This is a genomic window from Rugamonas aquatica (assembly GCF_009380215.1).
Classification (GTDB): Bacteria; Pseudomonadota; Gammaproteobacteria; order Burkholderiales; family Burkholderiaceae_D; genus Rugamonas; species Rugamonas aquatica_B.
Window position 1 is genome coordinate 55720 of sequence record NZ_WHUG01000020.1, and the last position, 57671, is coordinate 113390.

General features: G+C 64.9%; 43 protein-coding genes (2 of these 43 only partly in view). 29 read left to right on the forward strand and 14 right to left on the reverse strand.

The window, feature by feature from the left end; genetic code table 11:
• The 3 genes from GEV02_RS30080 to GEV02_RS30090 all read right to left on the reverse strand — a co-directional run.
• Nucleotides 1-1076: the 5' portion of a DUF418 domain-containing protein gene (locus GEV02_RS30080; protein WP_152841485.1), read on the reverse strand. The gene continues 130 nt to the left of window position 1, outside the view; the window shows 1076 of its 1206 coding nt (coding positions 1-1076); its start codon is at nucleotides 1074-1076; its stop codon lies beyond the left edge, outside the window.
• Nucleotides 1077-1140: 64 nt separating this feature from the next.
• Entirely contained in the window at nucleotides 1141-3456 is a 2316-nt protein-coding gene (locus GEV02_RS30085; RefSeq protein ID WP_152841486.1) for a hybrid sensor histidine kinase/response regulator, read from the reverse strand.
• A gap of 1 nt (nucleotide 3457) precedes the next feature.
• Nucleotides 3458-4291, reverse strand: a complete 834-nt coding sequence (locus tag GEV02_RS30090; protein WP_152841487.1) for a phosphate/phosphite/phosphonate ABC transporter substrate-binding protein — start codon at nucleotides 4289-4291, stop codon at nucleotides 3458-3460.
• A gap of 232 nt (nucleotides 4292-4523) precedes the next feature.
• Here GEV02_RS30090 and GEV02_RS30095 point away from each other — a divergent pair, with 232 nt between their 5' ends.
• The 9 genes from GEV02_RS30095 (at nucleotide 4524) to GEV02_RS30135 (ending at nucleotide 16427) form a co-directional block, all read left to right on the forward strand.
• On the forward strand, nucleotides 4524-6149 hold the full coding sequence (locus GEV02_RS30095; RefSeq protein ID WP_152841488.1) for a methyl-accepting chemotaxis protein: 1626 nt from the start codon (nucleotides 4524-4526) through the stop codon (nucleotides 6147-6149).
• Nucleotides 6150-6172: 23 nt separating this feature from the next.
• A complete protein-coding gene (locus GEV02_RS30100; protein ID WP_152841489.1) occupies nucleotides 6173-6727 on the forward strand; it encodes a GNAT family N-acetyltransferase in 555 nt (184 codons plus the stop codon).
• A gap of 76 nt (nucleotides 6728-6803) precedes the next feature.
• Nucleotides 6804-9005: a TonB-dependent siderophore receptor gene (locus tag GEV02_RS30105; protein ID WP_152841490.1), complete on the forward strand. Its 2202-nt coding sequence runs from the start codon at nucleotides 6804-6806 to the stop codon at nucleotides 9003-9005.
• Between the two features lie 264 nt (nucleotides 9006-9269).
• Nucleotides 9270-10517 carry an efflux RND transporter periplasmic adaptor subunit gene (locus GEV02_RS30110; RefSeq protein ID WP_152841491.1) on the forward strand — a complete coding sequence of 416 codons (1248 nt, stop codon included), beginning with the start codon at nucleotides 9270-9272 and terminating at the stop codon, nucleotides 10515-10517.
• A gap of 21 nt (nucleotides 10518-10538) precedes the next feature.
• Nucleotides 10539-11201, forward strand: a complete 663-nt coding sequence (locus tag GEV02_RS30115) for an ABC transporter ATP-binding protein (protein ID WP_152841492.1) — start codon at nucleotides 10539-10541, stop codon at nucleotides 11199-11201.
• A 9-nt stretch (nucleotides 11202-11210) separates the two neighbouring features.
• Nucleotides 11211-12449, forward strand: a complete 1239-nt coding sequence (locus GEV02_RS30120; protein WP_152841493.1) for an ABC transporter permease — start codon at nucleotides 11211-11213, stop codon at nucleotides 12447-12449.
• On the forward strand, nucleotides 12446-13654 hold the full coding sequence (locus GEV02_RS30125) for an ABC transporter permease (protein WP_235923070.1): 1209 nt from the start codon (nucleotides 12446-12448) through the stop codon (nucleotides 13652-13654). The genes GEV02_RS30120 and GEV02_RS30125 overlap by 4 nt, the downstream gene beginning before the upstream one ends.
• 14 nt (nucleotides 13655-13668) lie before the next feature.
• Nucleotides 13669-15072, forward strand: coding sequence for a sigma-54-dependent transcriptional regulator (locus GEV02_RS30130; RefSeq protein WP_152841494.1), 1404 nt, complete (start codon nucleotides 13669-13671; stop codon nucleotides 15070-15072).
• Nucleotides 15069-16427 carry a sensor histidine kinase gene (locus GEV02_RS30135; RefSeq protein WP_152841495.1) on the forward strand — a complete coding sequence of 453 codons (1359 nt, stop codon included), beginning with the start codon at nucleotides 15069-15071 and terminating at the stop codon, nucleotides 16425-16427. The genes GEV02_RS30130 and GEV02_RS30135 overlap by 4 nt, the downstream gene beginning before the upstream one ends.
• On the opposite strand, the gene GEV02_RS30140 is transcribed toward GEV02_RS30135, so the two are convergent.
• Entirely contained in the window at nucleotides 16358-18028 is a 1671-nt protein-coding gene (locus GEV02_RS30140) for a methyl-accepting chemotaxis protein (protein WP_235923072.1), read from the reverse strand. The two genes, GEV02_RS30135 and GEV02_RS30140, sit on opposite strands and share 70 nt — an antisense overlap.
• Before the next feature lie 278 nt (nucleotides 18029-18306).
• Here GEV02_RS30140 and GEV02_RS30145 point away from each other — a divergent pair, with 278 nt between their 5' ends.
• Entirely contained in the window at nucleotides 18307-19707 is a 1401-nt protein-coding gene (locus GEV02_RS30145; protein ID WP_152841496.1) for an L-cystine transporter, read from the forward strand.
• Between the two features lie 9 nt (nucleotides 19708-19716).
• Here the strand turns inward: GEV02_RS30145 and GEV02_RS30150 are convergent, their stop codons facing one another.
• Nucleotides 19717-20469 carry a hypothetical protein gene (locus GEV02_RS30150; RefSeq protein ID WP_152841497.1) on the reverse strand — a complete coding sequence of 251 codons (753 nt, stop codon included), beginning with the start codon at nucleotides 20467-20469 and terminating at the stop codon, nucleotides 19717-19719.
• Between the two features lie 136 nt (nucleotides 20470-20605).
• Here GEV02_RS30150 and GEV02_RS30155 point away from each other — a divergent pair, with 136 nt between their 5' ends.
• A complete protein-coding gene (locus GEV02_RS30155) occupies nucleotides 20606-20815 on the forward strand; it encodes a hypothetical protein (protein ID WP_235923075.1) in 210 nt (69 codons plus the stop codon).
• Nucleotides 20816-20861: 46 nt separating this feature from the next.
• Here the strand turns inward: GEV02_RS30155 and GEV02_RS30160 are convergent, their stop codons facing one another.
• The 4 genes from GEV02_RS30160 to GEV02_RS30175 form a co-directional block, all read right to left on the reverse strand.
• Nucleotides 20862-22274 (reverse strand): OmpP1/FadL family transporter, encoded by a 1413-nt coding sequence (locus GEV02_RS30160; RefSeq protein WP_152841498.1) that lies wholly within the window; start codon nucleotides 22272-22274, stop codon nucleotides 20862-20864.
• A 226-nt stretch (nucleotides 22275-22500) separates the two neighbouring features.
• Nucleotides 22501-25722 carry an efflux RND transporter permease subunit gene (locus tag GEV02_RS30165; protein WP_152841499.1) on the reverse strand — a complete coding sequence of 1074 codons (3222 nt, stop codon included), beginning with the start codon at nucleotides 25720-25722 and terminating at the stop codon, nucleotides 22501-22503.
• Nucleotides 25723-25725: 3 nt separating this feature from the next.
• Complete coding sequence (locus tag GEV02_RS30170; RefSeq protein WP_152841500.1) at nucleotides 25726-26946, reverse strand: efflux RND transporter periplasmic adaptor subunit; 1221 nt, start codon at nucleotides 26944-26946, stop codon at nucleotides 25726-25728.
• Between the two features lie 240 nt (nucleotides 26947-27186).
• Entirely contained in the window at nucleotides 27187-27609 is a 423-nt protein-coding gene (locus tag GEV02_RS30175; protein ID WP_152841501.1) for a divergent PAP2 family protein, read from the reverse strand.
• Between the two features lie 108 nt (nucleotides 27610-27717).
• On the opposite strand from GEV02_RS30175, the gene GEV02_RS30180 reads away from it, so the two are divergent.
• The 3 genes from GEV02_RS30180 to GEV02_RS30190 all read left to right on the forward strand — a co-directional run bounded on the left by GEV02_RS30180 (nucleotide 27718) and on the right by GEV02_RS30190 (nucleotide 30229).
• Nucleotides 27718-28776 (forward strand): DUF475 domain-containing protein, encoded by a 1059-nt coding sequence (locus GEV02_RS30180; RefSeq protein WP_152841502.1) that lies wholly within the window; start codon nucleotides 27718-27720, stop codon nucleotides 28774-28776.
• Nucleotides 28777-28812: 36 nt separating this feature from the next.
• Nucleotides 28813-29184 carry a hypothetical protein gene (locus GEV02_RS30185; protein ID WP_152841503.1) on the forward strand — a complete coding sequence of 124 codons (372 nt, stop codon included), beginning with the start codon at nucleotides 28813-28815 and terminating at the stop codon, nucleotides 29182-29184.
• Between the two features lie 85 nt (nucleotides 29185-29269).
• A complete protein-coding gene (locus tag GEV02_RS30190; RefSeq protein WP_152841504.1) occupies nucleotides 29270-30229 on the forward strand; it encodes a hypothetical protein in 960 nt (319 codons plus the stop codon).
• A gap of 92 nt (nucleotides 30230-30321) precedes the next feature.
• Here GEV02_RS30190 and GEV02_RS30195 read toward each other — a convergent pair whose 3' ends face one another.
• Together GEV02_RS30195 and GEV02_RS30200 are read right to left on the reverse strand one after the other, a co-directional pair.
• Complete coding sequence (locus GEV02_RS30195; protein ID WP_152841505.1) at nucleotides 30322-32643, reverse strand: coiled-coil domain-containing protein; 2322 nt, start codon at nucleotides 32641-32643, stop codon at nucleotides 30322-30324.
• A 115-nt stretch (nucleotides 32644-32758) separates the two neighbouring features.
• Complete coding sequence (locus tag GEV02_RS30200; RefSeq protein ID WP_152841506.1) at nucleotides 32759-33847, reverse strand: serine/threonine protein kinase; 1089 nt, start codon at nucleotides 33845-33847, stop codon at nucleotides 32759-32761.
• A gap of 63 nt (nucleotides 33848-33910) precedes the next feature.
• Between GEV02_RS30200 and GEV02_RS30205 the strand changes: the two genes are divergently transcribed.
• The 6 genes from GEV02_RS30205 to GEV02_RS30230 all read left to right on the forward strand — a co-directional run bounded on the left by GEV02_RS30205 (nucleotide 33911) and on the right by GEV02_RS30230 (nucleotide 41578).
• On the forward strand, nucleotides 33911-34606 hold the full coding sequence (locus GEV02_RS30205; RefSeq protein ID WP_152841507.1) for a UPF0149 family protein: 696 nt from the start codon (nucleotides 33911-33913) through the stop codon (nucleotides 34604-34606).
• Between the two features lie 4 nt (nucleotides 34607-34610).
• Complete coding sequence (locus tag GEV02_RS30210) at nucleotides 34611-35459, forward strand: carboxylesterase family protein (RefSeq protein ID WP_152841508.1); 849 nt, start codon at nucleotides 34611-34613, stop codon at nucleotides 35457-35459.
• Between the two features lie 143 nt (nucleotides 35460-35602).
• The gene (locus GEV02_RS30215) at nucleotides 35603-37522 is read left to right on the forward strand and encodes a DUF1800 domain-containing protein (RefSeq protein ID WP_174999410.1); all 1920 of its coding nucleotides are present in this window, start codon (nucleotides 35603-35605) and stop codon (nucleotides 37520-37522) included.
• Between the two features lie 9 nt (nucleotides 37523-37531).
• Nucleotides 37532-38914, forward strand: coding sequence for a DUF1501 domain-containing protein (locus tag GEV02_RS30220; RefSeq protein ID WP_152841510.1), 1383 nt, complete (start codon nucleotides 37532-37534; stop codon nucleotides 38912-38914).
• 174 nt (nucleotides 38915-39088) lie between these two features.
• Nucleotides 39089-39814, forward strand: a complete 726-nt coding sequence (locus GEV02_RS30225; protein ID WP_152841511.1) for a substrate-binding periplasmic protein — start codon at nucleotides 39089-39091, stop codon at nucleotides 39812-39814.
• Nucleotides 39815-39859: 45 nt separating this feature from the next.
• A complete protein-coding gene (locus GEV02_RS30230; protein WP_152841512.1) occupies nucleotides 39860-41578 on the forward strand; it encodes a sensor histidine kinase in 1719 nt (572 codons plus the stop codon).
• Here the strand turns inward: GEV02_RS30230 and GEV02_RS30235 are convergent.
• Both GEV02_RS30235 and GEV02_RS30240 read right to left on the reverse strand, forming a co-directional pair.
• Nucleotides 41545-42525 (reverse strand): hypothetical protein, encoded by a 981-nt coding sequence (locus tag GEV02_RS30235; RefSeq protein WP_152841513.1) that lies wholly within the window; start codon nucleotides 42523-42525, stop codon nucleotides 41545-41547. The genes GEV02_RS30230 and GEV02_RS30235 overlap by 34 nt on opposite strands.
• Before the next feature lie 89 nt (nucleotides 42526-42614).
• The gene (locus GEV02_RS30240; RefSeq protein ID WP_235923076.1) at nucleotides 42615-43607 is read right to left on the reverse strand and encodes a DUF1176 domain-containing protein; all 993 of its coding nucleotides are present in this window, start codon (nucleotides 43605-43607) and stop codon (nucleotides 42615-42617) included.
• A gap of 302 nt (nucleotides 43608-43909) precedes the next feature.
• Between GEV02_RS30240 and GEV02_RS30245 the strand changes: the two genes are divergently transcribed.
• Nucleotides 43910-46807 (forward strand): TonB-dependent receptor domain-containing protein, encoded by a 2898-nt coding sequence (locus tag GEV02_RS30245; RefSeq protein ID WP_174999412.1) that lies wholly within the window; start codon nucleotides 43910-43912, stop codon nucleotides 46805-46807.
• Nucleotides 46808-46936: 129 nt separating this feature from the next.
• Here GEV02_RS30245 and orn read toward each other — a convergent pair whose 3' ends face one another.
• The gene (orn, locus tag GEV02_RS30250; protein ID WP_008446597.1) at nucleotides 46937-47533 is read right to left on the reverse strand and encodes an oligoribonuclease; all 597 of its coding nucleotides are present in this window, start codon (nucleotides 47531-47533) and stop codon (nucleotides 46937-46939) included.
• A gap of 53 nt (nucleotides 47534-47586) precedes the next feature.
• Here orn and GEV02_RS30255 point away from each other — a divergent pair, with 53 nt between their 5' ends.
• From GEV02_RS30255 to GEV02_RS30290, 8 genes are all read left to right on the forward strand, one after another.
• A complete protein-coding gene (locus tag GEV02_RS30255) occupies nucleotides 47587-48855 on the forward strand; it encodes a M48 family metallopeptidase (protein WP_152841516.1) in 1269 nt (422 codons plus the stop codon).
• Nucleotides 48852-49220 (forward strand): 4a-hydroxytetrahydrobiopterin dehydratase, encoded by a 369-nt coding sequence (locus GEV02_RS30260; protein ID WP_152841517.1) that lies wholly within the window; start codon nucleotides 48852-48854, stop codon nucleotides 49218-49220. The genes GEV02_RS30255 and GEV02_RS30260 overlap by 4 nt, the downstream gene beginning before the upstream one ends.
• Entirely contained in the window at nucleotides 49217-50125 is a 909-nt protein-coding gene (gene rsgA / locus GEV02_RS30265; RefSeq protein WP_152841518.1) for a ribosome small subunit-dependent GTPase A, read from the forward strand. The genes GEV02_RS30260 and rsgA overlap by 4 nt, the downstream gene beginning before the upstream one ends.
• 83 nt (nucleotides 50126-50208) lie before the next feature.
• Nucleotides 50209-53043: an ATP-binding protein gene (locus GEV02_RS30270; RefSeq protein ID WP_152841519.1), complete on the forward strand. Its 2835-nt coding sequence runs from the start codon at nucleotides 50209-50211 to the stop codon at nucleotides 53041-53043.
• Between the two features lie 138 nt (nucleotides 53044-53181).
• Nucleotides 53182-54120, forward strand: coding sequence for an ornithine carbamoyltransferase (gene argF / locus GEV02_RS30275; protein WP_152841520.1), 939 nt, complete (start codon nucleotides 53182-53184; stop codon nucleotides 54118-54120).
• A 24-nt stretch (nucleotides 54121-54144) separates the two neighbouring features.
• A complete protein-coding gene (locus GEV02_RS30280) occupies nucleotides 54145-55377 on the forward strand; it encodes an argininosuccinate synthase (RefSeq protein WP_070360216.1) in 1233 nt (410 codons plus the stop codon).
• A 113-nt stretch (nucleotides 55378-55490) separates the two neighbouring features.
• Nucleotides 55491-57305 (forward strand): methyl-accepting chemotaxis protein, encoded by a 1815-nt coding sequence (locus tag GEV02_RS30285; protein ID WP_152841521.1) that lies wholly within the window; start codon nucleotides 55491-55493, stop codon nucleotides 57303-57305.
• Between the two features lie 42 nt (nucleotides 57306-57347).
• Nucleotides 57348-57671: the beginning of a methyl-accepting chemotaxis protein gene (locus GEV02_RS30290; RefSeq protein WP_152841522.1), read on the forward strand. Its footprint extends 1497 nt past the window's final position; 324 of the gene's 1821 nt are visible here — the first part of the coding sequence; it begins with the start codon at nucleotides 57348-57350; its stop codon lies off the right edge, out of view.

Genomic DNA, 57671 nt, shown 5'->3' on the forward strand with positions numbered 1-57671 from the left:
AACTGCCTTTGTAGCAGCGCCAGTACCAGCCCGATAGCCAGCGCGAAACTGGCGCCGGTATATTGGTACATGCCGAGGCCGAAACCATAATATATCGACGTGCCGACGATGGATTGCACCACATAACTGGTCAAGCTCATGCGCCCTAATGGCGAGAATATGCCCAGCCAATTGCCGGAATAAGACAACAGCGTAAAACCGGACACCAGCACCGCCATGAAAGCCACATTGGACCACGAGGTCACAATCACCAATAACGGCCGGCGCAGCGCAGCGCCGATATGCCAGGCTTCAGGCCATGTTTTCAGCAGATACAGCGGAATAAACGCCAGCACCGCTATCGCCAGTGTTTTACGCCAGAATAGGCGATGGGAATCGGATGGAATAAACAGCGATTTTCTACCGGCCAGCATACCGAGCATGAACAAACCGGGGATTTGGAATATCCGTCCATTTTCCCAACTCCACAGGATCACGCCGATTTTCCCGTTGGTTAAATTCCCGTACCAGACATCCCATGCGGAACCATGCGCCATATATTTTTCAGCGCGGCCGAAATACGCCCAGGATGCGGGATCGGCCAGTTTCTCGTCTGGCGCCGGCAGCGCCTGGAAAAACTCTATCCACGCATGCGGTTGCAGCAATAAGAATATGGCGATGGTGAATACCACGCCGCTGCGCAGCCGGGCCACCGGTATCAGCGCCAGGCCCAATACAGCGTAAATGCTGAGGATATCGCCGTGATAAAACATGGAATTAAACAGGCCGAATCCCAGCAATAACACCATGCGCCAGGCAAAGCGGGCGCGGAAATCTTCGCCGCGCTGCTCCCGCCTGTGGTCCTGCAAATAGAACGTCAAGCCGAACAGCAGCGCGAAGATCGCGTAGGACTTGCCGCCGAACAGGAAGAACAGGCTGTCCCAGATCATCTTGTCCACCGCCATCAGCCAGGCCGGCAATCCAGACGGGACAAAGTAGAAATCAAAGTGTTCGATATTGTGCAGAAGCATGATCGAGACGATGGCGAAGCCACGCAATGCATCGATCGCATCCAGACGGGAAGAGTTGGCGTTCATGATGTTCCATCAACCTTGACAAAAGTGAATAGAGTGCCAAGTATAAATGGAAACGTTACCAATGCTATGGATTTTTAGCGGCGGCGCAGTATTTGGCCACCATCGCGACCATGTCCTCGAACTCGATGGGCTTGGAAATGAAGTCGTCGACGCCGGCGGCGCGGCATTCGTCGCGCTCCGCTTCCAGCACATTGGCCGTCAGCGCCAGGATGGGCAGGCTGGTGTGGCCCTGCGCGCGCAGCAGGCGGGTGGCTTCGTTGCCGTCCATGACCGGCATTTGCATATCCATCAGCACCGCATCATAGGGCGGGCCATCCGCCACCCGGTCCACGCCTTCGCGGCCGTTGCCGGCCACATCGACGTGGGCGCCCTCCAGTTCCAGCAGCGCGGAGGCGACTTGCTGGTTGAGCGGATTGTCCTCCACCAGCAGCAGCCTCAGTCCCGCCAGCCGCTGCACCGGCGGCGCGGCGGCCTCCGGCGCCGACGCGGCCGCCGACAGCGCCGTCCTGCCGCCGCCCTGCACCGGCGCCATCCCGCGCAGCGCCTCGTACACCATGGCCGGCGTCAGCGGCTTCATCAGCACCAAGTCCAGTACCCCGGCCTGCTCCCGCATGCGCTGGTGCAGCGCGTGCGAACGTTCGACATTGGCCAGCGCGACGAAGGCCGCGCCCGTGTCTGCGCGCAGCCGCAGCATCGCATCCCAGTCGTCCACGCCGTCGAGCAGCACCAGTTCATACGCCGCCCCGGGGCGCGCCAGCTGCTGCGCTGCCGCCGCCATGTCGGCCACGCAATCGGCCTGGCCGCCCAGGCCCTCTATCATCGCTTGCAACAGCTGGCGCGATTGCTCGCCCGCGCTGACCAGCAAGACCCGCACCGGCAAGGCCGCGCGCGCCGGCCCCTGCGCGCTGCGGCCGTAGGTGATCGCGAACGCGAACGTGCTGCCGACGCCGGGCGTGCTCTCCACCCGCAGTTCGCCGCCCATCAGGCGCACCAGCCGCTGGCTGATCGCCAGGCCGAGGCCGGTGCCGCCGAAGCGCCGCGTGGTCGAGCTCTCCGCCTGCGTGAAGGAATCGAAGATGCTGCTCTGCTGCTCCGGGGCGATGCCGATGCCGGTGTCGCGCACCGAGAAGTGCAGCCGCACCTGGAGCGCGTCGGCATACTGCAGCTTGACGCCCACCACCACCGAACCGCGCTCGGTGAACTTGATGGCGTTGCCGGCCAGGTTGACCAGCACCTGGTTGAGCCGCAGCTCGTCGCCCACCACGTCCAGCGGCAGCGCGGGATCGAGATCGAACAGCACCTCGACCGGCTTGCCCTGCACGCTGGTGCCGAGTATCAGCGCCAGGTTGCGCAGCATCTGCTCCAGGTTGAACGGCACCTGCTCCAGCACCAGCTTGCCCGTTTCGACCTTGGAGAAATCCAGGATGTCGTTGAGGATGCCCAGCAGCGAATGCGCCGCCGCATAAGTCTTGTCGACATAGTCGCGTTGCTGCGCGCTCAGCGCCGTCAGCCGCAGCAAGTGCTGCATGCCGAGGATGCCGTTCATCGGCGTGCGGATCTCGTGGCTCATGGTGGCCAGGAACTGGCTTTTCACGCGCGTCGCGGTCTCGGCGCGGTTGCGCTCGACCAGCACCGCATCGCGTTCGCGCAACAGCTCCTCGGTGCGCTCGCGCACGCGCGCCTCCAGCGTCTCGCGGCCTTGCATTATCACCTGCGACATGTGGTTGAACGCGCGCGTGGCCTGGGCGATCTCGTCGTCGCCCACCACCTCCAGCTGGCCGCCCAGCTGGCCGGCCGCGATCATCTGCGCACCGTGCGTGAACTGGGCGATCTGGCGTATCAGATAGCGCCCCAGCAGCAGCGAGAACAAGGCCACCAGCGCCATCTCCAGCGCGGCCAGCGACAGGCTCCAGCGCCGCGCCTCGGCCAGCGTCTGCTCCAGGCTGGCGACATCGAGGCCGATACGCACGCTGCCGTAATTGACGCCGCCCACCGTCACCGGACTGGCGACGGCGAACATGCCGTCGCTGGCCTCGTCCAGCGTGGCGTGCGGCACGAAGGGCCGGTCCAGCGCCGCCTGCTGCCCGGCCTCGGCCAGCACGCGCTGCTCGGCGTCGAGCACCTGCGCATACAAGGTGCCCTCGGTGCCGCTGAGCTGGCGCGCGAACGACTGCAAGCTCTCCAGGTCGTGGCCGATGACGGCGTCGCGCGACATGGCGGCGAAAGTCTCGGCCGTCACGCGCGCGTGGCGCAGCACCTGCTGCTCGTTGGACTCGCGCAGGAAATGCAGCACGCTGAACACCAGCACGCCCAGCAGCAGCGCCTCGATCAGCGCGATGCCGAGGATGGTCTTGGCGCGAAAACTCAATGCCACACGCATGCTATTCCTGTATCCGGGCGTCCGCCGGCGAAATGCCCAGGCGGCGCACATCGTCCCAATCCTGGTCCTGCGCCGCTTCGAAGCCGTCGAAGCCGATCTCGGCGAGCAGCTTGAGCTGCGCCGGTTCCAGGCTGACCTGCATCATCGCCGCCAGCACGCGGCTGCGCACCGCCGGATCCAGCTGCGGCCGCGTGGCGATCGCGTGCGAGGTGTAGGGTTGGCTGGTCCACACCACGCGCAGTTCGCGCGAGATGGCGGGGTCCAGCAAGTCCAGCGTGCGCGGCACGCCGCCGCCGGCCGGATACAGGCCCTTGACCACGCCGCGATACACCGAATTGTGCGACTTGACGAAAGCCGCCTTGAACGGCAGGTGCTGGCGCTGCATCTCGGCCTGCACCAGCAGCGTCGCGCCGAACGCGGCCGGCGTCGGGAAGGCCAGCGTGGCGCCGGCCAGGTCTTTCATCTCGCGTACCGGACTGTCCTTGCGCACCACCAGCACGCCCCGGATGCGCTCGCCCTTGGCGCGCGCCAGCGCGCGGTAGCCGGGCTTGGCGTGATAGATCACGAAATGGTAGGGGTTCATGTAGGCGAAATCGTATTCGCCGGCCGCCAGCCGGCGCTCGAAGGTCGGCACGTCGGGTGCCGTTGCAAAGCTGAGCTTGATGCCGGATTTTTCGGACAGGGCCGCCAGCACCGGGCTCCAGTTGGCCGCCAGTTGCGACGCCGATTCCTGCGGCACCACGCCGAAGGTATAGCTGGTCTGCTGCGCGCAGGCCGCCCCGGCCGAAGCCAGCAGCAACAGGGCGGCGTACAGGCGGCGTAATGGATGAGCCATGAGTCACCTTGGTTCGCGAGAAGACAGGAGCTTCGATCATAGCATAACGCCAACTGTTTAAACGGCATTTGTTGCCTCAAGGTAAATCTTCATGTATATTAACGAAAATTGAAATATTGCATGACGGGCCGCCCAATCCCCGCGGCCGCCATCTCCCTCCAGGCCGATTCCCGCCTGCGCGTCCTTGCGCCCTGCAGCGGCACGCGCTTCTACCTTGAGCAACGACAACCACATGAACATGCGAAAAAATATCAAAGTAAGCACCCGGCTGGCCATCGGCTTCGGCGCCATCCTGCTGATGCTGGTCATAGGCAGCGTGAACAGCCTCATCAGCCTCGGCCAGCTCAACGCCGGCACCGATGTCATCGTCACCGAGAACTACACCAAGGTCCAGCAAGCCCAGGCCATCATGAACCACAGTAACAAGATCGCCCGCTCGCTGCGCAACGCGCTGCTGATCCACGACGAAGCCAAGTCCGCCAAGGAAATGGCGGTGGTCCTCGAAAAACGCAAGGAAGTCGAGACCGCCATGCAAAAGCTGGACGGCATGGTCAGGTCGGAAGCCGGCCGCGCGCTGTACACGCGCATGAAGGAGACGCGCACGCCCTACGAGGCGGCGGTGGACGAGGTGATGCGCAAGCGCAGCGGCGGCGACATCGAAGGCGCCGTCGACTACATGCTGGGCACCACGCGCGACCTGCAACTGGCCTATATGAACAGCATCGACGCGCTGGTCGCGCACCAGAGCGACGCCATGGAAAAAGGCCGGCTGAAGGCGGACGCCACCTACGTCCAGTCGCGCAACACCGCCATCGTGCTGGGCCTGCTGTCGCTGGCCATCGGTGTGGCGGCGGCCGCGCTGATTTCGCGCCAGCTGCTGCGCCAATTGGGCGGCGAGCCGGACTACGTGGCCGGCATCGCCGGGCAGATCGCGGCCGGCGACCTGGCGGTGGACATAGCCGTGCGCGAGGGCGACCAGCGCAGCCTGCTGTTCGGCATCCGGACCATGCGCGACAGCCTGGCCGAGATCGTCGGCCAGGTGCGCGGCGGCGCCGATTCCATCGTCACGGCGGCCACCGAAATCGCGGCCGGCAACCAGGACCTGTCCTCGCGCACCGAACAGCAGGCCGGCTCGCTGGAAGAAACCGCGTCGTCGATGGAAGAGCTGACCGCCACCGTCAAGCAAAACACCGACAGCGCGCGCCAGGCCAACCTGCTGGCCGCCAACGCCTCGCAGATCGCGGTCGAGGGCGGCGTGGTGGTGGCCAAGGTGGTGCACACCATGGGCGAGATCAACGACTCGGCGCGCAAGATCGTCGACATCATTTCCGTCATCGACGGCATCGCCTTCCAGACCAACATCCTGGCCTTGAACGCGGCGGTGGAAGCGGCGCGCGCCGGCGAACAGGGCCGCGGCTTCGCCGTGGTCGCCACCGAAGTACGCACGCTGGCGCAACGCTCGGCGGCTGCGGCCAAGGAAATCAAGACGCTGATCGACGATTCGGTGAGCAAGGTCGCCGCCGGCACCGAGCTGGTCGGCGAAGCCGGCGCGACGATGGAAGACATCGTCTCCGCCGTCAAGTCGGTGACGGAGATCATGGGCGAGATCAGCATCGCCAGCCACGAGCAGGAAGCCGGCATCGAGCAGATCAACCAGGCCATCGCCGAGATGGACACGGTCACGCAGCAGAACGCCGCGCTGGTCGAAGAGGCCGCCGCAGCGGCTGAAGCGCAGCAGGACCAGGCGCATCAGCTGGTGCAGCTGGTGGGCGTATTCAAGCTGGCGAGCGGACGCCGCGCCGCAACAGTCGGCAGCCTGGCCAAGCGCCAGCGCCCGCAGCTGGCGTTGGCTGCCTAGCCAAACCGCGCTACAATTTATCGATGAGCCAACTACCCATCGAACAGCTGGAGCCTTCGGGCTTCAGCGATTTCCTCCTCTACCTCAACGATCACCTGTCCGACAACGGCCGCGGCGACACCGCCTACTTCCAGCCGCTGCCGCGCGACGAGTCGCGCTTCCCCAACGACAAGGCCGAAGCCTTCCAGACCGGCATGCGCACCCCGCTCGGCATGCCCGGCTGGCGCCGCGTATGGGTGGCGCGCGATGCCCATGGCCGCATCGCCGGCCACATCGACCTGCGCGCTCATCCCGAGCGCCATGCAGCCCACCGCTGCTTGCTCGGCATGGGCGTCGACCGCGACTTCCGCAAGCACGGCCTGGGCCAGCGCCTGATCGCCCACGCGGGCCACTGGGCGCGCGACGCGGCCGGCCTGGCCTGGATCGACCTGCAAGTGCTATCGGTGAATACACCCGCGATCAGCCTCTATCAGCGCAGCGGCTACGTCCGCACCGGCGAAATCCCCGACATGTTCCTCATCGACGGCCAGCACTTCGCCTATACCAGCATGAGCAAGCGCCTTGACAACCAACAATGAGAATGATTATCATTCAAATATTTAACTGAGAAGCCCGCCCTCGCCAGCCATACTCTCTCGACTCATTGGGATAGCGATGGAAAAGCACAAGTTGGAACGACTGGCGATCACGGTAGCACTGGGCCTGGCCTGGCCCGCAGCGGCGCAGGCGCAGATAGCGGCAGCCGAAGCGGCACCCACGGCGGTCCTGCCGCAGATTGAAATCCGCGGCCAGGGCCTGGGCAGCACCACCGAGGGCACCGGCTCCTACACCACCGGCAAGGCCAGGACCGCCCTGCCCCTGAACATGGCGCTGCGCGACACGCCGCAATCGATCTCGGTCGTCACCCAGCAGCGCATCGAAGACCAGAACCTGGTCACCGTCACCGACGTGGTCAACAACGTCACCGGCGTCTCCGTCAACCAATACGAAACCAACCGCGCCGGCTTCACCGCGCGCGGCTTCGACATCGACAACCTGCAGATCGACGGCGTGCCGACCACTTGGGACCAGCCTTGGAGCTCGGGCGAAGTGGTGGGCAGCCTGGCCACCTACGACCGCGTCGAGGTGGTGCGCGGCGCCACCGGCCTGATGACCGGCGCCGGCAATCCCTCCGCCGCCATCAACCTGGTGCGCAAGCGCGCCAGCAGCAAGGAACTGACCGGCTTGGCCGAAATGGGCATAGGCAGCTGGAGCGAGCGCCGCGCCATGGCCGACATCTCCACGCCGCTGAACCAGGCCGGCAGCGTGCGCGCGCGCGTGGTCGGCGAGTACCAGGCCGGCGACAACTGGGCCAGCCTGATGACCAAGAAAAGCCATACGCTGTATGGCACGGTTGAGGCGGACCTGGGTGCCAAGACCTTGCTGTCGGCCGGCTACAGCCGCCAGAAGAACGATCCCAAGGGACCGATGTGGGGCGGCCTGCCCTACTGGTACACCGACGGTAGCAAGACCAACTGGGATGTCTCGAAAACCTCGGCCGCCAGCTGGACCCGCTGGGGCACCGAGTACGACAATTTCTTCGCCAACCTCGATCATGAATTCGACAACGGCTGGAAGCTGCGCGCCACCTACAGCCACGGCGACCGCAAGGCCGATTCCGCGCTGCTGTACCTGTCCGGCATCCCCGACCGCATCACCGGCCTCGGCATGGGCGCGTTTGCCGGCGCCTACCACACGCAGACCAGGCAGGACGACTTCGGCCTGCACGCCAACGGCCCGTTCACGCTGGGCGGCCGCAAGCATGAGGCGGCGTTCGGCTACATCGATTCGAAACAGCAATTCAACACCGACAGCTACGACGCCGATTTCGGCCCCGGCGGCACGCCGGCCGTGGGCAACTTCAACACCTGGAACGGCAGCTATCCGGAACCGAAATGGAGCGCCGCCCAGTTCTACGAAAGCAGCGTCACCAGGCAGCAAGCCTTGTACGGCGTGGCGCGCTTCTCGCTGGCCGATCCGCTCAAGCTGATCGTCGGCGCCCGCCTGACCGACTACGACAAGACCGGCCACGGCCGCTACACTCCCGCGTACGAGCTCAAGCACGATCGCGAAGTCACGCCGTATGCCGGCCTGGTCTACGACATCGGCGACAACTACTCGGCCTACGCCAGCTACACCAGCATCTTCCAGCCGCAGAACCTGAAGGACTACGGCGGCAAGATGCTGGACCCGGTCGAGGGCAAGAGCGCCGAGGCCGGCGTCAAGGGCGAGTTCTTCGACGGCCGCCTGAACGCCTCGCTGGCGGTGTTCCAGATCAAGCAGAACAAGCTGGGCCAGGAAGGCGGCATGGTCGACCGCGACGGCGACGGACCGCTGGCGCCGGAAGCCTGGTACCGCGCGTCCACCGGCGCCACCAGCCGGGGCATCGAGTTCGACCTGGCCGGCCAGCTGGCCAAGGGCTGGAACGCCAATATCGGCTACACCCGCTTCCACGCCGAGGACGCGGCCGGCGTCGACGTCAACAGCGTCTATCCGCGCCAGCTGCTGCGCCTGTTCACCACCTGGCAGTTGCCGGGCGAGTGGAAGGCGCTGACCGTCGGCGGCGGCGTCAACTGGGAAGGCCGCAGCTACACGGCCGATCCCAAGGCGCCGGCCAACAGCAGCGGCCGCATCGAACAGCCGTCCTACAGCCTGGTCAACCTGATGGCGCGCTACGACATCAACCAGCAATGGTCGGCGCAGTTCAACCTCAACAACGCGTTCGACAAGCGCCACTTCGGCATGTTCGCCGCCTACGCCGCCATCACCTACGCCGCACCGCGCAGCGCGGCGCTGTCGCTGAAGTACCGCTTCTAGGCCCGCCGCAACGTCATCCCCGCGAAAGCGGGGAACCATGCTGAAGGTGCGCATACGTTCTATGGGTCCCCGCTTTCGCGGGGACGACGACGGGCGAGGTGTCCGTTTCCGGACGGTGTTGAACGGAGACGGGCAGGCGCGCCCTGCCGCCCCGGGCGGCGGCCGCGCGCCAGAGCCTTGATTTGACTGGCTTTGCGGCCGTTCCGCGCATGTGGCACGGCAATTGCAATAAAGAGCACATCTTCAGCTCTTTATTGCATCCCCATGGACCAGGCGCTCAACCCTTCGATCATCTCCGGCCGCCGGCGCAAGACCGTCATGGTGCTGGCCGCCGTGCTGGCCACGCTGTGCGCGGCCGCCTGGGGCATCAACCGCGTGGTCAGCCCCAGCGTCAACGCCGACAGCCTGCTGATCGCGGAAGTCCGCAGCGGCAATATCGCCAACACCATCAACGCTTCCGGCATCGTCATCCCGGTGCACGAGGAACTGGTGTCCAGCCCGATCCAGACCCACGTCGCCAAGGTCCACGCCAAGCTCGGCCAGCAGGTCAAGGCCGGAGAACTGTTGCTGGAGCTGGACAACCGCACCATCGTGCTGGCCATCGACGGCCTGCGCGAGCAAGTGGCGCAGCAGGAAAACCGCATCCTGGCGCTGACGCTGGAGATGGACCAGAAACGCAAGCAACTGCTCAGCTCCATCGAGCTGCTGGAACTGGACCTGCAAGCCACCCGCGTCAAGCTGGGCCGCTACCAGACGCTGCGCAAGGCCGGCGGCGTCTCGGCCGAAGACTTGCTGACCGCCGAACTGAACGTCCAGCGCAACGAGATCCAGCTGCGCCAGCAGCACGAGCAGATCGAGGACAGCAAGCGCGTCACCTCCTCCGGCATCGAAGGCGCGCGGCTGCAAAAGAACATCCTGCAAAAGCAGCTGCAACAGCAACAGGAACTGCTGGCCCAGACCCAGGTGCGCGCCCCGTTCGCCGGCATGCTGACCTGGCTGCTGGCCGACGAAGGCGCCAGCCTGGCCACCGGCCAGCTGGTGGCCAAGGTCTCCGAGCTGAGCAACTACAAGGTCGAAGCCTCGCTGTCCGACTTCCACGCCCGCGCGCTCAACGCCGGCCAGGCCGTGCGCGTCGAGCAGGGCAATGTGCGGCTGGACGGCGTGGTGCAGACCATCCTGCCGGAAATCCAGAACGGCACCGTCAAGCTGCTGGTGACGCTGGACCAGCCCAACCACGCCATGCTGCGCAACAAGTTGCGGGTCGAGGTCAACATCGTCACCGAGCAAAAGAAAAACACCCTGCTGGCCGACTACGGCCCCGCCTTCAACGGCCGCGGCCCGCAAGACATCTTTGTCGTGCGCGACGGCGTCGCTCGCAAGACCACACTCAACATCGGCGCCAGCGATGGCAAGGCCGTGGAAATCCTGGCCGGCGTCCGCGCCGGCGACCGCCTCATCATTTCAGACACCAGCCGCTACAAGGATCGCGACAGCATCCGCGTGGCGCAATAAACCCGCATCGAAAGGACCATCATGATACGCCTGAGCAAAGTCAGCAAAACCTACCAGACCGACAAAGTCGAAACCCTGGCCCTGAAGGACATCGACCTGCACGTCGAAAAATCCGAGTTCGTCTGCATCATGGGCCCCAGCGGCTGCGGCAAGAGCACGCTGCTGAACCTGATCGGCCTGCTGGACCGGCCAGGCAGCGGCGCCATCCACGTGGGCGGCGCGCCGGTCGCCTCGTACAAGGACAAGCACGTCGCCAAGCTGCGCAACAACACCTTCGGCTTCATCTTCCAGAGCTTCCACCTGATTAACGACCTGCGCGTGATCGACAACGTCGAGCTGCCGCTGCTGTACCGCGACCTGTCGGCCAAGAAGCGCCAGCGGCTGGCGCGCGAGGCGCTGGAAAAAGTCGGCCTCGGCGCGCGCATGGACCACTATCCGAACCAGCTGTCGGGCGGCCAGCAGCAGCGCGTGGCGATCGCCCGCGCCATCGTCGGCCAGCCGCAGGTGCTGCTGGCCGACGAGCCGACCGGCAACCTGGACAGCAAGATGGGCCAGGAAGTGATGGACATCCTGCTCAAGCTCAACAGCGAAGGCACGACCGTGGTGATGGTCACCCACGACGAGCAGGAAGCCAGGCGCGCCGGCCGCATCGTGCGCGTGTTCGACGGCCAGCTGGTCGCATAAGGGGCCGTCATGTTCAGAAACTATCTGCTGACCGCATGGAAGGTCTTCATGCGCCGCAAGCTGTTCACCGCCATCAACCTGCTGTGCATCGTGCTGACGCTGGTGCTGCTGCTGGTGGTCACGGCGCTGCTGCAGAACGCCTTCTACCCGACCGGCGTCGAAGGCAAGAGCGAGCGCTTCGTGCAAGCCGTGATGATCGAGGCCCGCCATACCGGCGCCAACCACGTGCGCCGCAGCCCGCTGGGCTTCAAGCTGATCGAGAAATACATCAAGCCGCTGCCGGGCGTGGAGGCGGTCTCGGCCGCCACCGCGCCGGAAACCGTGTCGGTCTACCAGGAAGGCCGCGTCAGCGAACTGCTGATGCGCCGCACCGATGCCGAATACTGGAAGATCCTCGACTTCAAGGTGCTGCAGGGCCGCGTGCCCGACCAGGCCGACGTCGACCAGGGCCGCTTCGTCGCCGTGGTCAACGCCAGCACCGCGCGCAAGCTGTTCCCCGGCCAGCCGGCGCTGGACCAGAAGATCAGCATCGGCGGCCAGTACTTCACCATCATCGGCGTGGTGGCGGACGCGATGCACGTGAACGCCTTCGCCGACATCTGGGCGCCCGTCACCACCTTCCCGTCCACCGAATACCGCAACCAGATCTTCGGCAACTTCACCATGATGGTGCTGGCCTACAAGGCTTCCGACCTGCCGCGCATCCAGCAGGAGATCGAGCGCGTCGCCAAGACCGTGGTGTTCGACGATCCCAAGGAATTCAACGTCGCCCGCCTGTGGGGCGACAGCAAGCTCGACCTGTTCGCCCGCATCCTGCTGCAGCGCGACGGCGCCGACTCCGGCGCCACCACGCTGCTGACCGTGATCGGCGTGCTGATGCTGCTGTTCATGATGCTGCCGGCGCTGAACCTGATCAACCTGAACACCGGGCGCATCCTCGAACGCAGCAGCGAGATCGGCGTGCGCAAGGCCTTCGGCGCCACCAGCGCCCACCTGGTGCGCCAGCTGGTGCTGGAGAATGTGCTGCTGTGCCTGGCCGGCGGACTGATCGGCCTGGCCTGCGCGCGCGTGGTGCTGTGGTGGCTGGAAGGCTCGGGCCTGATCCCCTATCTGCAGGTGGAATTGAACCTGGCCGTGTTCGGCATGGGCTTGCTGCTGGCGACCGTGTTCGGCCTGCTGTCCGGCGTGCTGCCGGCCTGGAAGATGTCCCGCCTCGACCCCGTCCACGCCCTGAAAGGAGCCGCATGATGCTGCGCCACTTATTGAAATTGATCTGGAAGCGCAAGTCGCGCAATATGATGCTGTCGCTGGAAATCCTGCTGGCCTTCGTGGTGGTGTTCGCCATTGCCGCCTTCGCGCTGCGCAGCTGGCAGCTGTACCAGCTGCCGACCGGCTTCCAATACCAGGACGTCTGGTCGGCCGTGATCAACACCCGCGATCCGGCCGCGCTGGGCGCCGATCCCCAGCTGTACGACAAGCTGCGCCAGAGCCTGAAGGCGCTGCCCGAAATCGAGCAAGTGAGCTTCACCAGCTTCCCGGTGTACGAATCGTCGACCTGGACCAGCGACTTCGTCCTGCCCGAAGGCAAGCGCCAGTTCGAGACCCACCTGTATGAGATGAGCGATGAATTCCCCGCCGTGGCCGGCATGTCGCTGGTCGAGGGCCGCTGGTTTTCGCGCGCCGACGACGGCGCCGCCGCGCGGCCGGTCATCATCAACCGCCGCCTGGCGCAGCATCTGTTCCCCGGCAAGTCGGCGCTGGGCCAGGTGTTCAGCGAAAGCGTGGGAGATTCCAAGAAGCAGGCCAAGCAGTACCGCATCGCCGGCGTGATCGAAGAGTTCCGCAACCAGGGCGAGTTCCAGTCGCCGAGCAATTTCATGCTGCTGCGCTTCGAACCGGGCGTCAGCGAAGGCGGCACGCCGACCATCCAGATCAAGGTCCGGCCGGGCACGCCGCGCACCTTCGAAGCGGCGCTCAACCGCCAGCTCAAGCTGGTGCGCAACGACTGGAGCTACACCATTTCGCCCAGTGCCGACATGCGCACCTCGATGCTCAAGACGCAGACCATTCCGCTGACGATACTGGCGGTGATCGCCGCCTTCCTGCTGGTGATGGTGGCCTTCGGCCTGTTCGGCGTGCTGTGGCAAAACACCACCCAGCGCATCCCGGAGATCGGCCTGCGCCGCGCCATCGGCGCCGACTCCGGCCACATCTACAGCCAGATCATCGCCGAACAGATGCTGCTCAGCTCGGGCGCCATCGTCATCGCCCTGCTGCTGCTGGTGCAGCTGCCGCTGACCGGCGTGCTGGGCGAGAGCCTGAACTGGACGGTGTTTGCGATGGCGACCACGCTATCGGCCGGCGTGATCTATCTGCTATCCTTGCTCTGTTCGCTCTATCCGGGCTGGCGCGCCGCGCGCCTGAGCCCGACCCAGGCGCTGCACTATGAATAAGGCTGTTTGATTTGATGGAATCTCAGAAGCAACGCATCCTCATCGTCGACGACGATAGCGCGGTCCAGGTGTCGCTGGCGCTGCTGCTCAAGCAGTCCGGCTTCGACACCCAGTGCTGCGACGACCCCAAGCAGGCGCTGGAGCTGCTGGCCCGCCAGAGCGCCGACCTGGTGCTGCAGGATATGAACTTCTCGCTGCGCACCAGCGGCGAGGAAGGCTTGCAATTACTGGCCGACATCAAGCAGCTGCACCCGGCCCTGCCGGTGCTGCTGATGACGGCCTGGGGTTCGATCGCGCTGGCGGTCAAGGGGGTGCAGGCCGGCGCCGCCAACTTCTTCACCAAGCCCTGGGACAACGCCCAGCTGATGGAGCTTATCCGCACCACGCTCGACACCGCCGCGCCGGCGCCGGCCGCCTGCCCGACGCGCGCCGCCCTCGACGCCCAGTTCGATTTCAGCGCCATCGTCGGCGAGCACCCGCGCCTGCTGAAAGTGCTGGCCGCCATCGGCCAGGTGGCGGCCACCAAGGCGCCGGTGCTGATCCTCGGCGAGAGCGGCTGCGGCAAGGAGCTGATCGCCGACGCCCTGCACCGCAACAGCCCGCGCGCGCGCCAGGCCATCGTCAAGATCAACATGGGGGCGATCACGCCGTCGCTGTTTGAAAGCGAAATGTTCGGCCACGTGCGCGGCGCCTACACCGACGCCAAGACCGACCGCAAGGGCCACGTCGCCAGCGCCCACGAAGGCACGCTGTTCCTCGACGAGATCGGCGAACTGAACCGCTCCGACCAGGTCAAGCTGCTGCGCGTGCTGCAAGACCAGACCTACCAGGCGGTGGGCGCCAGCCGCATGGAACGCGCCGACATCCGCGTGGTGTCGGCCACCAACCGCGAGCTGGCCGAGCTGGTCGCCGCCGGCGAATTCCGCGAAGACTTGTTCTACCGGCTCAACCTGATCACCATCCGCCTGCCGCCGCTGCGCGAGCGCCGCAGCGACATCCCGCTGCTGGCGCGCCACATCCTCGGCCAGGTGTCGGCCAGCTACGGCCTGGGTCCGGCCAGCATCGCGCCGGCCGCGCTGGAGTGGCTGAGCGCGCAGCCGTGGCCGGGCAATATCCGCCAGCTCAAGCAGACGCTGGAGCGCACGCTGCTGCTGGTCGGCAAGAGCGAATTGAAACAGGCCGACTTCGTCGCCGCCGAGCAGCACGAGCATGGCGGCGCGATCGGCGGCCTGCGCCTGGGCGTCGACGGCATGACGCTGGAACAGGTGGAGCGCCACATGATCGCCAAGGCGCTGGAGCAGCACCAGGGCAATATCTCGCGCGTGGCCAAGGCCCTGGGCCTGAGCCGCACCGCGCTGTACCGGCGGCTGGAGCGGCACGGCCTGGGCGGCGACGGCGCGCAGGACAGCGACGCATGAGCCTGCGCCACAGCCTGTACGCCTACCTGGGCGGCGCGCACCTGCTGTTCCTCGGCCTGACCGTCACGCTGTTCCACCAGTCGCCGCTGCTGATGCTGGGCCTGGAGGCGGTGGTGCTGCTGAGTTTTGCGCTGGGCGCGCGGCTGGTGCGGCGCGCGCTGGAGCCGCTGAGCTACACCCGCCACTTCCACGATCTGCTGCAAGACCAGCACTACGCGGCGCGGCTGCAGCACAGCGGCGATCCGCAGTTGAACGAGCTGGTCCAGCTGTTCAACACCATGCTGGGCGCGCTGTACCAGGAGCGTCTGCAACTGGGCGAGCAGCAAGGCTTGCTCGACCGCCTGCTGGAAGCCACGCCCAGCGCGGTCATCGTGTTCGACTTCGATGGGCGCATCAGCCTGCTCAACGCCAGCGCGCAGGCGCTGCTCAAGCGCGACGACGCCAGGGGCAAGCCGCTGTCCGCCTGCCTGCCGGCGGACGCCGACCGCGACTATCCGGGCCTGCTGGCCCAGCTCGACGCGCTGCCGCTGGGCGACAGCCAGCTGCTGACCGACACCGACGGCCGCCGCTACCGGGGGCAGCGCGGCCACTTCTACGACCGCAGCTTCTCGCGCCATTTCCTGCTGGTCGAAGAGCTGACGCAGGAACTGGAAAGCTCGGAGAAAGCCACGTACGACAAGCTGATCCGCGTGCTGGCGCACGAGGTCAACAACACCGTGGCGGCCACCGGCTCGGTGCTCGATTCGCTGCTGTACTACCGCAGCCAGCTGGCCGAGCGCGACGGCGAGGATTTCAGCACCGCCATCGTCGCCGTCAAGCGCCGCAACGTCAGCCTGGGCGAGTTCATCGAGCGCTTCACGCGGGTGGTCAAGATGCCGGCGCCGGAGCTGCGCGCCAACGCCGTGCGCGACATCATGGACGACATCCTCTACCTGTACCGCGAGCCCTGCCGCAGCCGCGGCATCCGCCTGGCCTGGCAGCGCTGCGACGACGTGCCGGCCATCGCCATGGACCGCCACCTGATGGAGCAGGCGCTGCTCAACGTGGTCAAGAATGCGATGGAGGCGGTGGAAGCCGGCCATGCCGGCGCGGCCGCCGACAAGGCGATCGAATTCGTGCTGGAGGCCGAGGCCGATGGCGTGCGGCTATCGGTGATCGACAGCGGCAACCTGCTGGGCGAGGTGCCGGCGCGGCAATTGTTCACGCCCTTCTTCACCACCAAGAAAGGCGGCCAGGGCATAGGCTTGCTGTTCGTGCGCGAAGTGCTGAACCGGCACGGCTACACCTACCGCCTGGCCGCCACCGGCCAGGGCGCCACCCGCTTCGACATCTGGCTGCCCAAGAGCGGGGGCTGAGCGCCGGGGCGCATGGCCAGCGGCCGCAGCACCGCCGCGCGCGACTGCGCGTCGATCTGGAAGATGCTGACCACGCGCTCCAGATTGGCGGCCTGCTGCTGCATGGCTTCCGCCGCCGCGGCAGCCTCCTCCACCAGCGCGGCGTTCTGCTGCGTCACCGTATCCATTTCGCTGACGGCCTGGTTGATCTGCTCGATGCCCGCGCTCTGCTCATCGCCGGCGCTGCTGATGTCGGCCATGATGTCGGTCACGCGCCGCACGCTGGCCACCACCTCGCTCATGGTCTGGCCGGCCTGCTCGACCAGCCGGCTGCCGATCTCGACCTTCTCGACCGAATTGCCGATCAACTCCTTGATCTCCTTCGCCGCCGAGGCCGAACGCTGGGCCAGGTTGCGCACCTCCGTGGCCACCACCGCGAAGCCGCGCCCCTGCTCGCCGGCGCGCGCCGCCTCCACCGCCGCATTGAGCGCCAGGATATTGGTCTGGAACGCGATGCCGTCGATGACGGCGATGATGTCGACGATCTTGCGCGAGGAATCGTTGATCGCGCCCATGGTATCGACCACCTGCGACACCACCGTCCCGCCCTGCTGCGCCACCGCCGACGCCGATTGCGCCAGCTGGTTGGCCTGGCGCGCGTTGTCGTTGTTCTGGCGCACCGCGCTGGTCAACTCTTCCATCGACGACGCCGTCTCTTCCAGCGCGCTGGCCTGCTGCTCGGTGCGCGCCGACAAATCCTGGTTGCCGCTGGCGATCTGGCTCGACGCCGAGGCGATGGTCTCGGTGCCGCTGCGCACCTCGCCGACGATGCCGGCCAGCGCATCGCGCATCAGCTTCATCGCGTGCAGCATGCTGTGCTGGTCGCCGCTGCGGGTATCGACGCTGACGGTCAAATCGCCGGCGGCGATGCGGCTGGCGATGCCGGCCGCGTAATCGGGCTCGCCGCCCAGCTGGCGCAGCAGCGTTCGGGCGATCACCACGGCGGCGACCGCGCCCACCGCGATGGCCAGCCCGCTCAGCGCCAGCATCAGCACGCGCGCGCTCTGGTAGGCGGCGGTGGCCGCGGCGGTGTCGGCCTGGTTGTTTTCCTTTTGCAGCGCCGCGTACTCGTCCATCACGTCCTGCCAGCGCTGCGTGGCCGGGCCGGCCTGCTTCATCAGCACCTCGGTGGCCTCGGCATCCTGGTTGGCCTTGGCCATCGCCACCACCTTGTCGGTCAGCGGCCGCGCCTCCTGGCCGGCGGCGGCGATGCGGGCGCGGATCTCCAGCCCCTTGGCCGTCGCCGGCAGCCGGCCCAGCGTCTCGGCAGCCTTGTTGTAGTGGCCGCGCGCCGTGTACAGCTTGGCCAGCTCGCTCTCGATGGCGGCCGGGTCGTTCAGCAGCACCACCGTGCGCGTGACGCGGGCCACGATGTGCACCGACTCCGACATTTCCTGCACCAGGTCGCCCCTGGCCACGTTCAGGCTGACGATGTTGTCCAGCTTGGCATTGATGGTGCTCATGTTGTACACCCCCAGCAAGGCCACGCTGAGCAGCAGCGCCAGGACCAATCCGAATCCCAGGCTGAGCCGGGTACCGACTTTCATGTTTGCTATGGCCATACATCACTCCCCAGTGGACAACGGCATGTAACAAATTGTACGCCTTCGTCTCGGGCAGTTTTTTTAAATTTCCAGAGGCAAACATGTGCCGTTGCAACGTCTGTTGATATACAAAAAACGCATACCAATATAGCCAAATATTCGACTTTTAGTGGATAGAGGCGGCCTGTATATCGGCAATCGCATATAAAATGACCGATTCATTACCGGGTCCAACTACCAGCTGTCACCCCCGGTGACGATGTGTGACTATTTAATCTGGCGGCAAGGGGCTATTCATGACGATCAACGTAATTCTGAACCTGCTGGCGGCGCTGGCACTGCTGGGGCTGCTTTACGCGCAGCAGCGCAAACATGCATCCTTCTCGGTGCGCGTGTTCACCGGCATGGGGCTGGGCGTGGTGCTGGGGGCGGCGCTGCAGGCGCGCTACGGCGCCGGCGCGGCCGAGCTCAAGACTACCGGCGACTACCTCGACATCGTCGGCTCCGGCTACGTCAAGCTGCTGCAGATGATCGTCATGCCGCTGATTATGGTGTCGATCATTTCGGCCATCCTCAAGCTCAAGGGCATCAATTCGCTGGGCAAGATCAGCGCGCTGACCATCGGCATGCTGATGCTGACCACGCTGATCGCGGCCGGCCTCGGCATCCTGATGGCCAAGCTGTTCCACCTGAGCGCGGTCGGCCTGACCGCCTCCGCCGGCGACATCGCGCGCGGCGTCTACCTGCAGGGCAAGGTCGAGGCGGCGCAGGCGATCTCGCTGCCGGGCATGCTGCTGAGCTTCATCCCGGCCAATCCCTTCCTCGACATGACGGGCGGCCGCAAGACCTCGACCATCGCGGTGGTGATCTTCTCGGTCTTCATCGGCATCGCCGCCACCGGCATCCACGACAAGAAGCCGGAGCTGTACGCCTCCTTCGAGCACTTCATCCAGGTCGCCCACGCCATCGTCATGCGCATCGTCACGCTGGTGCTGCGGCTGACGCCCTACGGCGTGTTCGCGCTGATGGCGCAGGTGGTGTCGACCTCCAGCTACACCGACATCCTGCACCTGTTCGACTTCGTGCTGGCCTCGTACAGCGCGCTGATCCTGATGTTCTGCGTGCACCTGGCCATCGTCGCCGGCACCGGCCTCAATCCGGCGCGCTACGTGAAGAAAATCCTGCCGGTGCTGACCTTCGCCTTCACCTCGCGCAGCAGCGCCGGCGCCATCCCGATGAGCGTGCAGACGCAGACGCTGCGCCTGGGCACCTCGGAAGGCATCGCCAACTTCGCCGCCTCGTTCGGCGCCACCATCGGCCAGAACGGCTGCGCCGGCATCTACCCGGCCATGCTGGCGGTGATGATCGCGCCCACGGTCGGCATCGATCCGTACACGCTGGCCTTCATCGCGCCGCTGCTGGCCATCATCACCATCGGCTCGGTGGGCGTGGCCGGCGTCGGCGGCGGCGCCACCTTCGCCGCGCTGATCGTGCTGTCGTCGATGAACCTGCCGGTGGCGCTGGCCGGCCTGCTGATCTCGATCGAACCGCTGATCGACATGGGCCGCACCGCGCTCAACGTCAGCGGCTCGATCACGGCCGGCACCGTCGCCAGCCGCGTGCTGGGCGAGACCGACGTGCACGTGTTCAACAGCGACGCCGAGCTGCCCATCGACAGCGACCGCAAGGCCGCCTGATCCGGCGGCTTATTGGGCGTCGATGGTGATGCTGATGCCGCCTACGATTTCCAGCAGCTGCAGCCGGGCCAGCTTGGACACGCCCGCCGCCGTGATGCTGTAGGTCGTGGAGGTGGAGCCCAGTGTTTTATTCCCGGCATCGACAATGTTGCTCAGCATTTGGAAATTGAGGCTGTTGCCGTCGCTGCCGGCCGTCGTGACGTAGCTGATCTTTTGCGTGCTGACCAGCGTGCGCTTGCTGCTGTCCGCGTAGCAGCTGAAGGTCGCGATGTCGCCGGTCTGTCCGGCGGTGGCGGTGGCCGGATAGCCGCCCGTGCTGCTCCCGACGCAATAGGAGCCCGACTCATTCGAGCCGACCGGCGTGTACTGGGCATTCACATACAGCTGGCTGGACGTGGTCAGCGGGGTCGTCGTGCCGTTGCCGGAGATGCTCCCGCTGATCGTTTCCGTGGCCTGCTGCACGGCCGCGCCATTGAAGCTCGCATTGACGACCGCGCCGAGCGTGTACGTCAGCGTCCCCGTCAACGGATAGGTGACGGAACCATTGGTGGTGCTGCCCGTGACCGTCAGCGTCGACTGCAGACCATGGGTGAACGCGTAAGCCAGCCCCTGCTGAACCGGGAAGCTGGTGGCGGCCGGCGCCGGGGCCGGGGTCGCGCCGGCCGCCGCGCCGCCACCGCCGCCACCGCAGGCGCTCAAGGTCATCGCCAGCAGGCCGGCCAACGCCAGCGGCGCCGCACTTTTCGATAATGTCATGGTCATGTGGTTTCCCTGAATAAAGAGTTCCAGCATAGCATTGTTGCCACATGACAAATCTATCCAATAATCGCAACCGCGGGGCGAGGGAACCAGCAGCCGGCGGCCAGGTCTAACTGTTCTCCCCGCGTTGAAAGGAAAAATGATGACTCCCCTAAGCTCCCGTCTTTTACTGGCCGCCGCCGTGTCGCTCGCCTTGCTGGGCGGCTGCAACAAGCGTCCTGCCGACCAGCCGCCCACGCCCAGCGTGACCACGCCATCGAGCCCGTCGGACGCCACCCCGCCCGCGCCCGCGCCGGCCACGACGCCGCCGGCCCAGAACAGCAGCGCGCCGCCGGCCACGAATCAATAGGCGTAAAAAAAGGGCCCGAAGGCCCTTTGCGCTACAGCGTTCCGTATCAGAACTTGTAGTTGTAGGCGATACCGATCAGCGACAGATGGGTCTGATAAGTACCACGGGTGGTTTCGCCGTTACCCGTGCAAGCGGTGGCCAGCGGGTTGCACTTGTTGGTGTAGTTGATGTTCGCGTCCTTGAAGTCCAGGAAGCTGTACGCCAGGTCGATCGACGAACGTGGGCTCAGCTTCCAGTTGGCGCCGAAGGAATACTGCATGCGGTCGCTGTCCGGCAGCGCCGGATGGGTCAGCTCGGCGCTCTGCACTGGCGACTGGTCGTAGGCCAGGCCGGCGCGCAGGGTCAGGTTTTCGTTGTAGGCATAGTTGCCGCCCAGCGAAACGCGCACGGTGTTTTTCCACTGCTGACGGATCACTTCCGCGCCTTCGGCGGTGCCTGGGAACTGGATGTCCAGATCGCCCAGACGGTTGTGGCGCACGAAGGTCACGTCCGCCATGCCGGCCCATTTCGAGTCGAACTGGTGGAAGGCGTTGACCGACAGGGTCTCAGGGGTGCGCAGTTCAACCAGCGCGGCCGAGTTGACCTTGTGCGATGCGGCTTGCAGCACGCCGTTGACGATAGGGTCGTCGGTCACTTTCGAGAAGTCCCACACGGTGCTGCCGCGCAGCTTGTGCACGATAGGCGAGCGGTACGACACGCCGAAGCGGGTGTCCTTGTCCAGCGTGAACATATAGCCCAGGTTGAAGCCCCAGCCCCAGTCCTTGCCATCGTTCGAGCCATGGGCATCGCGCGTCGCGCCCAGCAGCTTGGGATTGCCGCCCAGCGCAGCGATCTGCTTTTGCAGCGCCAGGGCATTCGGCGTACCCGCCAGCGCGGCGACCGAACCCGGCACGTCCACGGCCTGGCCCAGGTTGGCTTTCATGAATTCGGCGTCGATACCGAAGCCGAAGGCGTGCTGTTCATTCAGCTTGAACGACGCCGATGGATTCAGCGTGACCGATTCCAGCTTGACGTCGGACAGCGCGTAGCGGCCGGTCCAGGTGTCGCCGTATTGGATCTTGGTACCGTATGGCACGAACATGCCCAGGCCGACGGCCCACTGGTCGTTCAGTTTTTTGCTGGCGTAGAACGATGGCGCCGTCACCGAGCTCGGGACGTAATCTTTGGCCGCGGTACCGCCGGTCGGGGTGGTGGTGAAGCGGGTCGAGCCGCTGTCGTTGAAGCTCGAGTGCGGGACAACCACGGTGGCGCCGGCGGTGATTTGCAGGCCATCCAGGCGGGACATGCCGGCCGGGTTGGAGAAGATGGTGGTGGCGTCGTTGGCTTCGGCGCCATTGGACTCAGCCGTGCCTTGGCCGGCCACGCTCTGCGAGCCGAAACGATAACCGGATGCCTGGGCGCTCACGGACATGGCGCCGAGCGCGGCGGCAATGATCAGGGGGAGGTATTTGTGTTGCATCTGTGGTCTCGCTTTATAAGTAGGCGTTCTACGCCAGGTTTTTCTGGATTCTTGCGCCAAAACCGGTGCAGGAGGCCAGCAGCATACTACATTTATAAAACTATTCAAAAGGCAAGTCGTTAGAGTGGAAGCTCTAATTTAAACCTTGAAACCGAGCAGTTGCTCTGCTTACCAGAAGTAAAAAAAGGGCCCGTAGGCCCTTTTTTAGTATCGTAAAAACAACGACTTAGTGCGTATCCAGCGCGCCGGACGGGATGGTGCGACCGCCCTTGCCGGTCACTTTGTAGACCACCCACATCACCATGCGGAACACGAAACGCACGAAGATCAGCGTCAGCACGCCCTCGACCAGGGTCATGATCAGGGCCGGCGCCGCCGTCCAGCGCACAGAACGGCGATGGAACTTGGCGATCGCGCGGTCCTTGGCGATCTCGATGCTGTCGTAGAAGGTCGGCACCACCAGCAGCGTCAGGATGGTCGAGGTGATGGTGCCGCCGATGATGGCGATCGCCAGCGGACGGTAGAACTCGCCGCCCTCGCCCAGGCCCAGCGCGACCGGGAACATGCCGGCGATCAGCGCAAACGTGGTCATCAGGATCGGACGCAGACGCATGCGGCCCGCATACATCAGCGCGTCTTCGCGGCCGTAGCCCTCTTCCTCGCGCTTGCGCGCCGCATCCAGCAGCAGGATGGCGTTCTTCGCGACCAGGCCCATCAGCATGATGACGCCGATAAAGCTCATCAGGTTCAGCGTGCCGCCGGTGATCAGCAGCGCCACCACCACGCCGATCAGCGACAGCGGCAGCGACAGCATCACCGCCACCGGCGCAGTGAACGAACCGAACTGTATCACCAGGATCAGGTACATCAGGCCAATCCCCATGACCAGCGCGATCGCCATTTCAGTGAACAGCTCGCTCTGGTTCTTGCCGTCGCCGCCCAGGTCCAGGCCATAGCCCGGCGGGAAGTCGATCGCGTTGGCCAGCTTCATGGCGTCGGCCGTCACTTCACCCGGCGAACGGCCCTGCACGTTGGCCGACACGGTCACGGTACGCTTGCCGTTCTTGTGCTCGATGGTGGACGGGCCCTTGCCCATCGTGATCGTGGCGATCTGGTCCAGCGGCACCATCTGGTTGGTGCCCGTGACCGAGATCGGCAGGCGCTCGATGTTTTCCGAGTTGACGCGGTCTTCCGGCGCCAGGCGCACCGCGACATCGCGCGATTCGCCGGTCGGGTCGACCCAGTCGCCCACTTCGACGCCGGCGAACGCCACGCGCAGCGATTGCGCCGCATCGTTGACGGAGATGCCCATCGAGTTGGCCAGGCCGCGATTGAGTTCGATCTGCAACTCGTTCTTCGGATCCTGCTGCGACAGGCCCACGTCCACCGCGCCCGGAACCTGGCGCAGCTTGTCCATATAGGCGTTGGTGATCTCCATCAGGCGGCGCGAATCCGGGCCGGTGAATTCGATCTGCACCGGCTTGCCGGAGTTGCCCAGGTCGTCGATCACCGAAATCTCGGCGCCGGCGATATGGCTCATCTTCTCGCGCAGCTCGGCGCCGATCTGGAAGGCGGTGCGCTTGCGGTTCTGGCGCTTGCCGATATCCAGGTAGATGCGGCCGCCGCCGGCGCTGATGTTGGAGTTGGTGTCCTTGGTCTCGGGAATCGTACGGGCGATGGCCGCGATGGTTTCCATCTTGCGGCGCGCAATCTCCACGCTGCCCGACGGCGGCATGCGCACGTCGATGGCGATGGTGCTGCGGTCGGCCGCCGGCAGGAAGCTCGAACCGCCCAACGTCGCATGCAGCACGATGGCGCCGACGAAGGTGCTGAAGGCGATCACGGCCATCCAGCGGCGGTGATGCAGCGCCCAGGCGATCACATGGCCGTAGCGGTCGGACTGGTGGTCGAACCAGTCGTTGAACTTCTGCAGCATCTTGCCCAGGCCTTTTTTCGGCGCGGTGTGGTGGTCGACCGGGTCGCCCCAGTAGGCCGACAGCATGGGATCGAGCGTGAACGAGATGCCCAGGCTGACCAGCACCGAGCACGTCACCGTCAGCGCGAACGGACGGAACCATTCACCGGAAATGCCGGGCATGAAGGCCACCGGAATGAACACGGCGATGATCGAGAAGGTGGTCGCGGCCACGGCCAGGCCGATCTCGGCAGTACCATTGAGCGCCGCCGTGCGGCGGTCCGAGCCCATCTGCATGTGGCGCACGATGTTTTCCCGCACCACGATGGCATCGTCGATCAGCACGCCGATCGCCAGCGACAGGCCCAGCAGCGTCATGAAGTTCAGCGTGAAGCCGCACAGCCACACGGCGATGAAGGCCGCCACCACCGAGGTCGGCAGGCTCAGCGCGGTAATCAGCGTCGAGCGCCACGAGTTCAGGAAGGCGTACACCACGAAGATGGTCAGCACCGCGCCCAGCACCAGCGATTCGATCACGTTGTTCAGGCTGCGCTGCGAATCGTCGCCGCCGTCGCGGGTGATTTCCAGCTTGGTGCCTTGCGGCAGCGTGGCGTTGACCGCCTTGATTTCCTCGCGCAGCTTGGCCGCCACCGACACCGTGCTGGCGTCGCGCGAACGGGAGATGGCGATGCCGACGTTGGGCTTGCCGCTGCGGATGCTCAGGCCGTTGATTTCGGCGAAGCCGTCCTCGATCGTCGCCAGCTGCGCCAGGCGCACCACCTCGTCGCCGCGGCGCTTGACCACCACGCCTTCGAATTCGCGCGGGGTGATGATGCGGCCCACCAAGCGGATGCTCTTCTCGTCCAGCACGCCGCGCACCTTGCCCACCGGCGCATTGGTGTTCTGGTTGTGCAGCGCGTTGACCACCTCGCTGACCGAGACGTTATATTCACGCAGCTTTTCCGCGTGCAGCAGCACCGACAGTTCGCGCTTGAGCGAACCGTTGACCTGCACCTGCGAGACGCCATCGACCGCGCGGAAGCGGTCCGACAAGGTATCCTCGGCCAGGCGCGAAATTTCGGCGTGGCTCTGGCTGGTCGACGACAGCGAGATCTGCATCACCGGATCGGACGCCGGATCGATGCGCTGCAGAATAGGTTCGCGCATCTCGGTCGGCAGCTTGTAGCGCACCGAGGCGATCGCGTTGCGGATCTCGTCGGACGCTTCGATCAGGTTCTTCTTGAAGCTGAACTCGATGAAGATCTGCGCCGTACCTTCGTTGGCGGTGCTCTCCAGCTTGGTCGCGCCGGAAATGGCCAGCAACGGCTTTTCCAGGCGGTTGACGATCTCGCGCTCGACCGTGTCGGGCGAAGCGCCCGGATACGGCACGCTGACGATGATGAACGGCACCTCGACGTCCGGGTTCTGGTTGACGCGCAGCTTCTTCAGCGCCAGCAAGCCCAGGCACATCATGGCGACGATCAGGACGATGGTCGCGATCGGCCGTTTGATACTGAAATCGGATAAGAACATGGATTAGTTCCCTTTCGGTGCGGTGCTCGGCGCCGGCGCGGCCGAGGCCTGGGCTGCGCCGTTGCCGGCCGCCGCCACTTTCGATGCCGCCAGTTCGACGCCCTGGCCCTCTTTGTAGCCGGAGTTCGGCACGCGCAGCACGCGGTCGCCGGCGGCCAGGCCGCTGCGCACTTCCCACTGGCCGGTGCGCGGATCGCGCACGCCGATGTTGAGCGCCACCTTGTTCAGCGCCTTGCCGTTGACGCGCCAGGTGTAGCTCTGATCGCCGCTGACGACCAGCGCCGAATCGGGGATCATCAGCGAGTTCGAGATGTCGGACTCGACGCGGCCTTCGGCGTACAGGCCGGCCACGCCCGGCATGTCCTTGCCTGCGAACTCGACCAGCACCTCGACCTGGCGCGTGACCGGATTGGCCGATGGATCGACGCGTTTCACGCGGCCGCTGAAATCGCGGTTCTGATAACCGTTGATGCGGAAGCTCACCGGCTGGCCAACCTTGACCACGCCGATCTTGTCGGCCGAAACCAGGCCTTCGAAGCGCATGCTGACCGGGTCGATCACCTTGATCAATTCCTTGCCGATGGCGGCGGTGTCGCCGTTGGACACCTTGCGCTCGCTGACGATGCCATCGAACGGCGCGCGCACCAGCGTGCGGGTCAGCTGCTGGTGGGCCGCGACCGAGCGCGACTTGGCGCTGGCCAGCTCGCTCTGGGCGTTGTTGCGGCGGATCTCGGAATCTTCCAGCGCCTGGGTCGACACCATGCCGGACGAGCGCAGCGTCTTCTGGCGCTCGAACATGCGGGTGGCCTGCTCCAGCGACTGCTGGGCGGCGCGGGTGGCTTCGTCGGCCGAGTTCAGGGCGTCGCGGATCGAGGTTTCATCCAGGCGCACCAGGATGTCGCCCTTCTTCACGGCCTCGCCGTTCTCTTTCATGACTTGCAACACCACGGCGCTGACTTCGGCGCGCAGGTCGGCCTTGCGCTCGGGCTGGACCGAACCGGTGATGACCGGACCGGAAGCCAGCGCGTTCGACTCGATGGTCAGCAGGTCCTCGGGCGCGAGCGACAGCACGGCCGGGGTGGCTTTTTTGCCATCCTTGCCATCCTTGGATGCGGCGGCGGTGGCCGAGGCGCTGGCGCCCGCCTTTTCAGGCTCCTTGGAGGACTTGCCGCAGGCAACCAGGGCTGAAGCGACGGCGAGAGCTAGAAGGGTTTTGCGCAACATACAGTTCTCCGGGAAATTGGCACGTGGGTGCTCGAATGCTTATGAAATTGTTAGCCAGACTACAGGGCGCAGAGTATCTCCGAGTGTCCGGAAACGGTCAATCAACGTGCGACTGGACGACAAAAAACGTGGCTGAATTGCCAAATGCTGGGATAAACGGTGAAAAGTCAGAATAGCCGGGAGTGGCTAAAAGAACAGGAAAACCGGGCGCGCCAGGACGGCGCGCCGGCAAACGCCGGATCAGCCGCGGCCAAACACGGCGTGGATGACGTGGGCGATGGCGATACCGGTGCACAGGCCGCCGGCGATTTCCACCAGCGTATGGCCCATGCGCTCGCGCAGCCATTTGTGGCCGCCGTCATCCTTGGCCAGGCGGTTGATCGCCGCCGCCTGCTTGCCGACGTGCTGGCGCAGGCTGTTGGCGTCGATAATCACGATGAAGCACAGCGTCACCGCCACGCCGAAGGCCGGATGGCCTATGCCCTCGCGCAGCGCGATCAGCGTCGCCATGCTGGACACCACGGCGCTGTGGTTGCTGGGGAAGCCGCCGTTGCCGACCAGGTTGAAAGCCCATTTGCGCGCCTTGGCGCTATTGATCAGAAACTTGATCGGCCCGACCGTGATCCAGGTAATCAGCGGGGTGACGAGATAAGCGATGTCCATCGGTGGTTCCTTTGCATTTTTGTGGCGCAATTATCGCAGATGGCCCCACAGCGGCGGAAGCAAGTAATATAAAATTCCCCCATTGTTCACCTTTCCATAAAAACAACGATGCAACACTTCAGAGTCTCTTTTGCCGTCACCTTGGTCCTGATGGCGCTGGCCGCCTGGTGGGGTTACAACCATGGCGGTGCCGCCGGCCTGCTGCAAGCGGTGTGGATAGCCGGCGTGCTGGGCGTGATGGAAGTGTCGCTGTCCTTCGACAACGCGGTGGTCAACGCCTCGGTGCTGCGGCATTGGGACGCGTTCTGGCAAAAGCTGTTCCTGACGGTCGGCATCGTGGTGGCCGTGTTCGGCATGCGGCTGCTGTTCCCGCTGCTGATCGTCTCGCTGGCCACCGGCCTCGGCCTGATGGACGTATGGCAGATGGCCACCGCAAATCCGGCCGAATACGCGCGCCACCTGACCGGCGCCCACGCCCAGGTGGCCGCTTTCGGCGGCGCCTTCCTGCTGCTGGTCTTCCTCAACTTCCTGTTCGACGGCGACAAGGAACTGCACTGGCTGGGCTGGCTGGAAAAGAAACTCGGCCAGCACGGCACCGAGATGCTGGGCGTGCTGCTGGCGCTGGCCGCCGTGTTCGGCTGCGTCGGCCTGGTGCCGGTGGAGGAAAAGTACACGGTCTTGGCGGCCGGCGTGATCGGCGTGGTGGTCTACCTGGCGGTCGGCTGGATCAGCACGCTGCTGGAAGAAGACCCGCCGGAAGACGACGATGACATCACCGAAGCCGGCGTCGGCGCGGTGGTGGCGACGGTGGCGCGCGGCAGCTTCGGCGGCTTCCTGTACCTGGAAGTGCTGGACGCCTCGTTCAGCTTTGACGGCGTGATCGGCGCCTTCGCCATCACCAGCGATGTCGTCATCATCATGCTGGGCCTGGCCATCGGCGCCATGTTCGTGCGCTCGCTGACGGTGTTCCTGGTGCACAAGGGCACGCTGGACGAATACGTCTACCTGGAGCACGGCGCCCACTACGCGATCGGCATCCTGGCCTTGATTATGCTGGCCAGCGTCAAGTACCACATTCCGGAATGGTTCACGGGTTTGTCGGGCGTGGCCTTCATCGCGGTGTCGCTGTGGTCATCGATACGCCACAAACGCCGGCTGGCCGCGTGATAAGATTAAAAACATTGCACTCAACTCAAGCGATCCATGACCACATCCAAACGCGTAATCCTCTACCTCATCGGCCTGGTAATAGCTGTCCTGCTGATCTTTGCCGCCTACACCTGGGTCATGCTGCACGTCTCCTACTCGGACGGCGAGCGGGCCGGCTACCTGCAGAAGTTCTCCAGCCGGGGCTGGGTCTGCAAGACCTGGGAAGGCGAGATCCTGCTGACCTCGATGCCGGGCGCCATCCCTGAAAAGTTTGAATTCAGCGTGCGCGACGACGCCGTCGCCCAGCAGCTGATGTCGGCCACCGGCAAGCGCGTGGTCCTCAGCTACGCCCAGCACAAGGGCGTGCCTAGCCAGTGCTTCGGCGAGACCGAGTACTACATCACCAAGGTTCAGATCCAGCCTTGATCCTTGCCGCGGCGTCAACATGGCGCTGCGTTTGCGGCGTTTCCGGTAAGTTAAGCAGCATTGCCTGCCGAAACCGGAAACGTCCATGTCTCTCCCCCTCCCCCGCCTGCTGCTTGCCGCGCTGCTGATGTCCGCCGCCGCGCACGCGCAAGACCTGTCGATGCAAGGCGGCGCACTGCGCGTCAGCGGCAAGAACCAGAACTCGTTCGCGGTCGGCGTCAACTACGCCCAGCCGGTCGGCGACTACCTGGCGCTGAGCCTGGGCTACCTGAACGAAGGCCATCCGCGCAACCACCACCGGGACGGCGTCTCCGGCCAGGTGTGGCTGCGTTCGCACATCAACGAGCAAGGCTGGTCGTGGGGCGTGGGCGCGGGACAGTACTATTTCTTCGACACGTCGCGGCCGCGCGGCGGCGGCGAGGCCTACATCAACGACCACGGCTGGGCGCCGATCTACAGCCTGCAAGCCACCTGGCACGATGACAGCCGCTGGTACGCGCAGGTGCAACTGAACCGGGTGGTGCCGAGCGGCGCCAAGGATCCGACCACTTCGCTGCTGGTCGGTGGCGGCTACCGCTTCGACAGCGTGCGCGGCGACAAGCTGCACCTGGACGGCGGCGCCGGCACCGACGACACGCTGACCGTATTGGCGGGGCAAAGCATCGTCAACAGCCTGGAGTCGGAACGGTCGCGGGCCAGCAGCGTCGAGTACCGGCGGGCGGTGGGGCGGTATGTGGACTGGACCGTCAGCGCGCTCAGCGAAGGCACCTCGGCCGGCACGCACCGCACTGGCGTGGCGACGCAGTTATGGCTGATCCGTTCATTGAACCGGGAGGTGGAACTGGGGATGGGCATAGGCCCCTACCTGGCGTTCGAAGTGCATGACGTGCCGGGCACGCGGTCGCACAAGGCGGGGCTGGTGTCGGCGGCGGGACGCTACCACTTCAGCAAACGGCTGGTGGGCACGCTGTCGCTGAACCGCGTCGTTACCGACTACCACCGCGACGCCGACCTGTTGCTGGTCGGCGTGGGCTACAGCTACTAAGCGCCGCCGTCATTCCCGCGAAAGCGGGAATCCATACTTAGCTTGCCTCGGATACGTTCTATGGATTCCCGCCTGCGCGGGAACGACCATAGTTAGCGGGCGCGCCAGACGGCTTGGCCGGCTTCGGCCGGCGGGGCCAGACGGGCGGCTTCCTTGCGGGCGCGGGCGGCGTCCAGCGTGGCGACGACTGCGCCCTCTTCCGCCTGCTTGCATTCACCAGCCGCAGCGGCCACCTTGGCCTGCACCGCTGCCAGCGCTTTTTGCGCGGCGGCGTGACGGCGGGTTTCCAGTTCCAGCAACTTCTGCTTGGCGGCGGTCATCGCGGCCGTGGTGTCGGCCACTTTGCGCTGCATCGCGGCGTGCGCCTGAGCGGTTTCCAACAGAGCCACTTGCGCGGCGGCCTTGTCGGCCAAGGCCTGCGTCGCGGCCTGCTCGGCCAGCTCGCGCTGGTGCATGGTGTCGGCTTCGGCCTGCTCGGCGTCGGCGCGCTGACGTGCGCAGGTGGCCACATTCCGCTCCGCTTCCAGACGGCCGGCGATCGCTTTCGATGCACGGATTTCCGAGGCCGTGGTCAAACGCTGCTGCGTCAGCTTCTGGTCGATCAGCGCCAGCGACTGGCGTTCGGTTTCGACGAATTCACGTTCCGCCAGCAGCAGCGCTTCCGCAGCCGCAGCCTTCTCCTGCTCGACGCGCGCACGCTCCGCGTGCACCACGCCCAGCTCGACGGCCAGACGGGCCTGCGCCGCCAGTGCCTGCGCTGCGATGGCTTTCTGCTCGGCTTCCCGCGAGACCTGCTCCGCCATCATGCGTGCGGCTTCGGCTTCCTTGCCGGCGGCGGCGGCCAGGCGCTGCTCGGCTTCCTGCTGCTGACGATAAGCTTCGGTCTGCGCGCGTTCGGCGGCGATGCGGTGCTGGGCGGCGTCGCTGGCGTCCTGCTCGGCTTCCAGTTTTTCCTTCAGCGCGGCGATGGCTTGCTGCTCGGCGGCGGCACGCGCCTGCTCGGCCTGCAACAGCACCTCGGCCTGCTCGGCTTTCTGCTGCGCCAATGCGCTGGCGGCGTTCTGCGCTTCGACATGCAGCGCCAGCGTGGCGATTTCCTTTTGCTCGGCGGCGTTCTGGCTCGCCCCCAGCTCGGCGGCTGCGCGCGACAACGCGGCGCGTTCCTCGGCCTGCTCGGCGGCGCGCTGTTGTTCCAGCAGATCGGCGCGGGCAGCTTCGGCGGCGGCCTGGTCGGCGGCCTGGCGCAGCTTGGCCTGCTCCAGCGCCTGCGCCTCGGCTTCGACCTTGGCGTGGGTATGCAGCTCGGCTTCCTGCTCGGCCTGCACGCGGGCCAGTGCGACGGCGCGCAGTTGACTGTCCACTTCGATACGCGCTTCGGTGGCGGCCAGGATGCTGGCGTCCGCGTCGCGGCGGGCCTGGGCGCTGGCGGCGGCCACCATTTCCAGACGCTCGCGATGGATCGCGGCGTCGCGGATTTCTTTTTCGGTTTGCAAGCGCAGATGCAGCGATTGCGCGGCGCTGCGTTCGGATTCGGCCTTGGCCAGCGCGATCTGTTCACGCTCCTGCTCCAGATGGGCCAGGGCGCGGGCCTCTTCCAGCGCGCGCACTTCGGCGGCGGCGCGGTTGAAGGCCGATTCCAGCGCGATCTGGTCGGCGCGTTCGCGCTGCACGGTCAGGTCCAGCGCTTCGGCTTCGGCTTGCGCCAGCATCTGCGCGGTCTGGCGGGCGGCGTAGGCGTGGCGCTCGCGTTCACGCGCCAGCGTCGCCACGCGCGCATCGGCGGAAGCGATGCCGACCACTTCTTCCTTGGCGGCCTGCACGGCGGCCACGCGCTCCACCGCTTGCAGACGGGCTTGTTCGGTTTGGGCCGCCAGTTCCTCGGCGGCGCGGGCGGCCTGCTCGGCCAGCTCGGATTCGGCGGCGATCTGTTCATGCGCGCGCTTGCGGCTTTCGCTCTCGACCTTGGCGCGCTGTTCGGCGGCCACGCGGATTTGCGTGTCGGCTTCGACGCGGGCGCGCAGTTCGGCGGTTTCCTGTTTGACGGCGTCCAGGCGGGCGACGCTGGCCTGGGCTGCGGCGCGCAGCGATTCGAGGCGCTCGCGGTTGGCGCTGATCGCATCTTCCGACGCTTGCGCATTTTGCAGCGCGACGGCGGCGGCGGCGGCATCCATGGCGGCGCGGTCTTCAGCCAGTGCGCGGGCGCGGGCTTCGGCGTGGGCGCGGCTCTCGGCGGCGCAGGCGGCCTTGGCTTCGGCTTCGACCCGGGCGATGGCTTCCTGGATGGCCTTCATTTCCATCGCGGCGCGCGGGGTCGGGGTGGCGGTGGTCGGTTCGTCCGTGCCATGCAGCGACATCATGGGGAGCAGAGTGACGCTGTCTTGTGTGCTGTCTTGTTTGGTCAATTGTGCTTGCATGAGGTTCTCGCTAGACGATATGTCCCGGCACCAGCCGAGACTTCTGAGTTCTCATTATCAAGCAGGAGGCAGGCAAACCGAACCGCAAGCAGAGCGGGAAAAACCCGCCAATTCGCTAGATCGGCAGCGGCGGCTCGTCCATCAGCGAGATTTGCTCCTTCAACTCCAGGATGCGGTCTTGCCAATAGCGCTGAGTGTTAAACCAGGGGAAAGCCACCGGGAAGGCCGGATCGTCCCAGCGTCGCGCCAGCCAGGCCGAGTAATGGATCAGCCGCAGCGTGCGCAGCGCTTCGACCAAGTGCAACTGGCGCGGGTCGAACTCGCAGAAGTCCTCGTAGCCGGCCAGGATGTCGCACATCTGGCGCACCTGGTCGGCACGGTCGCCGGACAACATCATCCACAAATCCTGGATCGCCGGCCCCATGCGGCTGTCGTCGAAGTCGACGAAATGCGGGCCGGCATCGGTCCACAGCACATTGCCGCCGTGGCAGTCGCCGTGCAGGCGCAGCTGCGGCAGCTCGCCGGCGCGGTCGTAGCTGCGGCGCACGCCGTCCAGCGCCTGCGCCGAGACGCTGGCATAGGCCTCCCGCAAATCGGCCGGGATGAACTGGTTGGCCTGCAAATACTCGCAAGGCTCGGTGCCGAAGGTGGCGATATCGATCGCCGGGCGTTCCTGGTAGGGCTTGATCGCGCCCACCGCGTGAATGCGGGCGATGAAGCGCCCGGTCCACTCTAGCACCGACGGGTCGCTGAGCTCGGGCGCGCGGCCGCCGTGGCGGGTGAACACGGCAAAGCGGAAGCCGTTGAAATGATGCAGCGTGGCCCGGTCCGGCCCCAGCGGCAGCGCCGGCACCACCGGAATCTCGCGCGCGGCCAGCTCCTCGGTGAAAGCGTGCTCTTCGAGGATGGCGGCGTCGCTCCAGCGGCCGGGGCGGTAGAACTTCACCACCAGCGGCTGCTCGTCCTCGATGCCGACCTGATAAACGCGGTTTTCATAGCTGTTCAGCGCCAGCAGGCGACCGTCGCCACGCAAGCCTATGCTGTCGAGCGCGTCGAGCACGCACTCGGGATTGAGCGCCGAATACGGATGCGGCGCCTGTTCCTGCGGACTGTCGCCCGCCCCCGCCAGCGGCTCGGCCATGCTGGCGGCCAGGGCCGCAGCGCGGGCGTCTTCTTCTTCGTCGTCGAAATGATCTTGGTTCATCCCCGCATTGTACGGGGCGCGGCGTGTATACTGTCGGCTTCAATCCAATAAAAAGAGCAAGCCATGCAACTCGACCAGCCACTGAGCGAAAAAGAATTCGACGAATTGGACAACTTCCTGTTGTCCGACCGCAGCCCTGAAGATGCAATGACGATGGATATGCTGCACGGCTATCTGACCGCCATCGCTATCGGCCCGGAACCCATCATGCCCGCCGAATGGCTGAAGCGCGTATGGGGCCAGGAAGACACCGACATCCCGAAATTCAAGAACGAGAAGGAAGAGGAACGCATCCTCAACCTGATCATGCGCTTCATGAACGAAGTGCTGGTGACGTTCGAAGTGGCGCCGAAGGAATTCGAGCCGCTGTTCGTCGAGCACGAGCACGAAGGCCAGACCCTGATCGACGCCGAAGCCTGGTGCTGGGGCTTCTGGGAAGGCATGGAGCTGCGTCCGGGTTCGTGGGACGAGATCTGGGAATCGGACGTGCAGGAACTGATGAAGCCTATCTACCTGCTCGGCGCCGACGAGATCGAGGAAGAAGAACTGCCGCTGGTGGAAGATCCTATCAAGGCGCACAAGCTGGCGCAGGAACTGGAAGCCAACCTGCCGACCATCTACAAGTTCTGGGTACCGCGCCGCAAGCCGGCCGTCACCACCCTGGTGCGCGAAGAGCCTAAAGTCGGCCGCAACGACGACTGCCCTTGCGGCAGCGGCAAGAAGTACAAGAAGTGCCACGGCGCGGACGCGGCCGAATAAGCCGATGACCTTGCGTGGTGTAGTCCTCGCGCTGGCGACGGCGCTGCTGGCGGCGACCTGCGCGTCCGCCGCGCAGCCGGAGCTGGTCCGCGACCGCACCACGCCCGCCAGCCAGGCCTCCGATGCGGCCCTGCTGCACTCCCTGGACCACGACGTTTTCCTCAACGGCAGCTACGCCGGCCCAACCGGCAAGCTGGGCTATCGGCTGATGCCGCCCGCCACTGTGCAGGACGGCAAGCGCTATCCGCTGGTCATCGTGCTGCACGGTTCCGGCGCGATAGGCAACGACAACATCCGCCAACTGGGCGCATTGGCCATGTCCTGGTCCGCACCGGCGATCCGCAAGCGCTTCCCCGCCTACGTGCTGGCGCCGCAATTTGCCGAGCGCAGCGCCAACTACAAGCCATCCGCCGTGGATAGCCTGCCGGCCGCCCAGCCCGGCCCCAACCTGCCCACCCTGCTCGCGCTGGTGGAGCAATTGAAACCACAGTTCGCCATCGACACCGACCGCATCTACGTGACCGGCTTCTCGATGGGCGCATCCGCCGCCACCCAGGCGGTGCTGAAGAACACCAGCATGTTCGCCGCCGCCGCGGCCTTCTCCGGCATCGCGCCGGAACGCGCCGCCGCCGCACAGCTGAAGGACTTGCCGCTGCTGCTGGTCCACGGCAATGCCGATACCGAGAACTCCATCGAAGCCGACCGCGCAATGTTCGCCGCCTTGCAGCGCCAGCCGGGCGGCGCCAAGGCGCGTTTCATCGAGTATCAGGGCATGGAGCACATGGTGCCGCCCGACATGCTGCTCTCCCCGGTCTGGCGCGACTGGCTGTTCGCCCAACACAAGGCGCGCTGACAAAAATTGTCAGCGTGCGGCCTGACAATTTTTGTCCGGCATCGACAAATTTCGTCGCCTCCCCACGCAAATCAAGCACTTAGCGCATGGCATAGATGTTGCCAGGTGACTTCCGTCGCTTAAAAAAACAATGGGAGAAGTCGATGTCATTTTTACCAACACGTATCTGGCCCGTTGCCTGCCTGCTGAGCCTGAGCGGCTCGGTGTGGGCCGCCACCGCCACCGTCGAAAGCACCGCCAGAGGCCCGGTCGCGCTGGGCAGCAAAGTCTGGTTCCTCGGCAAAGTCGACGGCCAGGGCGTCTACATGAATTTCGCCGTCAACGGCATCCCCGGCGGCAACGCCACCTACGGCAGACTCAATTCGCAGAATGGCGAGTACATCGCGCCGACGGTGCTGCCGTCCAACGTGGTCATCACGATCACCGGCACCACCACCAAGGACGCCAAGGTCGGCGCCAACCTGTCCGCCAGCACCACGCTGACGCTGAAGAAGGCGGCCACGCCGACACCAACGCCCACTCCAACGCCGTCGCCCGAGCCGAGCCCGAGCCCAACGCCGACTCCGACTCCGTCGCCAGCCCCCACGCCGACGCCAACGCCCTCGCCGGTCCCGCCACCGATCGGCCAGCAGCCCGCGCCGGACGCAGCCAAAATCAGCGCCGTGCGCCTGCTGGAGCAAGCGACCTTCGGCGCCACGCCGGCCGACGTGGCCGCGATCAAGGCCAACGGTTCGGCCGTCTGGCTCAAGCAGCAATTCGCCATGCCGGCCAGCGCCATCCCGGTCACGACGGACATGACCCTGCTGCAAAACACCTGGTACAAGAACATGGCCACCGGCCCGGATCAACTGCGCCAGCGCATGATCTTCGCCCTGTCGCAGTTGTTCGTCATTTCGGCCGACAAGAACCCCTACGCCAACGAAATCCAGCCTTGGCTGACCACGATCTCCAACAACGCCTTCGGCAACTTCAACACGCTGCTGCGCGAGATGACGCTCAATCCGGCGATGGGCAAATACCTCGACCTCGGCAACAGCATCACGCCATCGCCGAACGAAAACTACGCCCGCGAAGTGATGCAGCTATTCACGCTGGGCCCGATCCTGCTGAACCAGGACGGCAGCGCGCAGACCGACCGCAACGGCGATCCCATCCCCACCTACGACCAGGCCCGCATCAGCGACTTCGCGCGCGCGCTAAGCGGCTGGACCTACCCGGGCAGCAGCGCCACCGGCATCAACTGGGAAAACTTCACCGGCCCGCTGCAACCACGCGACAAATTCCACGACAAGGGCAGCAAGACACTGCTGCTGGGCGCGGTGCTGCCCGCAGGCCAGACCACCGTGCAGGATCTGGACGGCGTGATGCAGAACCTGTTCCAGCACCCCAACCTGCCGCCCTTCATCGCCACGCGTTTGATACGCGCCTTCGTCACCAGCAACCCAAGCCCCGCCTACATCACCCGCGTGGCCGACGTGTTCGCCTACGGCACGGCCGGACGCGGCGACCTGCAAGCGACGCTGACCGCCGTGCTCACCGATCCCGAAGCACGCCAGGACAAGCCGGCCGCCACGCAAGGCCACCTGAAAGACCCGATGCTGCAATCGCTCGGCCTGTTCCGCACCCTGGGCGCGAGCATCGCCGATCCGCGCAACCTGTTCTGGGATTACTTCCTGCTGGGCCAGAAGATCACCGCCGCGCCGAGCGTGTTCAACTTCTACTCACCGATGACGCGCCTGCCCGGCTCGCCGCAATACTACGGCCCCGAGTTCCAGCTGTACGCGCCCAGCCTGGCCGTGGCGCGCGCCAACTTCCTGTACAAGTTCATCTCCGGCGAGTACAAGGGCATGGTCAACGTCGACATCGCGCCCTTCGTCAGCGTGGCCGGCGACGCCACCGCGCTGATCAACCTGGTCGACGCCACCTTGCTCGCGGGCCGCATGTCGGCCACGGCGCGGCAAGCGATAGGCGGCGCCATCAACGCCTCCTCCGACCCGCGCCAGCGCGCCATCACCGCGCTCTACCTCGCCGCCATCAGCGCCGAATTCGCCGTCGCACAATAAGGACCGACCATGACCAAGCACTCCACCACCCGCCGCCGCTTCCTCGGCGCCAGCGCACAGACCGGTTTGATGGGCGCACTCTCCGCACTCGGTCTGGCCGGCGTGGCCGCACCGGCCCGCGCCGCCGTCACCGACTACAAGGCACTGGTCTGCCTGTACATGTTCGGCGGTAACGACGGCAACAATATGATCGTGCCGCTCGACAGCACCCGCTACGCGCAATACAACGCCATACGCGGCAGCCACGGCCTGGCGCTATCGAGCGCAGCCAACACGCTGCTGGCCGCGCGCAGCGCCACCCTGCAGGCCACGTCGAATCCAGTGACGCAGCCATTCGGCTTCCACTACGGCATGCCGGAGCTGGACGCGTTGTACGGCCAGGGCCTGGTGGCCGCCATCCTCAACGTCGGCAGCCTGCGCCAGCCGCTGAGCAAGGCGCAATACCTGGCCGGCGCCGGCGTACCGGCGCAACTGTTTTCGCATCCCGACCAGACCATCCAGAACCAGGCCGGCACGCCCTCTTCCGCCGCCACCGGCTGGGGCGGACGGCTGGTCGATGTGCTCGGCACCGGCGGCCATCTGGACGCGATCGCGGTCGGCGCCGGCGGCCTGTTTGTCGAAGGCGCCAGCACCCACGGCAATCTGTTGCCGGGCAACGGCCAGCTCGACCTGGCCGGCATGAACTTCTGGCCGCAGAAGGAAGCCGATGCGCGGCGCGCGGCGCTGGTGCAGATCCTGTCGGCGCAGAATCCCAACCTGATCGCCAGCGCCGCCAACAAGGCGCTGCTGAACGGCATGGACCTGGTGACGGACCTCAAGCAAGCCAACTCCGGCACGCCGCTGTCCACCGTGTTCCCCGGCACCTCGCTTGGCCAGCAGCTGAAGACGGTCGCGCAGCTGATACGCATCCGCTCGCAGCAAGGGCCGGGGCGGCAGGTGTACTTCGTCTCGCAGGGCGGCTTCGACACGCACGGCGGCCAGGCTTACCAGCAGTTCGACATGCTGCGCCAGGTATCGCAGGCGCTGGCCGCCTTCCAGCTGGCGCTGTCGGAAATCCACGCGCAGCAGCAAGTGACCAGTTTCACGATGTCCGAGTTCGGCCGTACCTTGCAGCCCAACAGCGGCGGCACCGACCATGCGTGGGGCAATCACCACCTGGTGGTGGGCGCGGCGGTCAAGGGCGGCCTGTACGGCCAGTTCCCCGATTTCACACTCGGCGGCAAGGACGACGCCACCGGGCGCGGCGCGTGGATACCGCAGTTCTCCAACCAGCAGTACGGCGCCACGCTGGGCCGCTGGTTCGGCGCCGATGCGGACATGCTGCAAAATCAAGTATTCAAGGACGAACTGGTCAATTTCCCGCAGGCCGACCTGGGCTTCATGCTGGGCTGAGCCGCCACGACGGGGAGTGGTACCGTTGCCACTCCCTCATCATTTGTCGCGATTTTTTAACATTCCTGCCCTGGGCAAAAACTACATTCCCGTCAGCAAAACAACCCTGCTATAGTGAAATGATGCTATCAATTGAGGACCAGCATGGGGTCGGTGTGCATGCGGGAGGGACGGATGAAATACCTGTTTTGCTGCCTGCTCCTGGCTTGCCGCCTGAGTTCGGCGGAAACCATCACGCTCGGCGCGGAAGACGACTGGGCGCCGTACTCGTCTGCGGTGGAACGCAGCGCGCGCGGCTTCGCGGTTGACGTCATCCGCGAAGCCTTTGCGGCGGTCGGCGTCACCGTCAATTTCGAAGTGCTGCCCTACGCCCGCTGCCTGGACGATACCCGCCGCGGCCGCCTGGTCGGCTGCTTCGACGCCGTGCCCAATGCCATGATAGGCGGCAGCTTCCTGTGGCACGACCATCCGCTGTTCACCACCCACATGAATGTGTACGCGCTGAGCGATTCGCGCGAAAGCGGCATGGGCGCGCGTCAGCTGGAAGGCAAGACCGTTGGGGTTGAGCGCGGCTACGAGTACGGCGACGAGTTCGATCTGAACACCAAGATCGTGCGCCGCATCGTCGACAAGAACGTGCAAGGATTCCGGATGCTGCTGGCCGGCCGCATCCAGTACATGGCGGCCGAAGAGCGCATCGCCAAAGCCCTGTTCACCAAGGAGGCGGCCGAGTTCGGCGGCAAGTTCAAACTGGTGGGCACGGTCGCCACGCCCGGCCTGTTCATCGCCTTCAGCAAGACGGGGCCGGACGGCGCCAAATATCTGCAGAAATTCAATCGCGGTTACGCCATCCTCCGCGACAGCGGCCGCTACAAGGCAATTGAAGCCGTCTGGTTCTGAGATGCCCACGGAGGCCATGTGCAAGCACTGCCAGCCAAGATCGGTATGAGATCACCCAACGGTGAAGCCCCGCCTGCCGCGCCGCTGCTGTCCGGCGACTCGATCGCCGCGCGCCTGCTGCGGATTATCTTCTGCTGCTACTTCCTGGTGACGGTGGTGGTGACGCTGGTGCAACTGGCGGCCGAATACAAGCACACCAAGGAGCGCGTGGTGCTGGAGATCCGCGCCATGCAGCAAACCTTCGGCCCCGGCATCGCCGACGCCATGTGGCGCTTCAACGAAGACATCCTGCGCGGCATCCTGTCCGGCATGAGCGAGCTGCCGGTGGTGGCCGGCATCAAGGTGGCCGACGATCACGGCAAGCTGGTGCGCGCCGTCGGCACCGTGCTCGAAGGCGGCGCCAAGCTGCACGCCGGCGCCGACGGCCAGCTGCGGCCGGAGCCCGACAGCGACGCGCTGTTCGCCGAAGTGTTCAGCCAGGACTTCCCCATCGTCTACAACGACGAGAACGGCCAGTCGCGCGTGATCGGCACGTGGACCGTGTATTCGAACCAGCGCATCATCGTCAAGCAGGTCGAGTATGGCTTCTTCCTGATCCTGGTGAACTCGGTCATCAAGACTTGCGCGCTGTGGTTCATCTTCCTGTTTGTGGTGCGGCGCTACCTCGGCCAGCCTTTGCGCCAGTTGAGCCAGTTCGTCGGCCAGCTGAATATCGACAACCTGGGCGACCGCGTCTTCGTGCTGAACGACCGCGGCCAGCACGAGCTGCATCAGCTGACCAACAAGCTCAACGAAATGGTGGCCAACATCAAGGCCTCGGTGGCGGAGAACGAGCAGCTGTACCGGCAGCTGCAGGTGGAGCAGACCGCCACCCGCCAGCTCAACGAAACGCTGGAGCGGCGCGTGGCCGAGCGCACCGCCGACCTGGTGACAGCCAACAAGGATCTGGCGCAAGCGCTGGACACGCTGCGCATCGCGCAGGATGAACTGGTCAACAGTGAAAAGCTGGCGGCGCTGGGTTCATTGGTGGCCGGGGTCGCTCATGAATTGAATACGCCGATCGGCAACGGCCTGCTGGCGGCCACCGTGTTGGTCGACAAGACCCGCCAGTTTTCCAGCGACTACAGCAGCGGCCTGACGCGCCGCACCACCGAAGCCTACATCAGCGACATGTCGCAAATCACGGAACTGGTGGTGCGCAATATCGCGCGCTCGGCCGAGCTGGTCACCAGCTTCAAGCAAGTGGCGGTCGACCAGACCAGCTCGCAGCGACGCCGCTTCCTGCTGGCGTCCGTGGTATCGGAGAACATCAAGGCGCTGCTACCGACGATCAACAAGACCGCCTTCAACGTCGAGCAGTCCATACCTGGCGACATCGACATGGACAGCTATCCCGGTCCCATCGGCCAGGTGCTCATCAACCTGGTCAACAACGCCATCGTGCATGGTTTTGAAGGCCGCAGCCGTGGCACCATCACGATCGACGCCGCGCCGGCCGAGCCGGGCTGGCTGGAATTGCGGATCAGCGACGACGGCGTAGGCATCGCCGCCGAGCACATTGGTCGCATCTACGATCCCTTCTTCACGACCAAGCTGGGCGCTGGCAGTTCCGGCCTGGGCCTGAACATCAGCCACAACATCGTCACCGGCCTGCTGGGCGGGAAAATCCGCGTCGTCAGCCAGGCCGGCGGTGGCACCACCTTCATCTTGCACTTGCCGCTGACGGCGCCTTACTCGACCGCCAATTCGTCAGGAACGTTGTAGGCAAAGGCTTTGCCGTCGAACATCAGCTTCCAGGTTTTCGCTTCCATCGCGACGCCGTACTGGCTGCCTTTGACGCTGACCGTCAACGGACCGGGCAGCGGGCCGATGACGTCGGCGGTGCGATAGGTCCAGCGGCTGCGCTCGCAACGCAGCGGTTCGGTGTCATCCATCGTTTCCGCTTCGTGCAATTCCTGTTCGCTGGTGTGCTCCTGGGCGCCCATCGCTTCCACCGCCTTGCGCCACGTCTCGTGGTCGGCGTTGGCCTGCGCGCAGTCGGCCGGCTCGGCATCCACCGAAGCCTTGAAGCGCGCCAGCAAGGCGATCTCGTCACCGTGCGGCGCCAGCATCACATTGCTGACCATGACCTGCTCCGCCTTCGGCCGCGTGCCGTTCTGCACCTTCAGCACCCAGCCCCAGGTGCGCTCGGACAAGGCTTCAAAACGCACCTTCTCCGGCGTCACCGCCACGTCGCTCTCGTAGCGGTACGGCGAGCTGATCTCGACCAGACCGCCGCCAGGCTTGCTGTCCGCGCGTATCAGGAACACGCCGTAGAAGTTGCGGCCATCACCCTTGAGCGAGGTGCCGCTGACAGCGAAATACAGTTCGTCGCTGGCGCCCACCGCCTCGATCTTGGCCTGCTGGATCACCCGCACCACGAAGGGATCGTTGGTCTCGTCCACATACACCCACCCCTTTTTCTCCGGCGAGTATTTGCCGTAGGTGCGCGTCATCGCCTCGTCGATGGAGGCGGTCTCGTCGATCTTTATCAGTTGCGGCTCGCTGTTGGCCTTGAAGAACGCCGCAACCAGCAGCGCGATCATCAGCACGCCCAGCACCGCCAGCGCGTACAGCACATAACGCCCCCACTTGCGGCGCTTCGGCGGCTGTGGCGGCGGGCTCTGGGTGGTAGGATTTTCGGCAAGGCCGGGTTCGAGAAGGTCGGACATAAAGTTTCCTGCAAAGGGGATGACAATTTAATATTTGCAGAATAATAATATTAAATGGAAAGGCACGGCGCACGGCTGCGCGAGGAAAATCACTTCACCACCGTGGCCGTCCACTCGCGCAACATGAAGCCGCCCGGCATGCCACGGCACAGATTGGACTCCGCCACATCGACCAGCTGGAAGCCTTGCGCCGTCCACATCCAGTCCCAGGCCGTGCCGCAATCGTACACCCCGCGCCCTTTGGCGTAGCTATTGAGCTTGCCGTTCTCGAACGACGCATTCATCACATCGCTGCCTTCCAGGCCCGGCAAAGTCAGGCGCTTGGCGGCGTACGGCGGCTTGTCGCCGGCGATCCACACGCTAAACGACGATTGATACGCGGCGCGCTCGCATTCCAGCACCAGCAGCACTTTGCCGCCGGGCAGGCGGTAGGCGCCGGAGTTGTACGCGGCCTCCTCGCTCCTGAAATCGACACTGCAGTCGCCAACCGGGATGGTCTTGGCGATCGCGGCCAGCAGCCGGTCGTCGCCCTTTTGCGCCGGCGGCATCGCCAGCGCGCGCACGGTCGGCGCCGGCAGCGGCGGCAGCACCGTGCTGGCGGCACGCGTGCCCGGCTTGGCCAGCGCCGTGGTCGTGCCCACCCGCCCCTGATGGTCGTCCATCTTCAGCAAGGCCGCATTCAGCCCGGCCAGCGACAGCAGCCAATGCCCCTTGCCGTCCGACACCTTGGCCGTCTCCGCATCCAGCAGCTGCGGCATCAGGCGCGCGATCTGCTCCGCCGTCAGCGCCGTGTCGGCCTTCAGGCCGGCCAGCGTCAGCTTGCCGACCACCATGGTCAGCGGGCCGGCATCCTTGTCGTCGGCGGTGACGACGCTCAGCTTGGCCTCCAGCGCGGCGCCCGCGCCCGCATCGCGCCCCAGCCACAGCGCCACCGGCGCGCTGCCGGACTCGTCCGTCTGATAGCCGACCGCCTCGCAGCGGCGCGTGTTGTCGCAGACGACTTCCCAATCCTTGACGCCGAAACGCATCGCTTCGGCCGTGGATGCGCCGGCCAGCGCCAGCATCACCAGAACTAATTTCATTTTTTTCATCACATCCGACTCTTCCCATGGAAATTAAACGAGATATTGGCTGAACGACAAGACTCTCCACCGGCCTGCCATTCGAAAGGCCGGAGGGCTGCCGGCTTTCATTTGACTTTTCCGCAACAGTTAACGACCTAATTTGCTTTTCAGATTAGCAAAGAATGAAATCTTGTTTCACAGATAAGCTGGTTCGTGAGAGATTTAGGGATCTACTAAAAGTTTCATCTTATGGCAATCGGGCCTGTGAAAATTTACGTAGAGTTACTTTTGCTTTAAAAAAACCAATATCGGGGGAAAACTTGCAAAATCATAGGAATCTGAACCGCAGTGCCGTTGCCATCGCGCTTGCGCTGGTCTACGCGCCTGCCATCCACGCCCAGCAAGCCGCGGGCAAGGAAATCGACACAGTCTACATTACCGGCTCCAACCTGAAGCGCGTGGGCAAGGAAGGTGAATCGCCGGTTCAAGTCATCACCGCGCTGGACATCAAAATGAGCGGCGCCGCCACGGTCGCCGAACTGATGCGCACTGTGCCATCGATGGGTACCGACAACAACTATGACACCAACGACGGCGGTTTCTCGCGTGGCGTCTCCACCGCTTCGCTGCGCGGCCTATCGTCGACCTCGACCCTGATCCTGCTCAACGGCCGCCGCATGACGCCGTCGGCATATGCCGACCCGAACGACGGCAATTCGACGCTGTATGACCTGAACAGCATTCCACTGTCGGCACTGGACCGGGTGGAGATACTCAAGGATGGCGCTTCGGCCGTGTACGGCTCCGACGCGATTGGCGGCGTCATCAATTTCATCACCAAGAGCAACTACGAAGGCCTGCAACTCGGCGTTCGCGCCGGCGCCAACGACGACCGCCGCTTTGGCAAGCGCGGCGCCAGCGCGTTCTGGGGCAAGGGCGACATCGACAAAGACGGCTACAACGTGTTCATCGCCGCCGACATCTCCAAGCGCGACCGCGTCAAGCGCGCCGACGCCACCGATATCGAAGTCGATCAATACAAGCTGCTCAACGGCCGCTTCGCCACCAACTACGGCAGCACGACGTCCAGCCACGCATCGTTCTATCGCGAAAAGTCGCCAGGGTCGGCCGATTTCGGCGTGTCGCAAGCGAACGCCGCCACCCGGCTGGTGACGCGCACCGACTGCGATCCGTCGCAGCAACTGGTGGGCAGCCGCGCCATGGGCCTGTCGAAGGCCAGCGTGTTCATCGGCCGCACCTTCTGTAACTACGACGCCACCCAGTTCCTGGAAGCGCAAAGCGCCGGCAACGACGGCAATATCATGAGCCGCGGCGTCCTCAAGCTCGGCGCCGATACCCGCGCGTTCGCCGAGGTGGCCTTCAGCCGCACCGAGCGCAACTACACCGCCGCGCCGATTACGCTGGGCCAGTCGTCAACGACCAACTTCACGGCGACCGGTACTGGCGCGCCGTTCCAGGCGATCCTGGAGATCGGCCATCCGGACAATCCATTCCCGAATGCGCGCTCCTCGATTGGCTACCGCTTTGAAAACCTGCGCGGCGGCACCCAGAACATCAACAAGGGCGTACGTGCCCTGGTCGGCCTGGAAGGCCGCTTGTCCAACTGGGACTGGAGCACCGGCCTGCTGTGGAACCAGTCGACCAAGGACGACATCACCTACGGCCGCCTCTACCTGCCGACGCTGCGCAAGCTCAACAGCGGCACCTCGCTGGCCGCGCTGGCTGCCGATCCGACGCTGTCGCACGATGTCGCCAGCGACAACAAGGCTTCCATCCTGCAGTGGGATGCCAAGGCCAGCACCGAGTTCGGCAGCTTGCCGGGCGGTCCGCTGGCGCTGGCGCTGGGCACCGAGGTGCGTCGCGAAAAGATCCAACTGAATCCTGATCCGCTGGTCGCTTCCGGCCAGATCTTCGGCTTGGCCAACACCGTCATCGACGGCCAGCGCGACGTCAAGTCGGCGTTCGTCGAGCTGCGCACGCCGCTGCTGAAGAACCTGGAATTCGATTTCGCCGGCCGTGTCGACAAATACCCGGGCATCAAGACCAACTTCGTGCCCAAGGTTGGCGGCAAATGGACGCTGGCCGAATCAGTCGCCCTGCGCGGCACCTATGCGCGTGGCTTCCGCGCACCTGGCCTGACCCAGGTGACACCGGGCGGCGCGCAGTTCTTCCTCAACAATATTTACGATCCACGCCGTTGCGAAACCGACGAGAGCACGCCGAAACCGGGCGCCACCGAGGTCGATTGCAACAAGTCGGCGGCGGGCACCGGCGGCGCCAATCCTAATCTGGTACCGGAAAAATCCAAGAGCTACTCGCTGGGCGTGATTATCTCGCCGACCAGCAATATCGACGTGGTGATCGATATGTGGCGCATCCGCAAGACCGGTGAAGTGATCCTTGGTTCGGCTTTTGACGCGCTGAAGAATGAAGACCAGAATCCGGGCAACATCGTGCGCGATCCTAACCCGGTCAACTGGGTCACCGACGCCAACGGCAAGCCGGTACCGAACTCCGGTCCGTTGCTGATGGTCCGCGAGCCATGGATCAACCAGGGTGCGAGCGAAGTGCGCGGTATCGACCTTGAACTGCGCCATCGCGCGAATCTGGGCGCGTGGGGCACGTTCAACAGCAAATTGAGCTCGACTTACACCTCGCGCTACACCATCGCTGCCAAGGATGGCGATATCGAGCACGACCTGTCAGGCAGCAGCGCCGGCATCACCGACTGGTCGCTGAGCAGCAGTCTGGACATCCCGCGCTGGAAGAGCTCCCTGTCGACCTCGTGGACCCTCGGCGACCATGCCGTTTCCGCCACCGTCAACTACGTGGGGCCGGTGTCGCTGCTGCGCCGCTATGACGGCAAGGATACGTTCGCGCAGCCGTTCTGCCACTACGGCACGCCGAAGCCGACCGATGCCGAGCCGGATCGCGACGCCACTGTGCCGCTGTACGAGGCCTACTATCCGGACTGCGCGGTCAACAGCTGGACCACGGTGGGCGTGGGTTACACCTACACTGGCTTCAAGAACCTGTCGCTCAGTCTGAATATTCAGAATCTGTTCGACAAAAAGGCGCCGTACGATCCACGTTCCGGCGTGAGCACTGCAGCGTCGCCACTGGCGGGCTACAACGAAGGCTTGCATAGCAACCAAGGCCGTTACTTCACCTTCAGCGCCAACTACACCTTCTATTGATCGTGTTGCGGGACTGAGCTCCAGAAAAACCAGGCACGCCGTGCCTGGTTTTTTTTTCGTCGGTCCCTGCCGTGTGCGGACGAAAAAAAACAGGTTCGAAGGGAACCTGTTTTGGGCGTTGCGCGCAGCTTACAGCTTGATGAAGTGCTCGCGGTAATATTTCAGCTCGTCGATGGACTCGATGATGTCGGCCATCGCGGTGTGCTTCTGGTGCTTCTTGAAGCCGCCGACGATTTCCGGTTTCCAGCGCTTGCACAGCTCTTTCAGCGTGGAGACGTCGATATTCCGGTAGTGGAAATACGCTTCCAGCTTGGGCATGTAGCGCACCATGAAGCGGCGGTCCTGGCCGATGGTGTTGCCGCACATCGGCGCTTTACCCTTAGGCACCCACTGTTTCATGAACTTGATCAGCTCCTCTTCCGCCTCGGCTTCGCTCACGGTCGACGCCTTGACGCGGTCGATCAGGCCCGAGCGGCCGTGCGTGCCCTTGTTCCAGGCATCCATCTTGTCCAGCGTTTCGTCGCTCTGGTGGATGGCGAACACCGGACCTTCGGCCAGCACGTTCAGGTGCATGTCGGTGATGACCACGGCGACTTCGATGATGCGGTCGGTGTCCGGCTCCAGGCCGGTCATTTCCATGTCGACCCACACCAGGTTGAATTCATTCTGGCGCGGGGTGACGGCCTCGGGTGCGGAACCTTCTGGCAATTCATTAGCTTGTGACATAATTCTCTCTTGGCTCAATTTATCCGAATCCGCCATTTTCTCACAGGCATAGAATGTATTCACTCGCGTTTTCGATTTTGTTTGTATCTTTCATCGTTTTGACGCTGATCGTGCGCTTCTGGCTGGCCTCGCGCCATATCCGCCATGTGCTGGCGCACCGCAGCGCCGTGCCGGCCGAATTCGCCGAGAAAATCCCCCTGGCCGCCCACCAGAAGGCCGCCGACTATACCGTCGCCCGCACCAAATTCGGCCTGCTGACGCTGCTGGTCAACACCGTCGTGCTGGTCGGCTTCACGCTGCTGGGCGGCCTGCAATGGCTGTCGGTCGAGCTGTTCAAGCTGACCGGCCCCGGCATGGTCTACCAGCTGGCGCTGCTGGCGGCCTTCGCCGCCGTATCCGGCGTCATCGACCTGCCGTTCGACTATTACAAGCAATTCGGCCTGGAGCAGCGCTTCGGCTTCAACAAGATGAGCCGCGGCCTGTTCTTCGCCGACACGGTCAAGGGCGTGCTGCTGGGCGCGGCCATCGGCCTGCCGCTGGTGTGGGTCATGCTGACGCTGATGGAAAAATCCGGCAACCTGTGGTGGCTGTACGCCTGGCTGGTGTGGAGCGGCTTCCAGCTGCTGATGATGGTGCTGTTCCCGACCGTGATCGCGCCGCTGTTCAACAAGTTCACGCCGCTGGAAGACCAGTCGCTGAAGGCCCGCATCGAAGGCTTGATGAGCCGCGTCGGCTTCGCCTCCAAGGGCTTGTTCGTGATGGACGGCTCCAAGCGCAGCGCCCACGGCAACGCCTACTTCTCCGGCTTCGGCGCCAACAAGCGCATCGTGTTCTTCGACACCCTGCTGTCGCGCCTGCAACCGCAGGAAATCGAGGCGGTGCTGGCGCACGAGCTGGGCCACTTCAAGCTCAAGCACATCATCAAGCGCATCACGATGATGTTCGCGATTTCGCTGGCCTTCCTGGCGCTGCTGGGCTACCTGAAGACCCAGCTGTGGTTCTACACCGGCCTCGGCGTCGATCCACTGCTGCTGCCGGGCCAGGGCAACGACGCCATGGTGCTGCTGCTGTTCATGCTGGCGCTGCCGGTGTTCACCTTCCTGTTCGGCCCGTTGACCTCGATCAGCTCGCGCAAGCACGAATTCGAAGCGGACGCCTTCGCCGCCCAGCACACCGACGCCCGCGACCTGGTGTCGGCGCTGGTCAAGATGTACGAGGACAACGCCTCGACCCTGACGCCGGACCCGCTGCACTCGGCCTTCTACGACTCGCACCCGCCGGCCAGCGTGCGCATCCGTCACTTGCACGCGGCGGCCGCATGACCGCCGCGATCGCCACCGCGGCCGAGCTGCTGAGCCACAACTGCCACCCGGCCAAGGACGCGCTCAGCGCCGGCGAGGCCGCGCGCCTGGCGGCGCTGCTGCCCGGCTGGTCGCTCGAAAACGGCAAGCTGGTCCGCACCTTCGGCTTCACCAACTACTATCGCACCATGGCCTTCGTCAACGCGCTGGCCTACCTGAGCCACGCCGAAGACCATCACCCGGAAATGACCGTGACTTACAAAAACTGCATCGTCCGCTACGACACCCACTCGGTCAACAATGGCCAGGGCGGCCTGTCGATCAACGACTTCATCTGCGCGGCCAAGGCCGGCCTGCTGTTCCATTCGGCGGCGGTGAAGCAATGAGCAAAGCCGCCCAACTGAGCGCCACCATCATCGCCGCCCACGGCCGCCACTACCTGGCCGAGGCGGACGGCGTCAAGCTGCAATGCGTCACGCGCGGCAAGAAGACCAACGTCGCCGTCGGCGACATCGTGCACATCACGCTGACCTCGCCCGACCAGGGCGTGATCGACAAGATCGCCGAACGCCAGACCCTGCTCTACCGCTCGGACCAGTACAAGTCCAAGCTGCTGGCGGCCAACCTGACGCAGCTGTTCATCGTCGTCGCCACTGAGCCCGGCTTCGCCGACGATCTGGTGTCGCGCTCGCTGGTGGCGGCCGAGGCGGCCGGCATCACCGCCCGCCTGATCCTCAACAAGACCGACGTCACCGAATCGCTGGAGCGCACCCGCGAACGCCTGCAACCGTATGCCTCGCTGGGCTATCCGGTGCACGAGGTGTCGGCCAAGGCGCGGCCGGACGAGGCCATGGAAGTGCTGAAGCCGCTGCTGGCCGGCCAATCGTCGATCCTGATCGGCCAGTCGGGCATGGGCAAGTCCTCGCTGATCAACCTGCTGGTGCCGGACGCCGACATCGCCGTGCGCGAGATCTCCGCCGCGCTCGACACCGGCAAGCACACCACCACCTTCACCCGCCTGTACCAGCTGCCCGAACTGGGGCCAGGCTCGTCGATCATCGATTCGCCCGGCTTCCAGGAGTTCGGCCTGTACCACCTCAGCGAAGGCATGCTGGAGCGCGCCTTCGTCGATTTCGAACCGTATCTGGGCCAGTGCAAGTTCTACAACTGCCGCCACCTGATCGAGCCGCAATGCGCGATCCTGAGCGCTGTCGCCGAAGGCAAGATTGCCAAAATGCGCCACACTTTGTATGGCCAGCTGTTGCATGAATCGTCACAAACCCTCTATTAAAAAAAACAATTCTTGTAGCACACGCACAACTAGCATTTGGGGACTATAATTCCCCAAGGCAATTGTACGGCCCGGGGACACCGATGGACATGTTTGCGGTCGATGACGAAGTAGCGCAATGGGAAACGGCCCTGCTGCCGCTGCGCGGACCTGCGCGCCTGCCGGTGCTGGTGCCGCTGGCCTGGCACCTGCGCCAGCGCGACACCGTGCGCGCCGTCGCCCTCGCCACCGAAGGCCGCCAGCTGCTGCCGGCCACCGCGCTGTCGCAGGACGACATGCGGCTCGTCTCGGCCCGCCTGCTGCTGGTGCAGGCCGAATCCACCTGGCTGTCCGGCCAGCTCGACGACGCCGCCATCCTCGCCGAACAAGCTTACGACCAACTGTGCCACCTGGACGACCACCAGGGCTGCGCCGACGCCCACTGGCTGCGCGCCTGGATCGCCATCGACCGCGGCGACCATACCACCGGCGACAGCGAACTCGAACTGATGGCCGCCGCCGCCCGCCGCGTCGGCGACGAACAGCGCGCCGACATCGCCGAAGCGGCCATCGCCCGCTGGGCCGTGCTGCAAGACCTGCCCACCGCCGAGCGCCGCTGGGGCCAGCGCTTCGCCGCCGGCCAGGCGCCGCAGCATCCCGGCGTGGCGGCCTGGGTCTACGACTTCTTCGGCCTGGCCGCCAGCCAGCACAGCGACCACGGCACCGCCGCGCGCCATTACATCCATTGCTACGAGACGGCGCTGGAAACGGGCCAGATACGCGTGGCCGTCACCGCCGCCATCAACATCGGCCTCAATTTCACCATCCTCAACGACCACCACTCGGCGCTGGAATGGATGCAAAGCGCGCTCGATCTGGCGCGCCCCACCGGCTGGCCGCGCAGCATCGGCGCCTGTCTGATGCACACCGCCGAGACCATGCGCCGCCTGGGCCGCCTCGACGCCACCCGCGAGCTGCTGCACGAAGCGCTGCAGATCATGGCGCCGTTGCCGGGCGCGCGCAGCTACGCGCACGCGCTGTCCTACCTGGGCGACCTGGCGCTGGACCAGGCCGACTACAACGGCGCGCTCAACGCCTTCCACCGCATGCAGGTGCGCGCCGACGCGCTGCGCCAGGCCGACTTCCAATCGATCGCGCGGCGCGGCCAGGCCCACGCGCTGTGCTTCCTCGACCGTCCGCAGGAAGCGCTGGAGATGGCCGTGCGCGCGGTCGACCTGGCGGCCGAACAGGCCAACCGCTACAACCACGTGGCGGGCTTGCGCGTGCTGGCGGTGATCCACGAACGCCACACGCTGCCGCCGCCGCCCGGCATGACCCAGCAAAACGCCACGCTGCACTATCTGCACCAGGCGCTGGAAGTGGCTTCCGCCATCGACGGCTACACCCTGCCCGGCGACCTGCACGACGCGCTGGGCCGCGAGCATGCGCGCATGGGCGACTACGCCAGCGCCTACGCGGCCGCGCAAGCCGCCGCCGCCGCGCGCCAGAAGACCCACAGCCAGGAAGCCACCAACCGCGCCATCGCCATGCAGGTGCACCACCAGACCGAGCACGCGCGCGCCGAAGGCTTCCACCACCGCGAACTGGCAGCCTCCGAAGCGCGCCGCGCCGAAGTGCTACAGCAGACCAGCGCCACGCTGGAGCGCCTGTCGGCCATCGGCCAGGAGATCACCACCCACCTCGATGCGGCGGCCGTGTTCCAGGTGCTGAACCGTCACGTCCAGGGTCTGCTGCCGGCCAACACCTTCGCCATCTACCTGTGCGATCCGGGCGGCGAAACGGTCAGCCGCGCCTTCGGCATCGAGAACGGCCACGCGCTGCCGACCAACACCATCGCCGTCGACAACCCGCGCGCCAACTCGGCGCGCTGCGTGCGCGAGCGGCGCGAGATCTACGTCGAGGAAGCGGGACCGGACGACATCTTCCTCTCGCCCGGCACGCAGCTGATGGTCAGCGCGCTGTACGTGCCGCTGGCCGTGGGCGAGCGCGCGCTGGGCGTGATGACGGTGCAGGCCATGCACGCCCGCGCCTACGGCGAACGCGAACGGCTGATCTTCCGCACGCTGTGCGCGTACGGCGCCATCGCGCTGGACAACGCCGAAGCCTATCGCCAGCTGAAGGATGCGCAAACCCAGCTGGTATCGCAGGAAAAGCTGGCGGCACTGGGCTCGCTGATGGCGGGCGTGGCGCATGAACTGAATACGCCTATCGGTAACAGCCTGCTGATCGCCAGCACGCTGATGCAAAAAACCGAAGAGCTGGAAACGCAGATCAACGGTCCCGGCCTGCGCCGCTCCGAACTGGCGAACTACATGTCCGACGCCCGCAAGGCGCACGAACTGGTGATGCGCGGCCTGACCAGCGCCGCCGACCTGGTGAACAGCTTCAAGCAGGTGGCGGTCGACCGCACCACCGAGCAGCGCCGCGAATTCAATCTGCAGCAGGTGTCGCACGAAGTAATCGCGACCATGATGAACCGCATCCGCGCCGCCAACCACCGCATCGAAATCGACGTGCCCGAGCTGATCTCGATGGACAGCTACCCCGGCCCCTTCGGCCAGGTGATCGCCAACTTCATCAACAACGCCCTGCTGCACGCCTTCGCGCGCGACCGCAGCGGCAGCATGTGGCTGCACGCGTCCACGCCGGCCGAGGGCCGGGTGCTGGTCAGCTTCCGCGACAACGGCGGCGGCATCGCGCCGGAGCACATGTCGCGCATCTTCGATCCCTTCTTCACCACCAAACTAGGCCAGGGCGGCAGCGGGCTGGGACTGTCGATCAGCTACAACATTGTCACTTCACTACTGGGTGGCCAGATCAGCGTCCAGAGCACGCGCGACGGCACCACCTTCACCCTCGATCTGCCTCTGACGGCGCCGCAGCACCAGACCGCGGCCGCCGCGCAGATCTACACTTAGCTAGAGTCGCGCAGCATTACCTGTATAGACAGGAGATTCTGCGGCAATCCGACACATTGGCCGAATTGCCTTTATAATTGTTCGGCTAAGCCGGCCAGGCACCTCGCCCCACGCCCCGCTCTCCTGTCAGTTGTTAATATGTCTATCCAAAAACCGATCAAGCACTACCTGCAGTTTTCCGACTTTACGTTAGACGAATACGAATACGTCATCGAACGCGCGCACCTGATCAAACGGAAATTCAAGAACTACGAGATCTACCACCCGCTGATCGACCGCACGCTGGTCATGGTGTTCGAGAAGAACTCGACCCGTACCCGCCTGTCCTTCGAAGCCGGCATGCACCAGCTGGGCGGCGCGGCGATCTACCTGAACACGCGCGACTCGCAGCTGGGCCGCGGCGAACCGGTGGAAGACGCCGGCCAGGTCATGAGCCGCATGTGCGACATCATCATGGTCCGTACCTTCGGCCAGGACATCATCGAGCGTTTCGCCGCCAACTCGCGCGTGCCGGTGATTAACGGCCTGACCAACGAACACCATCCATGCCAGGTGTTCGCCGACATCTTCACCTACTACGAGCATCGCGGCCCGATCACCGGCAAGACCGTGGCATGGGTGGGCGACGCCAACAACATGCTGTACTCCTGGCTGCAGGCGGCCGAGGTGTTCGGCTTCCACGTCAACGTGTCGACCCCGAAGGGCTACGACATGGACATGTCGCTGGTCTCGACCGACCGCTACACCTTCTTCGAGAACCCGTCCGACGCCTGCCAGGGCGCGCACCTGGTCAACACCGACGTCTGGACCAGCATGGGCTACGAAGAGGAAAACGCCGCCCGCCTGAAAGCCTTCGACGGCTGGATCGTCGACAGCGCCAAGATGTCGCGCGCCGCGCCGGATGCGCTGTTCATGCACTGCCTGCCCGCCCACCGTGGCGAGGAAGTCTCGGCGGACGTCATCGACGGCCCGCAGTCGGTGGTCTGGGACGAGGCGGAAAACCGCCTGCACATCCAGAAGGCGCTGATCGAGTACCTGCTGATCGGCCGTGTCGATACCAAAGCAGACAACACCTAACACTTCACACCAATTGGAACTAGCATGAGCGATATTAAAAAAGTAGTCCTCGCCTACTCGGGCGGCCTCGATACCTCCGTCATCCTCAAGTGGCTGCAAGATAACTACCAGTGCGAAATCGTCACCTTCACCGCCGACCTGGGTCAGGGTGAAGAGCTGGAACCCGCGCGCGCCAAGGCGATCAAGTTCGGCATCAAGCCTGAGAACATCTACATCGACGACGTGCGTGAAGAATTCGTGCGCGACTTCGTGTTCCCCATGTTCCGCGCCAACACCGTGTATGAAGGCGAATACCTGCTGGGTACTTCGATCGCCCGTCCGCTGATCGCCAAGCGCCTGATCGAGATCGCCAACGAAACCGGCGCCGACGCCATCTCGCACGGCGCCACCGGCAAGGGCAACGACCAGGTGCGCTTCGAACTGGGCGCCTACGCGCTGAAGCCAGGCGTGAAGATCATCGCTCCATGGCGCGAATGGGATCTGCTGTCGCGTGAAAAACTGCTGAAGTACGCGGAAGACGCAGGCATCGAAATCGACATGAAGCACAAGAACGGCGGCGCGCCGTACTCGATGGACGCCAACCTGCTGCACATCTCCTTCGAAGGCCGCCACCTGGAAAACCCGAGCGCCGAAGCCGAGGAATCGATGTGGCGCTGGAGCGTCAGCCCTGAGGCGGCGCCGGACCAGGCAGAGTACCTGGACATCGAATACGAAAAAGGCGACATCGTCGCCCTGAACGGCGTGCGCATGTCGCCGGCCACCGTGCTGACCGAACTCAATCGCCTGGGCGGCAAGCATGGCATCGGCCGCCTGGACCTGGTGGAAAACCGCTACGTCGGCATGAAGTCGCGCGGCTGCTACGAAACCCCTGGCGGCGCCATCATGCTCAAGGCGCACCGCGCCATCGAATCGATCACGCTGGACCGCGAAGTGGCCCACCTGAAGGATGACCTGATGCCGCGCTACGCATCGATGATCTACAACGGCTACTGGTGGGCGCCTGAGCGCGTCGCACTGCAAACCCTGATCGACCACACCCAGGCCACCGTGAACGGGTGGGTGCGCGTCAAGCTTTACAAGGGCAATGTGATCGTGGTGTCGCGCGATTCGAAGACCGACTCCCTGTTTGATATGAACATCGCCACCTTCGACGAAGACGGCGGCGCCTACAACCAGGCCGACGCCGGCGGCTTCATCAAACTGAACGCGCTGCGCATGCGCATCGCCGCCAACGCACGCTTGAAGCGCGGCCAATAAGCCACACAGACGCCGTGACAAGGGCCGCTCGCTGAGCGGCCCTTTTTTTTGTCCTCCATAAAACGCGGCAAGGTGATACATTGCTCTCACGACCAGCGCCCCATAGGTGAATCATGTTGAATAATCTGAGTATCAAGAAAAAACTCACGTTCGGATTTGGCGCCATCATCGCCATCATTCTGGTGCTGCTCACCATGTCGTACAATAATTTCAGCCAGCTGTCGACCGCCAGCGGGTGGGATCGGCACACGCTGGAGGTACTGCTGGAGGCGAACAAGATCGAGACCGCCCTGCTGCAGATCCAGACGTCGACCCGTGGCTTCATGCTGACCGGCGAGGAAAGCACCACCAAGCAGATTCCCATCGAAGAGGAATCCGTGCACCGCCACCTGGCCGCCATCAAGACTCTCACGTTGGACAATCCGGCGCAGCAGGAGCGTCTGAAGCGCCTGGGGCCGATGATGGACAACTGGGTCATCAATGTGATCCATCCGCTGCTGGAAAAGCGCCGCGAATTGAACAAGCATGTCGGCGTGACGCAGCAGGTGGCCACAGCGGCCGATGTGCTCAACGGCTCCAAGACCATCTCCGAAGTACGCGCGCTGATACGGGAGATCAGCGACGAGGAAAGCCGCCTGCTGGCGCTGCGTTCCAAGCTGGCCGGCGATCTGCAGCAGAACATGTCGCTGATCCTGATCATCGGCGGCAGCCTGTGCGTGGTGCTGGCCATCGTCATCGGCTACCTGCTGACCAAGGCGCTGCTGGCGCCCCTTAACAACCTGACGCACGCGGTGGGCCGCATCGCCGCCGGCGAACAGTCGGCGCGGGCAGCGGTGCTGTCGTCCGATGAACTGGGCCAGGTGACGACGGAATTCAACCGCATGGCGCAATCGATCCAGGACAGCCAGGCCAACGAACTGGCCGCCACCAACCTGCTCAAGTCCAAGGTCGATTCCTTGCTGGGCGTGGTCTCCAAGGCCGCCGCCGGCGACTTGACCGGCAAGATCGAGGTGGCCGGCAGCGACGCCATCGGCCAGCTCGCGCATGGCCTGGACCGCATGTTCGAAAACCTGCGCGCCCTGCTCAACAACGTGCAGAAGGCCGGCATCCAGGTCACGACATCGGCCACCGAGATCGCCGCCTCCGCCAAGCAGCAAGAAGCCACCGGCATCGAGCAGGCGCAGACCAGCGTCGAGATCCTCAGCACCACCAAGGAAATCTCCGCCAACACCTCGCAGCTGCTCAAGACGATGGAAGACGCCACCGCGGTGGCCGACTACACCACCAGCGCCACCGCCGACGCCCAGAACAACCTGCGCCGCATGGACAGCACCATGCAGCACATGGTCTCGGCCACCGACTCGATCAACGCCAAGCTGGCGGCGTTGTCGGAGAAGGCTTCCAACATCAACAGCGTGCTCATTACGATCACCAAGGTGGCCGACCAGACCAACATCCTCTCGCTCAACGCCGCCATCGAAGCTGAAAAGGCCGGCGAGGCGGGACGCGGCTTCTCGGTGGTCGCGACCGAAATCCGCCGCCTGGCCGACCAGACCTCCGTCTCCACCTGGGACATCGAGCAGATGCTCAAGGAGATGCAGTCGGCGGTGTCGGCCAGCGTGATGGGCATGGACAAATTCTCCGAAGAGATACGCCGCAGCGTCGGCGAGGTGCGCCAGGTGACGGACCAGCTGTCCGGCGTGATGGACCAGGTGCAGAAACTGGCGCCGCAGTTCGACGCCGTGCTGCAGGGGATGCAGTCGCAGGCCGTGGGCGCGCAGCAGATTTCGGAGACCATGATGCAGCTGAACGACGCCACCCAGCAGACCGTGGAATCGCTCAAGGCCACCAGCGAAGCGGTGCACCAGCTGCAGTACGCGGCGGGCGACCTGCAATCGAGCGTTGCCAACTTTGCCGTTGCGGCTTGAGCATGGGACAATGCCGCATCTATGACGGCGCCTGGAGAAAGAATGTTTAAAGACTTGAGCATCAAGAAAAAGCTGTACATGAGTTTTGGCGCCATCCTGGCCATCATCCTGTTGCTGCTGTCGATCGCCTACAACAAATTCAACAGCCTGTCCGAAGCCAACGGGTGGGACAGGCATACGATGGAAGTGATCCAGGCCATCGACAGCCTGCGCAACAACCTGCTGGAAGTGCAGGTCGAAGCGCGCGGCTACTACCTGACCGGGTCCGCCGTTCGGCTGGAGCGCACGCGCAAGGAGATGGCCGACATCACCCCCTCCATCATCAAGCTGCAGAAAATCACCAGCGACAATCCCAACCAGGTGGCC

Excerpts from the sequence above, each read along its gene's own strand:
- GEV02_RS30130 (WP_152841494.1), top strand. The coding sequence starts at position 13,669 with ATGGAATCTCAGAAGCAACGCATCCTCATCGTCGACGACGATAGCGCG.
- orn (WP_008446597.1), bottom strand. The coding sequence starts at position 47,533 with ATGTCACAAGCTAATGAATTGCCAGAAGGTTCCGCACCCGAGGCCGTC.
- GEV02_RS30200 (WP_152841506.1), bottom strand. The coding sequence starts at position 33,847 with ATGAACCAAGATCATTTCGACGACGAAGAAGAAGACGCCCGCGCTGCG.
- GEV02_RS30215 (WP_174999410.1), top strand. The coding sequence starts at position 35,603 with ATGTCATTTTTACCAACACGTATCTGGCCCGTTGCCTGCCTGCTGAGC.
- GEV02_RS30240 (WP_235923076.1), bottom strand. The coding sequence starts at position 43,607 with ATGAAATTAGTTCTGGTGATGCTGGCGCTGGCCGGCGCATCCACGGCC.
- GEV02_RS30285 (WP_152841521.1), top strand. The coding sequence starts at position 55,491 with ATGTTGAATAATCTGAGTATCAAGAAAAAACTCACGTTCGGATTTGGC.
- GEV02_RS30165 (WP_152841499.1), bottom strand. The coding sequence starts at position 25,722 with ATGTTCTTATCCGATTTCAGTATCAAACGGCCGATCGCGACCATCGTC.
- GEV02_RS30140 (WP_235923072.1), bottom strand. The coding sequence starts at position 18,028 with ATGGCCATAGCAAACATGAAAGTCGGTACCCGGCTCAGCCTGGGATTC.
- GEV02_RS30135 (WP_152841495.1), top strand. The coding sequence starts at position 15,069 with ATGAGCCTGCGCCACAGCCTGTACGCCTACCTGGGCGGCGCGCACCTG.
- GEV02_RS30090 (WP_152841487.1), bottom strand. The coding sequence starts at position 4,291 with ATGGCTCATCCATTACGCCGCCTGTACGCCGCCCTGTTGCTGCTGGCT.
- GEV02_RS30210 (WP_152841508.1), top strand. The coding sequence starts at position 34,611 with ATGACCTTGCGTGGTGTAGTCCTCGCGCTGGCGACGGCGCTGCTGGCG.
- GEV02_RS30120 (WP_152841493.1), top strand. The coding sequence starts at position 11,211 with ATGTTCAGAAACTATCTGCTGACCGCATGGAAGGTCTTCATGCGCCGC.
- GEV02_RS30145 (WP_152841496.1), top strand. The coding sequence starts at position 18,307 with ATGACGATCAACGTAATTCTGAACCTGCTGGCGGCGCTGGCACTGCTG.
- GEV02_RS30195 (WP_152841505.1), bottom strand. The coding sequence starts at position 32,643 with ATGCAAGCACAATTGACCAAACAAGACAGCACACAAGACAGCGTCACT.
- GEV02_RS30225 (WP_152841511.1), top strand. The coding sequence starts at position 39,089 with ATGAAATACCTGTTTTGCTGCCTGCTCCTGGCTTGCCGCCTGAGTTCG.
- GEV02_RS30230 (WP_152841512.1), top strand. The coding sequence starts at position 39,860 with ATGAGATCACCCAACGGTGAAGCCCCGCCTGCCGCGCCGCTGCTGTCC.
- GEV02_RS30260 (WP_152841517.1), top strand. The coding sequence starts at position 48,852 with ATGACCGCCGCGATCGCCACCGCGGCCGAGCTGCTGAGCCACAACTGC.
- GEV02_RS30255 (WP_152841516.1), top strand. The coding sequence starts at position 47,587 with ATGTATTCACTCGCGTTTTCGATTTTGTTTGTATCTTTCATCGTTTTG.
- GEV02_RS30270 (WP_152841519.1), top strand. The coding sequence starts at position 50,209 with ATGGACATGTTTGCGGTCGATGACGAAGTAGCGCAATGGGAAACGGCC.
- argF (WP_152841520.1), top strand. The coding sequence starts at position 53,182 with ATGTCTATCCAAAAACCGATCAAGCACTACCTGCAGTTTTCCGACTTT.
- GEV02_RS30115 (WP_152841492.1), top strand. The coding sequence starts at position 10,539 with ATGATACGCCTGAGCAAAGTCAGCAAAACCTACCAGACCGACAAAGTC.
- rsgA (WP_152841518.1), top strand. The coding sequence starts at position 49,217 with ATGAGCAAAGCCGCCCAACTGAGCGCCACCATCATCGCCGCCCACGGC.
- GEV02_RS30180 (WP_152841502.1), top strand. The coding sequence starts at position 27,718 with ATGCAACACTTCAGAGTCTCTTTTGCCGTCACCTTGGTCCTGATGGCG.
- GEV02_RS30105 (WP_152841490.1), top strand. The coding sequence starts at position 6,804 with ATGGAAAAGCACAAGTTGGAACGACTGGCGATCACGGTAGCACTGGGC.
- GEV02_RS30220 (WP_152841510.1), top strand. The coding sequence starts at position 37,532 with ATGACCAAGCACTCCACCACCCGCCGCCGCTTCCTCGGCGCCAGCGCA.
- GEV02_RS30170 (WP_152841500.1), bottom strand. The coding sequence starts at position 26,946 with ATGTTGCGCAAAACCCTTCTAGCTCTCGCCGTCGCTTCAGCCCTGGTT.
- GEV02_RS30235 (WP_152841513.1), bottom strand. The coding sequence starts at position 42,525 with ATGTCCGACCTTCTCGAACCCGGCCTTGCCGAAAATCCTACCACCCAG.
- GEV02_RS30110 (WP_152841491.1), top strand. The coding sequence starts at position 9,270 with ATGGACCAGGCGCTCAACCCTTCGATCATCTCCGGCCGCCGGCGCAAG.
- GEV02_RS30190 (WP_152841504.1), top strand. The coding sequence starts at position 29,270 with ATGTCTCTCCCCCTCCCCCGCCTGCTGCTTGCCGCGCTGCTGATGTCC.
- GEV02_RS30100 (WP_152841489.1), top strand. The coding sequence starts at position 6,173 with ATGAGCCAACTACCCATCGAACAGCTGGAGCCTTCGGGCTTCAGCGAT.
- GEV02_RS30085 (WP_152841486.1), bottom strand. The coding sequence starts at position 3,456 with ATGCGTGTGGCATTGAGTTTTCGCGCCAAGACCATCCTCGGCATCGCG.
- GEV02_RS30175 (WP_152841501.1), bottom strand. The coding sequence starts at position 27,609 with ATGGACATCGCTTATCTCGTCACCCCGCTGATTACCTGGATCACGGTC.
- GEV02_RS30205 (WP_152841507.1), top strand. The coding sequence starts at position 33,911 with ATGCAACTCGACCAGCCACTGAGCGAAAAAGAATTCGACGAATTGGAC.
- GEV02_RS30185 (WP_152841503.1), top strand. The coding sequence starts at position 28,813 with ATGACCACATCCAAACGCGTAATCCTCTACCTCATCGGCCTGGTAATA.
- GEV02_RS30095 (WP_152841488.1), top strand. The coding sequence starts at position 4,524 with ATGAACATGCGAAAAAATATCAAAGTAAGCACCCGGCTGGCCATCGGC.
- GEV02_RS30160 (WP_152841498.1), bottom strand. The coding sequence starts at position 22,274 with ATGCAACACAAATACCTCCCCCTGATCATTGCCGCCGCGCTCGGCGCC.
- GEV02_RS30125 (WP_235923070.1), top strand. The coding sequence starts at position 12,446 with ATGATGCTGCGCCACTTATTGAAATTGATCTGGAAGCGCAAGTCGCGC.
- GEV02_RS30155 (WP_235923075.1), top strand. The coding sequence starts at position 20,606 with ATGATGACTCCCCTAAGCTCCCGTCTTTTACTGGCCGCCGCCGTGTCG.
- GEV02_RS30280 (WP_070360216.1), top strand. The coding sequence starts at position 54,145 with ATGAGCGATATTAAAAAAGTAGTCCTCGCCTACTCGGGCGGCCTCGAT.
- GEV02_RS30150 (WP_152841497.1), bottom strand. The coding sequence starts at position 20,469 with ATGACCATGACATTATCGAAAAGTGCGGCGCCGCTGGCGTTGGCCGGC.